Origin of the sequence: Acidisoma sp. L85 (assembly GCF_009765865.1) — a bacterium.
Classification (GTDB): domain Bacteria; phylum Pseudomonadota; class Alphaproteobacteria; order Acetobacterales; family Acetobacteraceae; genus Acidisoma.
The window spans coordinates 123968-180522 of record NZ_LMUQ01000026.1 but is presented as its reverse complement, the minus strand read 5'-3'; the positions used below and the strand labels follow the sequence as shown (position 1 = coordinate 180522).

Here is a 56555-nt window from a genome sequence, read left to right as displayed (position 1 = left end):
ACCGAGATGGATCTGCCCATCCGTGTCGAGACACGCACCGGCGATACGCCGCAGAACCGCCGCCAGCGCCAGCGGGAAACGCCGCCCGATATCCTGCTTACGACGCCCGAAAGCCTCTCGTTGCTGCTCTCCTTGGACGGCGCCCCCACGATGTTCCGCGACCTACGCAGTATCATCCTCGACGAGGTGCATGCGCTGGCGGGCACTAAGCGCGGCGACCTGCTCTCCCTCGGCCTTGCCCGGCTCGACCGGCTGGCGCCCGAAGCGGTGCGGATCGGACTGTCGGCGACGGTCGCGCATAAGGTGCCGCTGGCGGCCTATGTCTCGGCCGATGGCCAGGGCGGCAATGTCACCCTCATCGAGGTGGCCGATCCGGCGCCGCCGGACCTCTCGATCATGCTGCCGGCCGGCCACCTGCCCTGGTCGGGCCATATGGGCCTCGCCTCCGCGCCGGATATCCTGGAACGGGTTAAGGCCGCCGGCCTGACCATCATCTTCGTCAATACCCGTGCCCAAGCCGAGTTGCTGTTCCAGGATATTTGGAAGATTAACGAGGACACTCTTCCTATCGCCATCCACCACGGCAGCCTGGACGTTCATCAGCGGCGCAAGGTCGAGGCCGCGATGGCCGAGGGGCGGCTGCGCGGCGTGATCGCCACCTCCTCGCTCGATCTGGGCATCGACTGGGGCGGCGTCGATCAGGTGATCCAGGTCGGCGCACCCAAGGGCGTCTCGCGTCTGTTACAGCGCGTTGGCCGCGCGAACCACCGCATGGACGAGACCAGTCACGCCATCCTGGTCCCGGCCAACCGCTTTGAGGTTCTGGAATGCGAAGCGGCACGCCAGGGGGTGGCCGCCCGCGAGCTGGATGGCGACGCGCCCCGGCCCGGCGGGCTGGATGTTTTGGCGCAGCATCTTCTCGGTCTCGCCTGCGCCGCACCCTTCCTGCCGGATGAGGCCTTCGCCGAGATCACCCGAGCGGCACCCTTTGCGGCAGTGGACCGCGCGACCTTCGAGGCAGTGCTGAACTTCGTGGAAAACGGCGGCTACGCCCTCGCCGCCTACGAAAGATATAGGAAACTATTCCGCGATTTCGAGGGCCGGGTGCATGTCCGCAACGCCCGCGTCGCGCGCCAATACCGCATGAATATCGGCACTATCGTCGAGGCGCCGATGATCAAGCTGCGCCTCGGCCGGGGCGCTTTCCTGGGCGAGGTCGAGGAATGGTTCGTCTCCGGTCTAACGGCGGGCGACACCTTCATGTTCGCCGGCCGCTTGCTGCGGTTCGTGCGGTTGCGTGAAACCACCGCCGAGGTCGCAGAAGGCGGAAGCGGGCCGCCTCGCGTGCCAACCTATGCCGGAGCCCGGCTGCCGCTCACCACGGGCCTCGCCGTCCGTGTGCGCGGCCTGATGAGTAATCCGGAAAGCTGGCCGGCGTTCCCCGAGCCGGTGCAGGAATGGCTCGCCATCCAGCGGGAACGCTCCGCGCTGCCCGGCGCCGACGACTTGTTGGTGGAAACCTTCCCGCGCGGCGGCCGCTGGTATCTGGTCGCCTATTGCTTCGAGGGTCGTAACGCCCACCAGACGCTCGGCATGCTCCTCACCCGCCGCATGGAGCGTTTCGGCATCGGGCCGCTCGGCTATGTCGCGACCGATTACGTGCTCGCCGCCTGGTCGGCGCATGAGCCGCATGACATAGCGGCACTCTTCTCCCAGGATATGATGGGCGACGATCTCGAAGCCTGGATGGCCGAGAGTTCAATGCTCCGGCGCACCTTCCGCAATGTCGCGGTGGTGGCGGGGCTGATCGACCGGCAGATGCCGGGAGCCGAGCGCAACCGGCGGCAAGTGACCGTGAACAGCGATCTCATCTACGACGTGCTTCGCCGCCACCAGCCCGATCATATTCTGCTGCGCGCGACCTGGGCCGATGCCGCGGGCGGCCTCACCGATCTCGGCCGCCTCTCCGGCATGCTGCAGCGGGTGCGCGGGAAAATTCACCACGTCATCCTCGATCGCGTCTCGCCGCTGGCCGTGCCGGTCATCCTCGACATCGGCCGCGAGCATGTGCAGGGCGAAGCCGAGGAGGATTTACTGGCAGAGGCGGAGGCTCTTGTCGCAGAGGCAACAGGGGAGGAACATGCCGAGAACGTTCTTGCCAGATCACCGCGCTTCGACCTGAGGTTCACCTAGAATATGAAGTTCCGCCTATGACAGCCGCCCTTCTACATCTGGCTGGCGAGCGCCTCATGCTCGATCCCGCTGGTGCCGTCTTCTGGCCCGCCGCGAGCATGCTCATCTTCGCCGATCTGCATCTGGAGAAGGCGGCGGCCGCCGCGCGGCGCGGGCGCCTGCTCCCGCCCTATGACAGCCGGACAACTCTGGACCGTATGGCGCTGTTGCTACGGCATTATCGGCCCACGCGGGTTGTCGCGCTGGGTGACAGCTTCCACGACGAGGAAGGCGCGCTGAGCCTGCAGCCGGCCGATCGCCAGCGCCTCGCGCTGATGGCGGATGGCGCGGCCTTCACCTGGGTGCTGGGCAATCACGATCCGGCCCTGCCGGAGAGCTTGCCCGGCCACGTCGTGCCCGACTGGGCGGAGGGACCACTCGTCTTCCGCCACGAGGCACGGGCGGGCGTGCCGCCGGAGGGTGAACTCTGCGGCCACCATCATCCCAAGGCGAGCGTTCCGGTGCGAGGGCTGGTGGTCACCCGCCCCTGCTTCGTGACCGATGGTCACCGGCGGCTGATGCTGCCAGCTTTCGGCGCCTATACGGGCGGCCTGGATGTGAGCGACGCCGCCATCGCGTCCCTGTTCCCACGCGGCCCGCGCATCTTTCTGCTGGGGCGCGAGCGGCTGTACCACTTTCAGCTCGCGCGGGGCGCGCGGGCGGCGTGATGTCGTTACGCTTCCTTAGGCCGTTCAGTGCAATCCTCAGCGTGACGAGAAGCCAACAGCACTCAGGAAAGACCATGACGCGCTCATCTCCCGTTGCCTCGGCACCGCGGCAAATACCAGTGGAAGCCGGCCCCGATGGCAGTTTCCGCGAAACGTAGAGGAATTTGCTTAGCCGAAATAAACCACAGAAGCCTGCCGCAACTCCGTGGGTGCAGCGGCAGTACGTTGCGGTTGCGCCTCTAAGGCAACAAGGTCCAGGTCAGCTAGGTTCATCAATATTCATCGGCCCACGCGATGCGGTTGAGCAGTACCTCAACCCCCGCCCGCGAAGCTCGGTTTTCCGTGTCAACGCACCGCGACGAGAGAGCACCGATTCCATATTTTGACGGCGATCCTTCACTTCGCACCCCGTAGTGCCGGAGTGTAAACTCTGCGACCACCATCTCCCAAGGCGAGCGTCCCGGTGCGTGGGCTGGTCGTCACGCGCCCCTGCTTCGTCACCGGCGGCCACCGCCCCCTGATGCCAGCAGCCCGCGTATCTTCTGCTGCGACGCGAGCGGCTTTGCGTCCTTGCTCCGCGCAAAACATCGACCTTATGTCGCAATGCGATCCCTGTTGTGGATCAGAGCGCCTCGCGAGATGAGGATCCCAAGTATTCCGGCAACGACTTAAAGCCGTTGTGAAGCTCAATATACGCGATGAAATCAGCGTTCGCTTATCGAAATATATACCGCGATGAAACAACCTAAATGCGAGTTTCAATCGCGATCCCGGAAGGCAACGGGGCGCGACATAAAAGGACGCAGATGCATGACGTGGATACAACCAGGGGGCCGGCCTTCCAATAGAGATCCGTCGCCACCAGCTCAAAAAAAGTTCGAATTGCATCCCGCAAAATCAAACAGCAAGCAAGGCCAATTTCCTCAAGACAAATTCTTTCGTCCGCATGAGCAGCCACGGGAAATCGCGTTAATTCTGAATCCAACGCCACAGAATATCGCGTTCGTTGGACCACCTCTGCCTCAAAAGCCCCCAAGCTTTCTCTACAGGTTTGCCTGCAACTTGACGCGAAAGCTGAAGCCATCGACCTACCACATTGATCCAGGAACGATTCGAGCAGCTGCCCAAGCGGGTGCCAAACCGGACGATAGAATCGAAACAGCCAATTGGATCATCAACACGGCAGCTGCGGCCATTCTGAGAACTTCAGATGAAACGACAAAGGCATCTCTGCGTAATTTCCAGCATCTCGCTACAGCTTATAAGAATTCGCTATCCGGCGGGCCCCCTACGAACGTCGACATATATTCGCTTCGAATTCAGTACTACAATCTGGCAAACTCGTTGCTCTGATCTACATCTAGACTGTAAGCCAAAAAAATCGACCGACCCCTCACCAATCTCGTTCAGCGATCGTCGACCGTCAGCCGGCGGCGCTCCAAACTATCGCCGCCGCCTGCTCCTCCGTCATCTCGCGGAAGGCGAAGCGCTGCAGGTGGCTGATGATGACCCGCTGCAGCTGAGCCATGTCCTCCGCATCCGGCGCCGTGGCGCGCATGCGCAAGCCGGTCGCTTCGGCAATCGCGTCGCAGGTGCCGAAGGAGAAGGTGATCTTGCCGTCAGCCTCATTCAGCACTACCGGCGCGCGATGCGCGAAATGCTTGCAGAGCTGGCCCATATAGCGGGCCGGGCTGGGCGTTTCCCAAAACGTCTCGGTTACCAGCATCCTCGTCGTCTCCGTTGCGGGGGCGGGATTAGCCGCCCCCGTCTGGTTAAGGGAGAGCATAATCTCGCCGATCATGCTCAGGCCCGTTCGATAGCACGGGCGGCGGCATCCAAGGCATCGGCGATAGCCTGAGCCTCGCCATCCGCCAGCGGACCGCGTGACAGGCGCATATGCAGCGCGGTCCGCATATTCTGCACCGCCCGCACTACTTGCGGCGACCGGTTGCCCGAGGACGAGGCCGAAGTCCGCTCCATGCGAGCGAAAATCGCATCTACGTTCGGCTTATTCGCTGCGAGATCGGCCTGGCCTTCCTCGGTGATGGTGTAGAGTTTGCGCCCGCCGCCGGTCTCGCTGACGGTGGCAAAGCCCAGCTCGTTGAGTAGCGTCAGGGTCGGGTAGATCACTCCCGGGCTCGGGCTGTAGCTGCCGCCGAGCTTCTCCTCGATGGCCTTGATGATCTCGTAGCCATGGCGCGGCTGCTCGGCGATCAGCGCGAGAAGCACAAGTCGCAACTCCCCCTGATCGAAGACCCGGCCGCGACCGCCTCGCCCCTCATGGCGATCGTGACCCCATGGGCCATGCCGTCCGTGTCGGCCGCCGAAACGGCCTTCGCCGTCCCGCTCGCCGCGCGGGCTGTCCTCGTTGTCATGGGCGAAGCGGCGGCCCCAGCCGAGATGATGATGTCCAAACATGTCGTGTCCTTTCTTGGTTCGACACGCTCAAGATATATCGCTGAACCGAAGAGTCAAGATATATCTTAGACAGCTCTTCTGAATAGCCCTTTGCCCTGGATCGCCAGCACCGCGCAGCCCGCCGCCAGGCCCCAGAAGGCGCCTCCGATGCCGAGGAAATTGAGACCCGAAGCCGGAATGAGAAACGTAAGAATGGCGGCGTCGCGCTCCGCCGGTTCCGCGGTCGCGCCGGCCAGTGCACCGCCGAGGGGGCCGAGCAACGCGAGACCGGCGACCGCGGCAATCAGCACCGGCGAGGACAGCGCGATAAAGGTCGTGATGGCGCCCGAGAGGAGTCCGAGGAAGATGTAGCCGACCCCGGCGACCACCGCGGCCCACCAGCGCCGGGCCGGGTCAGGATGCGCATCCGGCCCGGCGCAGAGACTCGCCGTAATGGCCGCGAGGTTGAGCATGTGACCGCCGAAGGGCGCCGTCAGGAAGCCAGTAAACCCGGCGCTCGCGAACAACAGGCGCGGAGACGGCCGGTAGCCGTTCATATGCAGCACGGCCAGGCCGGGGATATTCTGCGACGCCATGGTCACAACGAATAGCGGGATGGTGACGCTGGCGATCGTCGCCCAGGCGAAGTGCGGCTCGATCAGGGTCAGCACCGGGTGGAGCTGCAAGCCGGTGCTGCCGTGATGAAGCGCCAGGCCCGCCAGAATCAGCGTCGCGACCACGGCGGCCGGCACGGCATAGAGCCGCCGGAACCGCCCCACCGCGGCCCAGACGAGCAGAATGATGATCGCATCACGCGGTTGCTGTTCGAGTGCCTGCACCGGCGCGAGGCAAAGCTCGAACAGCACGCCCGCAAGCATGGCATTGGCGAGCGAGCGCGGAATGGCGGAGACCAGCCGGCCCAGCGGTGTCCAGAGTCCCGCGAGGATCACCAGAAGGCTCGCCAGCATGAAGGCGCCCACGGCATAGCCATAGCCACCCGGAACCGGTGGCGCGCTGATGAGCAAGGCAGCGCCCGGCGTCGACCAGACGACGCTGACCGGCACGCGCGTCCCGACACTCAGCAAAATGCCGCAGACGCCCATGGCGACCGAAAGCGCCAGCAGCGCGGAGGCTGCCTGCGTCGGCGTGGCGCCCGCCGCGCCCAGGCCTCGCAGGATGACCGCAAAGGAGGAGGCGAAGCCGATGAGTGCCGCAAGCAGCCCCGCCGAGGCGGCTTGCGCCGATAGTCCATTCCGCATGGCCGCTGGTCCCTCCGTCGCAAGACGAAGGTCCAGAGCGGTGCGGTCAGGTCAAGAGCCCGGCCACCTCATGCTGATCGCACCGCCAGCGGCTGGATGTGGCTGAGGCGCCACGATAATAGTAGCCCGATTGCGATGAGCGTGCCGGTCATGCCCGTGACGCCCGTCCAACCGAAATGGCCCCAAAATACGCCGCCCAAGGTGCCGACCACGCTCGAACCGCCGTAGTAGAAGAACAAATAGAGCGACGAGGCCTGCGCCTTTGCGTGGCGCGCCCGCGCGCCCACCCAGCTGCTCGCGATCGAATGAGCGCCGAAAAACCCGAAAGTGAGAACCAGCACGCCGAGAATGACCAGGACGAGACTGTGCGCCTCGGTGAGCCCGGTGCCGACCGCCATGATAACGAAGCCGACCCACAGCACCCGCCGCCGCCCCAGCCGGCCGCCGAGATTGCCCATCCAGGCGGAACTGAAAATGCCCACCAGATAGGCCGCGAAAATGAACCCCACCGCCGACTGGCTGAGGTCGAAGGGCGGCGCCAGCAACCGATAGCCGAGGTAATTGTAGATCGCGACGAAGCCGCCCATCAGCAGGAAGCCCTCAGCGAAAAGCAGCAGCAGCGCCTCGTCCTTGAGATGGGAGGCGAAGGCACTCCCGAGGCTGGCAAGTGACAAGGTCCGGCTGCGGAAGTTGCGCGACGCCGGCAGGCACCACCAGGTCACGAGGCTGCCGACGAAGGAAAATAGTCCTATCAATAGGATTGAAGTCCGCCACCCCATGTAGTCGGTAAGCAGCCCGATGATGAGCCGCCCGAACATCCCGCCCACCGCATTGCCGCCGATGAACAGCCCCATCGAAAGACCGATGGAACGGGGGTGCATTTCCTCCGCCACATAGGCCATCGCCACCGCCGGCAAACCGCTCAGCGTTACCCCCATGAGGGCACGCACGATGAGAAACCCTGTCCAGCTCGGCATCACGGCGGAGAGCAGCATTAGCAGCGAGGATGCGACCACCGAGGCGATCATCATCGGTTTGCGGCCGATGCTCTCGGACAGGCTGCTGGCGCCCAAGAGGCACACCGCCATCAAGCCGGTGGTCAATGACAGCGCGAAGCTCGAATGCGCCGCGCTGACGTGAAACTCCCGCGAGAACACCGGCAGGAGCGGTTGGATCGAATACAGCAGCGCGAAGGTGGAGAAACCGGCGAAGAACAGGCCGAAGGTCGCCCGGATAAAGGCCGGCGTCCAATGCTCGATGAGGTCGACGATCTCCCGCACAGAGGCGCTGGCATTCTGTGCCAGGCCCGAAGCTGAACCGGGCCGGAGACCGTCTCTTGCCATGAAGGGCTATTTCTCCACGAAGGCCTTCTCCACCACGAATTCCGCCGGCTTAGCGTGGCTCCCCTCTTCGAAACCCTGACCGCGCAGCCAGGCGGTCATGTCCGTCAGCATCTCGGGACTGCCGCAGAGCATGAATCGATCGCGCGCCTTGTCGATCGGCGGCAGGCCAAGCTCCTGGGTCAGGGTGCCGGAGGCGATGAGGTCCGTCAGCCTGCCGCGGTTGCGGAAGGGCTCGCGGGTGACGGTCGGGTAATAGATGAGCTTGCCGCTGACGAGATCGCCGATCAGCTCGTCGCCCGGCAGATCGCGCTGGATGTAATCGGCATAGGCAAGCTCTGCGACTTGCCGCACCCCATGGACCAGAACCACGCGCGGAAAACGCTCGTAGATCTCGGGGTCCTTGATGATCGCCATAAAGGGCGCAAGGCCAGTGCCGGTGCCGAGCAGATAGAGCGTCTCGCCGGGCAGCAGGCTGTCGGCGACCAACGTGCCCACCGGCTTGCGGCCGACGAGAACGGTATCGCCCTCACGAATATTCTGCAGGCGGGAGGTCAGCGGACCATCCGCCACCTTGATGCTGAGGAATTCCAGGCCTTCCTCGTAATTGGCGCTGGCCAGACTATAGGCGCGGAGCAGGGGTTTCCCCTCGATCTCCAATCCAATCATCGTGAATTGGCCATTGAGGAAGCGGAAAGCGGGGTCGCGGGTAGTCTGGAAGCTGAATAACCGGTCCGTCCAGTGATGAACCTTAGTCACGGTTTCAGTATTGAACGCCGCCATAAGCCGCTCGCCTTCCGACTTGGATGCCGGGGAGATAGTCCCGCCATGCCCTTTCTGCCAAGCGTCTTCGGCGAAACCCTCCTATCTCGCCATGCTGGCGGCAGCGTAGAGCCGGAGCACATCGCGCACGGATTCGAGGGCCAGACTGCGGGCATCGGCGGCAATGCGGCCCTCGGCCACGCGGTCGGAAAGCCGCGAAAGGAACTGGCTGACGAGGGTCGGTGGGATCGGCCGGTCGCGGAGACGCGCGAAGAGTTCATCGACAGCCGATACCGCCTCGGGCTCGGCCCAATAGTAGCGGATGCGGTCGCTGTAGCTGAAGTGACGCAGCAGCCGCTGCTCCGCGGGGGTGCCGTGGTAATGCGCCTGCCAGTTGCCCGGCTTCTCGACCATGAGCCGCTCCATGACCGATGGAAGCCGTTCCACCCCGTCTCCCTCGATGAGGCAGGAGGCGATGGCGTCGAGGCCGTAAAGCGCCTCGCGCAGGGCAAAGGTCAAAGCGGGTCCGACCTTGAGGATAGGAAAACCATCCTGCACCAACGCGGCTAGGGCGTCCTCGCTTTGGTAGTCCGTTGAATGCGCCTCGAAGACGAGGCTCGGCAGGCCTTCCAGGCTCGCAGACAGAGCGGTTGCCGCCTCCGGCTTGTATCGCGCCACGCTGTCATGACCAAACTCCACGCCGGGCTGTACGACCAGGGCCACAACCCGGCTTAGGGCGTCGTCGAGACCTAGAGATATAAACATATGTTTATGTATCTCATAGGTCTTAAGCGGTGCGTCCGGCGCGGTGACATGCATGTGGTCGAGAGCTTCGAGCGCGCCGCCCGGCGTCGGAACCTCTGTTCCAACAACGTAATACGGCCGTGAGCCGATCTCCGCGGCGGCCGCTTCGGCGACAGCGGCAAGCTTCGCCGCGCGCTCGGCCGTCACCGTATCGGACAGCGCCACCGGCTCACCGGCGCAGCCCATGCTCGTATCGAGATGCAGCTTGGCGAAGCCGGCCAGCGCATAGGCCCGCACCATGGCCCCGGCCTCGGCCATCGCCTGTTCCGCGGGCAGGGTTTTCCAGGGGTTGGGACCGAGATGGTCGCCACCGAGGATGATACGGTCACGCGGAAAGCCCAGCCGCGCGGCGATGCCTTCGACGAAATCCCGAAAACCCGCCGGGGTCATTCCGGTGTAGCCGCCATGGTGGTTGACCTGATTGCAGGTCGCCTCGATGAGCGCCGGGCCACCATCCTCGCTCGCTTGCAGCAGCGCTGCCTTGATGACCAGCGGATGGGCCGAACAGACGGAGGTGATGCCAAAGGGGCGTCCCGCTGCCCGTGCCGCGACGAGGCTCGCAAGGATGTCGGCGCTCATTGCACCGCGCCTTCGCCGATTAGCGCGTCGAGTTCCGCGAAGCTCGAAGTACCCTCCATGGGTCCCCGCCGGGTTACGGCCAAGGCGCCCGAGGCGGCGGCGTAGCGCAGGCAATCGGCGATGGGGCGGCCCTGCAACCGGCAGGTGACGAAGGTGGCGCCGAAACAATCGCCCGCGCCGGTTGGGTCCAGTTCCGTCACCGCGAAGCCGGCGATGCGGCGGTCCTGCGTGCTGTCGTGATAGCTCGCCCCTTCGGCGCCGCGCTTGACGACGACGGCCGTGATGCCACGGCCGAGAATCTCGGCGATCGCCGCCGCTTCCGTCTTCGCCTCGGTTAGCATGGTGAGCTCCGCGCCACTCGGCATGAAGATGTCGCAGGCGGAGAGCATATAGCTGATCGCCTGTAGCACATCCGGCGCGCCTAGGATTTCTTTCCGTACATTCGGGTCGAATGAAATCGTGCCGCCCCTGCCCTTCACCGCCGCCACGGCCTCTTGTGTTTCGCGGATCAAACTGGCGGAGCTCAGCGAGGAACCCATCACATGGAGATGCGCGCAGTCGGCGAGCAAGGCGGCGGCGGCCTCTGTCACCCGCGTCTGGCCGGCGGCGCTGTTGCGGATATTGAAAACGAAGTTGCGGTCGCCGCTTGTCGTATAGCGCACGAAGGCGCTGCCGGTGACCTGATCATCCCGCACCTCGATCCCGCTCACGTCGCAGCCGTCCCGCTTCAGCCGGTCGATATTCACCCAGCCGAAATCATCGTCGCCGACGCAGCTAATGATGGCGCAGGGCTGGCCGAGCTTCGCCACCTGGTCGATGAAGATCGCCGGGGCGCCGCTGGGATAGGGACCTGTCAGCTCGATCGGCGCGCGGAAACCGTCGCCGGGCTGTGTCGCCATGATCTCGACCAGGATCTCACCGATCGTGACAATCCGGCCGCCAGCGGCAGCGCTTTCCGCAATAGCCATGCAGGACCCTCCTCCGCGCATCCGGCCCCTTTTGCCGAGTGCTCACGATGCCGATATGCCGTGTGAGGCGGTTGGTCAAAAAACGGAGAGCGACAATGTCAGTCGAGCAAGCGGTATTGGGTGGCGGGTGCTTCTGGTGCACCGAGGCGGTCTTCCAGGAACTGAATGGCGTGTCGGACGTCCAGTCCGGTTATGCCGGCGGCCAGACGCCCAGTCCGACCTACGAGCAGATCTGCACCGGCCGCACGGGCCATGCGGAAGTGGTGCGCGTCAGTTTCGACCCCGAGGTCCTGTCCTTCGCGGATCTGCTGCGCGTGTTTTTCACCACCCATGACCCGACGAGCCTCAACCGCCAGGGCAACGACGTCGGCACCCAGTACCGCTCGACGATCTTGGTGACCGATGATGCCCAGGCGAAGGTCGCCCGCGAAGTCATCGCGGAATTCGAGGCGAATTCCGTCTGGGGCAAGCCGATCGTCACCACGATCGAGCCGCTGCGCCAGTTCTTCCCGGCCGAGCGCGAGCATGACGACTACTATTCGCGCAATCCCAACGCCGGCTATTGCCGCGTGGTGATCGCGCCGAAGGTCGCGAAGGTTAGGAAGGAATTCACAAGCCGGCTACGGAAGCCTGCGGCGGCTTAAGCCTATAGACCTCGAAGCGATCCCCGCCCGTCATCCTTGGCGAAGGCCGAGGGTCCACGCCTTCGCTCGCGGCCCTGAAGGCAAGGCGTGGATGCTCGGCCTTCGCCGAGCACGACGATAGTAGCCACCAAGACCGCAACCGACGACGCGGCGGCCTTCATCGCCCTTCTGGCGGTTCGTGGGAGCGGCGGAGCAGCATCTCGACCGTCGTGCCCTGTCCCGTCGCGCTGGTGACGCGGGCGACGCCGCCCGCTTGCTGCGCCAGCCCGTAAACCATGGATAGGCCGAGCCCGGTGCCCTTGCCGATCGGTTTCGTCGTGAAGAAAGGCTCGAACACACGGCTCAGCACTTCGGGCGGGATACCGGTTCCCGTATCGCTGACCGACACCACCACATAGTCGCCCGGCACAAGGTCGAGCCCCTCCTCCACGGCGCCAAGGTTCCGCGTGGCGAGGGTGATGCGGCCACCGGCGGGCATGGCGTCGCGCGCATTGATACAGAGGTTGAGCACGGCGAGTTCGAGCTGGTCGGGATCGACATGCGCCGGCCAAAGATCCGCCGCAAGCGCCTCCTCGATCTCGATACCATCGCCAATACTGCGCAGTATAAGATCCTGCATCTGCCTGATCAGCGCATTGGCATCCACCGACCGAGGTGCCAGATCCCGTTGACGGCTGAAGCTCAGAAGACGCTGCGTGAGGGACGTGCCGCGCTCCGCCGCCAATGTGGCGTTGCGCAACAGCCGCTCCACGCGTTCGTCTCCAGTCACGCGACGCACCGCCAATTCGAGGCTGCCCAGGATCGCGGTCAGAAGGTTGTTGAAGTCATGCGCGACGCCGCCCGCCATCGTGCCAAGCGCCTGCATCTTTTCCGCCTGATGCAGCCGGGCCTCCATCCGCCGCCGATCGGTGATGTCATGTTCGAGCCGCGCGAGGTGGGTGATCCTGCCATCCCCCGCCCGTACCGGAACCCGCGTTACCTGCCAGAGGCGCGGGCCCTCCGGCATCGGCAGTTCTTCGGTCGTCTGAGAATTGCGTCCTAGGGACAACACGACGTCATCCGCCTCGGCGGTTTCGCCGATTTCGCGGCGGCCGATCCAATCCTCCGCGACGCCGCCGAGTGCCGACGCTTTGGCGGCGTTCAGTCGCACGAAGCGCCCCTCGCGATCCTTGAAGGAGACGCCGTCCTCGCTTCCTTCCATCAAGCCGCGCAGCAACGCCTGTTCGGTCGTCAACGCGCGGCGCAAATGGCATTGCGCATGCGCATTGGCGATCACGCTCAGCAGCAGCACCGGCTCCCAAGGCTTTTGTGCATAGCCCGAGATGCCGCCGAGGTTGATCGCATTCACCACGGCGTCGAGATCCGCATAGCCCGTGAGCAATATCGACTCCGCGTCCGAAATCCCGCGCGCCTTGGCGAGCAGCACGTCGCCGGTCATTCCGGGCATCCGCTGATCGGAAACGATGACGGAAATCGCCGGCTCCTGAAGGAGTATCTCCAACGCGGCCTGCGGCGAGTTTGCGGCCCAGACGTCATATTCGTCTTCGAGCAAATCGCGGAGGGCGGTCAGGATCTCGGGCTCGTCATCGACGAGGAGAATCATGCCGCGAGATTCGGCGCTCATGCGCTTACCGATGTTAGGGGAACTAACGGCACACGAATGATGAAGGCAGCACCTCCGTAAATCGAGGTTTCGATAGCGAGGGTCCCTTGATGCGACTGGATCACGTTATAGGCGATGGCGAGGCCGAGGCCGGTTCCCGAGCCTATTGCCTTGGTCGTGAAGAATGGTTCGAAGACCCGGTTCCTAATTTCGTCTGGGATGCCTGGCCCTGAGTCACCCACGGCGATCTCATACCATTCTTCGTCGGCCTTGGTGGAGATGTCGATGTAACCTTTCCCCTCGATCGCATCCGCCGCATTGCTCACGATATTCATCACCACCTGGTTCAGCAGCGCCGGCGAGCACCACAGCGACGGCGGACCCTCATAATGCCGGGTGACCTCGATCCGCTCCCCGAGTTTCGGGCCGAGCAGGAACAGCACGGTGTCGAGACCCGCCGGGATATCGACATGCTGGAAGCCGCCGCTATCCATGCGCGAGAAGCGCCGGAGGCTAAGAATAATGTCCTGTATGCGCTTCAGTCCGGTGCCCATTGCCTGGGTCCGGTCGCGCGCCTTGGCGATCGTGCGGGCGACCCGTGCATTCTCGGCGGCTTCGGGTTCGACCTGGCCGAGTAGACGCTCGACGGTGTGCTGATGCGCCAAGATGAAGGCGAGTGGATTGTTGATCTCATGGGCGATGCCGGCCACCAGCTCGCCCAGCGACGCCATCTTGGCCGCCTGCACCAGCTTCGCCTGAGTGTCCCGCAGTTTCTGGTTGGCTTGTTCGAGGTCGTGATTTGCTTGCGTAAGCGCGACCGTCATGCGGGCGCGCTGCTCGGTCAGCGCGTGCTCGCGCTGCTCGGCCACGCTGCGGCGGGCGTCGTCCTGCAGTAGCTTGCGGCGCACGACCGCTCGGATACGCACGCGCATGACGCCGGGATCGGGCTGCGCCGGGATGCACTCGTCGACCCCCGCATCGAAAGCGCGCGCCAACAGATCGCGGCCGCCGCCCTCGGCGCGCTCCATGCCGATGATGAGGAACGCAGCCGCGTCGGCCGTAACCTCCGCCGCGCGCTCACGTAGCGCGTTGATGCGACGACAGGCCTCGATGCCGTCAAAGCCTGAGGCGCGCAGCCCAACGAGCACGCAGTCGATCGGTCGCCCGGTGTCCCGCAATCGGTCCAGTGCCGCCGTGGCATCGTCCAAGGCGTCGATGCGATAGCCATCCCGGGTCAGCAGCTCCGCCACGTTGTCGCGGGACAGGCCTGGATCGTCGAGCAGCAGCACATGGATGCGGCGAAGCGGGGCCGCGCTGCCGTCAGTCTCCTCCATCGTTGCGACCGTGGGCCGCTGCCGCAGCAGCGCGCGGATGCGCAGGATCATGAGATCGTGGTCGGCGGTCTTGGAGATATAAGCGTCGGCGCCGCTCTCCAGCCCGTCCCGCTCGGTTTCCCGCTCCGAGGCATTGGTGAGCATGAGGAGCGGCAGCGACCTCGTTCGGGTATCGAGTCTGATCTGCCGCGACAGCTCGCCGCCGTTCATTCCCGGCAGATGATAATCGGCGACGACCAGATCGGGGAGGCGCCGGCTGAGTTGATCGAGCGCCGCTTCCGCCGAGCCAGCGCGATCCACGGTGAAGCCGGCTGCTTCCAACATGCGGCGGATGGCGAGCGCCTGGGTTTCGGAATCCTCGACGACCAGCAGATGGGGCACGCGCATGGCGGGGCTAGTCATTGGCCGTCGCGGCCGGCGGTCAGCCGCAGCATCTCGCCGGCGATACTGTCGAGCGGCAGACTGAGGGCGGAGGCACCCAGGCGGACCGCCGCCTGCGGCATGCCAAAGACCACCGCTGTGCTCTCATCCTCCGTCAAAGTGGTGGCCCCCGCCCGCCGCATCGCCAGCAAGCCCTCGGCGCCATCCTCGCCCATTCCAGTAAGCAGCACACCGAGCGAAGCGGCCCCCGCCGCCTCGGCGAGCGAGCGGAACAAAACCGTGCCCGATGGCCTCTGTCCCGCGACCGGTCCCTCTAGCGTCAGCCGAAGGCGGGCGTCGTGTGTGAGGCGCAGGTGGCTGTCGCCGGGCGCGACATAGACCATGGAGGGTTCAGCCACTTCACCATCGACGGCGATCCGCACCTTGAGCGGGACGAGGCTGTCGAGCCAGGCGGCGAAGCCCGCGAGAAACGGCGTGCCCATATGCTGCACGACGAGAACGGGAAGCGGGAAATCAACCGGCAATGCGCTCAGCAAACGGGCAAGCGCGCTCGGTCCCCCCGTCGATGCGACGATGGCCACTATCCTCGGCCGCACGAGGCCTGCCTGGCCGCCCGGCGGCAACCGAGACGCTCTGGTAGAGCCGGAAGGTCGGAACGCGCGCTGCCGGATGACGGGCACCTGACTCATGATAAAAAGCTGTGTGCGAATGGTCTCGGCGATCGTGTTATGGCCGTGATGGCTGAAGCCTGCGGGCTTCTCGACCACGGCCAGCGCCCCTGCCCGCAGGGCGTTCATCGAGATCATCAGAGAAAGGTCCGCAACCGCGTCGGCGATCACCACGATCGGTGTAGGCTGACGCGTCATGATGAGCCGCGTCGCCTCCAGCCCATCCATGCCTGGAAGTCGGATATCCATCGAGATGACATCGGGCCTGACAAGCGGCAGAGCCGCCAATGCGTCCTCCGCTGAGGACAGGGTGGCGACCAGCTCAAGGCGAGGATCAGCGGCAATGATGTGGCGCAATAGCGCCTGCACGACGGGCGAATCCTCGACGATCATCACCCTCACCGGCTTGCCCAAGGCCGGCGCGCCGCCGCTCATAACAGCCTGCCGATGGTTTGCAGCAGGTCGCGCTGGTCGAAGCTCTGTTTAGCTATATAGGCGTTGGCGCCGAGATCGAGGCCACGACGGATATCAGCGGCGGCGGCGCGCGAGGTCATGACAATGACGGGGATCGCGGCCAGAGCCGAATCCTTCCTCATCGCTTCCAGCAGGGCGAAGCCATCCATGCGGGGCATTTCGATATCGGCCAGCACCATGTCAACCACGGCATCCGATCGCAGAACCTCCAATCCCTCTATCCCGTCGACCGCGACAAGAACGTGATAGCCATTCGCTTCCAAGATGCTCTTTTCGAGAGTCCGCGTGGTGATCGAGTCATCGACCACCAGGATCGTCCGGCGGGCGGCCGGCCTTGGGCCGGCCTGCACCTCCGCCTGAGCCGCCACTTGCGGGCCATGTTCCACGAGGCGTTGCCAGCGCGCGAGCAGGCCAGGGGGTGACAGCAGCATCGCTGGCCGCTCCTGCTCCAGAAACACGAAGCCCTGTACGAGTTCGGTGTCGAGGCCGACGACCTCCGCGGCATGCACGAGCATCGAGCGCACGTCCCTCAGAGCGTCGACCACGATCGCCAAAGACCCTCCGCCGGTCTTGCGTAGCTGCACCAACAGCAGGCTGCCTTCCGGCATCGGCAATTCCTCACCGCCGAGGCCGAGCAATCGGCGAAGCGCGATCAGCGGAATGGCGTCCGCGCTGTCAGGGTCTGGCCGCAACACGGGATGACCGGCCCGACGCTCGATGCGGGACGCGGGGAGGCGAACGAGCCGTTCCACCGCGAGGCTGGGCAGGCCGACGACATAGCCGACACCGCAGTCGAGCAGCAGCACCGATTCACGCGCCACCGACAACGGGACGTTGATCTCGACGACCGTTCCGCCGCCGGCGCGCGGCAGGAGGCTCGCGGTTCCTCGCAGCGCACGCGCCGCCTCGGCGACGATGGAGAGGCCGAGGCCGCGCCCGGCCAAAGCATCCGCATCCGCGCGGGTCGAGAAGCCCGCCTCGAAGACGAAGGAGAGGATAGTCTCGCGGCTGGCGCTGGCCGCGGCTTCCGTCGAAATGAGGCCGGCGTTCACGGCGCGCCTGCGGATTGCCGTGAGGTCGGGGCCCGGCCCGTCATCGGTCACGGTCACGCGCAGCCGATCAGCGTCGCGGACAAAAGCGAGGCCGATCTCAGCCGCGTCCGGACGCCCGCGCGCGCGGCGGCGTGGCGGCACCTCGGCACCATGACTGACGGCGTTCCGCAGTAGCTGGATCACGGGATCCTTGAGCGCCTGCAACACCCTGCGATCCGCCTGCAGATCCAGACCCTCGACGATTGGTGCGACCTCGACACCCTCCTCCTGGGCCAGGTCGCGCAGCATCCGCGCTGGATTTCCGAAGACGGTTTCGGCGGTGACGAGACTGAGCGCCTCGATGCCGCCAAGCAGCGTCGAGACGGATTGGTCCAGTGCCCAGGCGGTGTCCTGATACTGCCGCCGTGCCTCCGTCACCTGCCGCGCCGATTGCCGAAGTTCCTGCGCGAGGTGGAGCAGCGTGGGTGACGGAGACGCCGCACGCAACAAGGGAGTCAGCAGCTGCGTCGCCCGGCGCGTCGAGCGGGCGATCGCGTCGAGCCGCTCTTCGAGATGCTCGTGTCGCTCGGCAGCCCGCGCGACTTGCTGCGCGTTGGTACCGACGGCCGCGAGGCGCGCGCCATTGATGCGGAGGAGATCGATCGAGGCGGCGGCCGTGTCCACGCTCTCGGGTTCGGCTTTGATGTCGGGCACAGCGGCGGCGACTTGCGCGATTGCGTCCAGCGCATCTTCGATTGCCGAGGCTGCTCCTTCATCGAGACGGGTTTCGCCATCGAGCAGCGCGGCAAGTAGAGCTTCGAGATCATGCGCGCGATGTTCGACCTCGGGCCGGCCGACGGCACGGGCCGCGCCCTTCAGCGAATGAATGCGCCGAAACATATCCTTAAGATCCGGGGGCTGCCCGCTTCGGGCAATGTCGAGACCGTGCCGCACGACCGCCAAATGCTCGCGATATTCCGCATCAAAGGCGGCGAGCAGCTCTGTTTGGATATCCTTCACCGCACCGCGCCGCTTTCCAACGCAAACACCACCGCAATGCTCTGCAAAAGCCAGAGATCAATGCCGGGCTTCATCCCTCTGCTGCCTCACACCCGGTAGCGGTCCGCGAGGGCCACGAGCTGGTGCGACAACTCGGTGAGATTGCCCGCGGCAGAGTCCAGTTGCCGGGTCCCGGCGGCAGTCTGCTGGCTCGCCTGGCGGATGCTTTGCAGTGCCGTCATCACCTGCTCCACACCGATCTGCTGTTGGTTGGTGGAGGCAACGATCTGCTGGAAGGTCTGCACGCTCTCCCGCACGCTGCCGGTGATTTCCTCGATCGCGCGATGCGTGAGGTCAGTACGCTCCTTACCGGAGGCGACGCGCTTGACCTGCTCCTCGGCCAGCATCACCGAAGTGTTTATGCCGCGCTGGATTTCGCCGAGGATGGAGCGCACCTGCACCGTCGCCTCCTTCGCCTGATCCGCCAGGATCTTCATCTCGGAGGCGACCACCGCGAAGCTGCGGCCCTTTTCACCAGCCGCGGCGGCCTCGATCGCCGCATTGAGGGCGAGCAAATGCGAGCGCTCCGCGATGTCGTTGACGACCATGATGATGTCGCCGATCGCCTGGGTCTTCTCGCTGAGCGCCACGATATTGCCCGCGACCATGCCGCCCTGGTCGCGAATGAGTTCCATCGCGCGCGCGGTCTCGACCACCGCCTGCAGTCCGCTGGCGCTCCGCTGGGTGGCGGCCTCAGCCGCGACGATCACCTCCTCGGCGCGGCGCGCGATGCGGGTGCCGGAATGGGTGATTTCATCGGCGGTCGCCGCCGTCTCCTGGATCGCCGCAAGTTGCTGCTCGACGCTAGCCGCCTGTTCCTGCGTGGAGGCGCGGATTTCGGCGGCAGCGGCGTTGAGGTTGCGCGTCACATCGCGCGTCTGCACCGCCAACTGCCGCAGCCCAGTCACCATCGCGTTGAGCGTTCCGCCGAGGCGGCCCAGCTCATCATGCCCCGCGCGTGTGGGCGGCGTCGTGAGATCGCCCTGTCCCACCACCTCAGCGAAACGCACGTAGCGCGCCAATGGCCGGACGATCGAGCGCTGGATGAGGAAGGTCATCAACAGACACAGCAGGGCCGCGCCGGCTGCGGCGACAATCAGCGAAGTCCGGCTCGTATTGTAAATGAGCTCGATCCTCCGCTGCCCGGCCTCAACGCCGACGTTGAGCGCATCCTCGGCCTGCCGCAGCGTGACGACGAAGTCCGCTCGCAGTGAGATCAAGCTCGGTTCGACAGCCATGACCCCGGCCGCATCATTCCGCGCGAGATCGTCGAATTGCTTGTCCGAACCAGCCCGGAGCGACTGGAGGCGGAGCCGTGCCTGCCGCAGGAGCTCGGCGGTTTGTTGCCAGGCGGATCGGCGGCCAGGGTCGAGGGCGGTTTGCTCGTAGGTCGCGGTGGTGGTGATCGCCTGGTCGAGCAGGGATTCCGTCGTGTCCGCCTGGGCGTCCCACCGCGTCGCGACCGCATGGATGGCGACTGCGGATGAAGGATGCATCATGGCCTCGAGCACCGCGGCCCGGCGGGACTCGTTCATGTTGGACTGACTCTCGGCGATCTGACCCAGAGCGCGGTAGGCGGCGAGGTCGCGTGCGACGATCGTCTCAGTCGCATAGCGGACGCTGGAAATCTCCCAAAGGCTGAAAAGCCCGATGCCTACCAGCAGAAGGATGCTGACCCCAAAACCAAGAAGCAGGCGCGTGGCGATGGTCACAATCGTCTAGGCTCCAAGGATTGGGACAGGCAGGCCCAAGCGCGCGGCGAGGAAGGCAGTATCGATAGGCATGACCGGACGGCCCGAAAGTTCATGCGCCCCCTCGGCGACAAGAGCGGAGGCTTCGTCACTGCCAAGCGCGGTGGAAATCAGACCCAACACCTGGGGCACCCGCAGTCCAATACACGGCTTCTCATGGGTGAGCAGGAGCAGATGCCCGTCGCTCGGATGCTCGCTCGATGCTTGAAACAGGCGCGCGCTGTCGATCACGCTGTAGACGGCACCCATCCAGCCCAAGACGCCAATGCAGGAGGGCTGCCGGCTGATAATCGGCATGCAGCGGGCATAGGGCAGGACGGCTCGGACCTCCTCGGGACGAATGCCATACAGCTCACTCCCTTCCTCCCATACCAGGAGGCTGTGGACCCTGGCGGCCGTCCGATCGGATTGGCTGAGGCCGCGCACAGCCAGACGCCGGCTGCGTTCGTCGAGCACGCGGCCTTCCCACGACCGCTGTCCCATGTCAGGGGCCGGTATTGTGCTCACGGCTGCGACGCCTGATCGACCATCGCCGGTTCGACTGCCAAGACCGCACGTGCGAGCAGGTCGCCGGCGCGGAGGCCGTCACCTTCCTCCAAGACCGTGTCCTCGGGCACCGCGCGACAAAGCTCCGTGACGACGCTCATAACCCTTCGGCCACTCTCGGCCGCGCCGCCCTGAAGCAGCAGGAGGCCGAGATGGTAATGCGCCATCACCATGTCATTGCTGAGGTAGATCGCACGGCGCAACGCCGCTTCCGCGCGGGTTCGGTCGCTGGCCGCTTGGGCGAGCAGCGCGTCGTAGTAATGGAGCCGATGGTCGAGCGGGTGGGCCTGCAAGGCCCCGGCACAGCGTAGCGCCGCCTCCTCCAGCCGTCCGGTGTCAGCCAAAGTTCTGATCCGGTCCAGATCACGATCCTCGGCGCGCGCCGAGGCGATCACGCGAGGCTGCGGCGCCTCAGCCGGCCTCGGTGCGTGACGCGGCGGAAGCCGGTGGGATTCCGGCGCCGGAGGCTCGGGCAGAGCGGCTGGGACCTCGGCGAGTTTCGTCACGCCCCGCGGCCTGAAGACCCGAGTGGCCTCGATTTGGACGACGTCAAGCTCCGGCGGTATGTCGGCCAGGGCATCAGAATATCCGATCATAAGCCAGCCACCCGACGAGAGGCATTGCCCCAAGGCTGAAAGCATCGGCGCCGCCTGATGGGCGCCGAAGTAAATCAACACGTTGCGGCAAAGGATAAGGTCGAAGCCTCTCCACTCCGCCGGCGGCTCGGGCAGCAGATCGAGCAGGTTGTGGCGGCGGAACTCGACCCTTGGCCGGTGCCGCTCATGCAGCCGCCATGCGCTGGGCCTAATGTCAGCGTCAAAATCGCGCGCACGTTCCACATCGGTCATCCCGCGCAAGCTCCAGGCGCTGTAACGGCCCTTGCGCGCATTGACGAGCGCCTGCTCGTTGATGTCCGTTCCGATGATGTCCACGCGCCATGTGGGCAAGGCATCGCCGAGCAGCCGCTCGATCAGGATCGCAAGCGAATAAGGTTCCGCACCGGTGGAGCAGCCGGCGCTCCAGATGCGTAGCCGGCGACGGTTCGTTGCGGCGTTCAGGAGGTTTGGAAGGATCGTGTCCCGCAAGACAGCGAATTGCTCGCTGTGGCGGAAAAAGAAGGTCTCGCCGACGGTGACTACGGCTTCGAGCGCCCGCCACTCGGCATCCCCGGTCACAGGGTCCGCGAGCACCGTTTCATAACCAGCAAGGTTGGGAGCACCGACTTCGCGCGCCCGCTCGTCGAGCCGCTTTCGCAGCAAAGCGTCCTTGTCGTCGTAGTAATGGTGTCCAGTGTGGGCAACGACCGCCTGCTTCAGCCGCTTATAAGCCGCTTCTTCAGCCTTCATCCGCGCTCTCATCCAGCGCGGACGGCCAGCCGGATGCACGGGCCGCCGCTCGCTGGGAAAACTCGCCAAGACGCTGCCGCTCCAACGCCGTCAGCAATCGCGCGAGCGACAGCAGCGGTATCAGATCGTCGCCGAATGAGACGTTCGCGGCGACGCAGCCGTTGAAGCTTTCCTCCTCTGGCTGCGGGCAAATCACTCCCGTGCGCGTGCCCGTGGCGCGGCGAACGAGAATTGCCGCGTCAGCGACGTCCTCGGCATTCCTCGGCAAAAGGATGTGGTGATGGAACAAGCCGTTCTGGTCAATTTCCGCGAGATCGAGCAGGCGCGCCAGATCGATGACCACCTTGGGTTTGCCGCCGAGCATGAAGACCCCGCGCACGACGAAAGGCATCGAGGTAACAGGCGCGAGACGCGGCGTGGGAAGAACCTCCGCGATATCGGTAAGGGCGAGCGCAAGCGTGGCACTGCCGACCGCGAGCATCAGGAAGCTGGCCGAACCGTCACTCATCGCTCGGTACGTCCGGGGTCTCCACGCTGATCCTACTTTTGCGGCTTCTCCGAAGCGGTCTCGGTCTGGAAACGATCGCTGGTGGGATGGCCCTTCGGCTCATCGCCTTGGCCCATCTCCTCCGGAACACCGTGCTTGGCCGCGTGGTCGTCTTGCTTGCTTTGCGGCGGGTTCGGCACGGGCTTGGCCTCGCCTGTCTTTGGGGCGCCTGCTTTACCCTTGGGCGTTGCGGTCATGTTGGTCTCCTCCCGGGTTGCCCCACGGCAATCATGCCTGTGGTACAACATGTAAATCCGGGACGGCCGAATGCAACGCGAGACGCTTCGCCGCTATACGGTCAGACCGGCGCTAACTGCGCGTATTCTTCGTCGGAATAGATGCGCGAACGGGTAAGGAAGCGCACGCCGCGGCCATTCTCCAGCGAGAACATGCCGCCTTTGCCTGGCACGAGATCGATGATGATCTGGGTATGCTTCCAGTAGTCGAATTGCGACCGGCTCATATAGAAGGCCGCGTCGCCGATCTCTCCGAGCTGAACATCGGAGTCACCGATCATGAAGTCACTCACCGGGTAGCACATCGGCGAGGAACCGTCGCAGCACCCCCCTGACTGGTGGAACAGCACCGGCCCGTATTCGCTTTGCAGGGTCGAGATGAGGTCCAAAGCGGCTGGCGTCGCTGTCACGCGAAGCGGTGTTACGTCCATGGCGTCACCTCTGATCCCGGAAGTTCATGGCGCGTATCGCCCGCACTACAACGGACCCGCTCAGCTGCGCCAGCGGCGGGTGCGGCTGCCCCTGGGACCGGAGAGGCTGACAGCGCCGCCGAAGAGCACTAGGCCGATGGCTGTGGGAACCAGCCAGCCGGGCCGCTGCAGCACGGGCACAGCGACCTGGTCCCAAATCCAGGGCGACAAAGCGCGCCGGACGAAGGACTGGGCCACGGGAAGCCACGTCGTATCCACCATCCCGATCAGGGCGGCGAGCGACATATCCGGCGGCCAGATGGTGGCCACGGCAAAAGCAGCGACCAGAAAGGCCGCCGCGAGCACTGCGAGGATACGTGTTGCGATCACGGGCTCAGTCTACCCGCCCGCGACATCGCGGCATAGTGCGAAGCGCGTTTTCGGGCGGGATTCGATGTCGATTTGGTGCCCCTCGGCGGAGGCTCTACCGCGCGATGGCGATTTCCATGCCGTCATAGGCCGGCTCTATGCCCAGCGGCAGGTTGCGCATCATCCAGCCCCAATCCATGTCGTTTCCCATATGGGTGAGAATCGTGCGTTTCGGTCCCAGCTTGGCGACCCATTCCTCAATCAGCGCGGGCCAGGCATGAGTCCGATGCGGGTCGCGCTGGAAGCAATCCACCAGCCAGGTCTCCACCCCCTCCAACGCTCGCCAGGCGGCGTCATCGAGCGCGACGACATCTGTGCAATAGGCGAAGCGCCCGATGCGCAGACCGAGCGAGGTCGAGAAGCCGTGGTCCTGGTTGAAAACCTCGATCGACATGCCGGCAAGCGTGATGCGGTCACCCGGCGTGATGATCTCGGGTTCCAGGGCCGGGCGAATGAAGCTCGGCGGCCGCCAGGGCAGGAAAGCGTAATCGAAGCGTAGCCGTAGCGCCTCCATGGTCGCGGCGTCCGTGCGCAGAGGCATGGGCTGGTTGATGATGCGGTTGAGAATCCGCAGGTCGTCGAGGCCGGTGATGTGATCGGCGTGGGCATGGGTGATCAGCACCGCATCGACCTGCGGGATCGCATTGTCGATGAGCTGGTTCCGCATGTCGGGCCCGGTGTCGATCAGGATGCGCCGGCCGTCGTCGCCTTCGAGGATGATGCTCGCGCGGGTCCGCCGGTTGCGGCGTTCGGACGGGTCGCAGGCGCCCCAATCCCCTCGCCCATCGGCACCGCCGACCATTGGCACCCCGGCCGAGCCGCCGCATCCCAGCACGACGGCCCTCACGCCTGGACGCCCTGGGTCTTCGGATAGAGCCGCCGGAAATTCGCGGTGGTCAGCGCCGCCAGGGCCTCAGCCGTCAGGCCGCGTACCTCCGCCAGAGTCGCGGCGGTATGGGCCACCCAGGCGGGTTCGTTGCGCTTGCCGCGCTTGGGCGCCGGGGCGAGGTAAGGCGCATCGGTTTCGACGAGGATGCGGTCGGGCGGCATGTCGCGGGCGATCTCCCGCAGTTCGATGGATTTCGGGAAGGTCAGAATGCCGGAGAAGCTCACATAGCCTCCCAACTTGATGGCAGTCTCGGCGAGCGCCCGGCCGGAGCTGAAGCAATGTAAGAGGAAATCGAAGGGACCCCCGGCAGTACGCTCTTCTTGCAGGATTTTCGCGATATCGGCATCGGCGTCCCGAGCATGGATGGCGACCGCGACACCAGCGTCACGGGCCGCGCGGATATGGGCGCGGAAGCCGGCTTGCTGCACCTCATGCGGCGCGGTTTCGTAAAAGTAGTCCAGCCCGGTCTCGCCGATGCCAACCACCTTCGGGTGGCGCGTCATTGCCACAAGATCAGCGGGTTCCGGGATGGGCTCCTCATGGGCGTGCTGCGGGTGGATGCCGACGCTGCACCACAGGCCAGGATGCCCCGCCACCAAATCGAGGATGCGTCGCGATTGAGCGAGGCTGGTGCCGATCGAGACCATCTCGCCAACGCCGGCCGCGCGAGCGCGCGCGATGACGTCGGGAAATTCCTCAGGCTTGAAGTAGTCGAGGTGGCAGTGTGAATCGATCAGTAGGGGCGGCCGATCCGGCATCATAACGTCCATCGGGCGATAACAGTACCTTTACGATGTCGGCGCCAGAAGAACCTCTCACAGGAGGTATCTCATGACCAACCAAGCCATCCGCGGACACGACTGATCCGGCGGTGTCGGCTCTTACGACATGTCACCGGGAAGGGGAAATGAGGTCGTTCCGCCGTTCGTCCCGGATCCGCCCAAGGGGCAAAGGGATGAGATGAGTAACGGGGCGGTTTGGAACGGTGATCTACCTGCGCCACAGCCCGTCTCTTACGTGCCGACCCCCTTCGGTCGCGCGCCGGTCCTGGGACCCGTCGTTCACTATCCTGTGCCGCATCCTGTGCAGCTGCTCCCGCAGGACCCGCAGCCCCCCCTCCTGAGTGCGCACTCAATCCAGCTTTTGGCCGGAGTTATGCCGCTATTCAGACGTCGGCCCGATAACCGCTTCACGCTACGGGAGTTGATGGAAGCGTGCGATATAAACGAGACCGGCAGAGCGACATTTCGCAATCAAGCCTACAACAATTTTCATGCACGAATAACGAAACTATTCAGTCAAGCCGAGGCGGCCAACTTGCAACTGCCATTCGTAAAATACCAACAGGGGCACTACGCGTTTTATGGTCTACGGCCAGGGGCTTAAGCCGGGCATTGCGGCAGAAGCGATCCTGCTGGAGGAAAGTTCAAGGCCGGCGGGTCAACAAACCGCTTCCGCCACAAAACGTGGAAAGATGCCGTGCGGTGGTGGGAGCAGAGTGCCGTCCGCCATCGGCAGGGCGAGAACCGCAAGGCTGCGCGCGTCAGGCTGAACACCGAGCTGGTCGAGCATCCGCCCCATGCTTTCGGGCATGAAGGGTTGCAGCACGGTCGCCACGATGCGGATGACCTCGGCCAACACGCGCAATACCTCGCCCATGCGGGTCTCGTCGATCTTCTTGAGCGCCCAGGGTGCCTGGTGGTCGATATAGCCGTTGCCGGCGCGGATAACGCGCCAGACCTCCTCCAGCGCCTCGTGGAAGGCCTGGCGATCGATCGCGGTGCCCACCAGCGTCACCAGGTCTCTCGCATGATCGAGGATCGCCTGATCGGCATGGGCGGGCGCGCCGGGCATGGACGGCAGGCGTCCGCCGCAGTTGCGCGCGATCATCGAGAGACTGCGCTGGGCGAGGTTGCCTAGGTCATTCGCCAGGTCAATATTAAGCCGTGAGATCAGCGCCTTGCGGCTGAAATCTCCATCATTTCCGTAAGGCATTTCGCGGAGGAAAAAAAAGCGAACAGGATCGAGCCCGAACTCCGCGATAAGCGCGGCCGGCTCGATCACATTGCCGATCGACTTGCTCATCTTCTCGCCCTCCACAGTCCACCAGCCATTGGCCGAAACGCGGTGCGTCACGGGCAGGCCGGCCGCCATGAGGAAAGCTGGCCAGTAGACGGCGTGGAAGCGGATGATGTCCTTGCCGACCATGTGCAGATTAGCGGGCCAGAAGCGCCAACGCTCGGCGCTTTCATCCGGGTAGCCGGCGGCGGTGATGTAGTTGGTCAGCGCGTCGAGCCAGACATACATGACATGGTCAGGGTCGCCCGGCACCTCGACGCCCCAGCGGAAGCTGGTGCGGCTGACGGAGAGGTCGTTGAGGCCGCCGCGCACGAAGCTCAGCACCTCACGATGCTGGGCATGCGGCGCGATGAAATCCGGATGCGCCTCGTAGAAGGCGAGCAGCCGGTCTTGCCAGGCGGAGAGGCGGAAGAAATAGGAAGGTTCGCGCACCCATTCCACCGGAGCGCCCGTCGGTGCCACCCGAACGCCATGGACGTTCGTTGCAAGCTCGTCCTCGGCATAGAAGGCTTCGTCGCGGACGGCGTACCAGCCTTCGTAATGCCCGAGATAGATATCGCCGGATTCCACCAGCTTGGACCAGAGTGCCGCGCAGGCCGCCTTGTGCCGAGGCTCCGTGGTGCGGATGAAATCGTCGTTCGAAATGCCGCAGGTCGCGGCCATGGCTTCGAACTCGGCGGCGATACGGTCGGTGAAAGCCTGCGGCTCGAGGCCGGCATCCTGCGCCGCCTTCTCGACCTTCTGGCCGTGCTCGTCCGTGCCCGTCAGGAAAAAGACGTCGCGGCCCTGAAGGCGTTTCCACCGCGCCACGACATCGGCGGCGATCGAGGTATAGGCGTGGCCGATATGGGGCGCGCCGTTGACATAATAGATCGGCGTCGTGACGTAGAATGTTTCGGTCATTGCTCTGCCATCAAGCTCAGCCCTGCGAGAACCGCCTGGCGACGGTCGAGGCTGAAACGTTCCGTCTCCTCCTGCAACCGCGTGAGGCCCTGCCATACCCCACCCCACCGTTCAAGGGAACGCGGCGCGGCGCCTGCGCCGCTGCGCGCCCCCTGGCGCACTTCGGCGGATACGACTTGACGCAGCATATCCATGAACAGCGTGAAGGCTTCCTCGTCGCGCCCGATCTCGTCCGCCACCGCCAAAGCGGCGGCCGCGGCGGGGGGTGCAGCCAGGATCCGCGCGACACGTTCCGCCATCGCGGGCCCGTCACCTTCCGCCAGGGCCAAAGCGCGGCCAGGGGAGCCTTCGGCGAGCCGTGCGAGACGGCTCCGGTCGGGCGAGGGCATGTCAGGCAAATAGCGCGACAGTAGGATTTCTGTCTCACTGTCCGCGAGCGGTGAGAGCCGCAATCGGCGGCACCGGCTGCGGATGGTAGCTGGCAATCGCCCCGGCGCGTGGCAGGTGAGGAGCATCATCGCCCCTTGCGGCGGCTCCTCCAGCAGCTTCAACAGCGCGTTCGCGGCATTGGGATTCATATCCTCGGCGCCATCGACAATGACGATCCGCCAGCCGCCCTCACCCGGCGTCAGCCGCAGGAAACGCGACACTTCCCGCACCTCATCGACGACGATCTCCTGCCGCATTCGCTTGCGCTTGTCGTCCATGCCGCGCTCGACGGTCATGAGATCGGCATGAGTTCCGGCCGCGACGCGGCGGAACACTGGGTCGGCGGGATCGACCTTGAGACTGGCTCCGGCAGTTCCACGCGCGAGCAGAAAGCGGGCGAAGCGATAGGCCAGCGTCGCCTTGCCAATTCCCTCGGTGCCCGTGAGGAGCCAGGCGTGATGCAGCCGTCCCGCCGCGCGCGCCTCGACGAGCGCTCGCTCAGCCGTTTCCTGCCCGATGAGGTCGGGATTGGCACGGGGCGCGGGCGCGCTCATCCGACACCGAGGCGCTCACGCAGCAATGCGCGGATCTCCAGTTGCAGCGTCTTCACCGGCCGGTCAGCGGGAACCAGCACACAGCGCTCGGGACAGGCAGCGGCGATGGCGCGAAACGCCTCCGCTACGGCGGTAAAGAAGGGCAGGCCGAGGGCTTCGTAGCGGTCCAGCCCGCCGCCGCGCCGGACCAGCCGCCGCATCGCTTGCTCGGCTGGGAGATCGAGCACGAAGGTCAGATCGGGCGGGAGAGCGATGAGCGCCGTGAGGGCCTCGACAGCGGCGATACCTGCACCGAGCACATGGCCCTGATAGGCCAGCGTGGAGTCCGTATAGCGGTCGCAGACGACATGCCGACCCTCGAAAAGCCGTGGCCGGATCAGCGTCGCCACATGATCCGCGCGGGCGGCGAAATGCAGCATGGCCTCGGCAAGCGGCGCAAAGGGCGGCTCGCCGCCCAGCAGAAGGGCACGCAGCGCCTCGGCCCCCGGCGACCCGCCGGGCTCGCGCGTGATGGCCACGGGGAAGCCGTCTAGATCCAGCGTGGCCGCCAACAGCCGGGCCTGGGTGGACTTGCCGCTGCCCTCGCCGCCCTCGAACGTGATGAAGCGGCCGCACGGAACCGGATCTTCGGGGCGGAGAGGCTCGGTCTCAGGCACCGGTCACGAAATGCTTGGCGCGTTCGAGGGCGCGGCCCGGCAGCCCGAGACGAGGCACATCGACCATCGCGACCAGCGCCGCCGTGGCCGATCCCTGCCCGCTTGGGATGCCCGGACCGCTCAGGCTGAGCTGGCCGATCTTCTGGCCGCGCAGGATCGGCGCGGGCACGGGTGCCGCGTAGTCCACCGCGATCTTCGCGGAGTTCCGCCAGCCCTGCGGCAGCGTAACCACCGCCGGCTTATCGACGGTGAGCCCAACGGTGCGGGTCTCGCCCAGCCACACCGGGGCGAGAACCACCTGCTGACCGGCGGTAAACAGCGGCACGTCCTCGAAGTTGTTGAAAGCCCAATCCATCAGCCGCTTGGATTCCGTGACCCGGCTGTTCCAGCTCGGCAGGCCATTGAGCACGACCAGTACCCGGCGGTCGTTGCGCTTTGTCGTGCCGGCGAGCGAATAGCCGCCCTCCTCCGTGTGACCAGTCTTCAGCCCGTCGCCCAGACCGGCGGTGACCAGCGGGTTGCGGTTGGGCTGGCTAATCTTGTTGTAGGTGAAGGTCTGCTCGCCGGCGTAATGATAATAATCCGGAAAATCGCGGAGAATGGCGACGCTTAGCGTCGCGATGTCCCGCGCCGACATGACATGGCCATCCGCCGGCCAGCCCGAGGCATTGACGAAATGCGACGCGGTCAGGCCGAGCTTCTTGGCCTGCTCGTTCATCATCGCGGCGAAGGAATCCTCGGAACCGGCGATGCCCTCGGCCAGCGCCACCGCCGCGTCATTACCGGAATCGACGAAGACGCCGCGGATGAGATCCTCGATCGAGATATTGGTGCCGACCTGGATGAACATCCGGGAGCCGCCCATGTGCCAGGCGTGCTCGCTGACCAGGAAGGTCTGGTCGAGACGGAGCTTGCCTTCCTTAAGGTGCTGGAAGGTGATGTAGATCGTCATCAGCTTGGTCAGCGAGGATGGCGGGCTCGGCGTGTCCGGGCTTTTCTCCAGCAGCACCGCGCCGGTGTTCACGTCGATGATGATGGCTTCGCTCGCCACCGTATCGAGCGGTCCGATCGGCGTGGTCGCGGGCGTCGAGACACCGGCGGCGCCGTTGGTGGTCGGTCCCCCCTCATCGCCGGAAGCGTTGCCCGAAGTGCCACCGACCATGGCCGAATGTTTACGCTTCGCCCAGGCTGGGGCAGCGGCGACAGTGGCGAGTGCGGCGGCGGAAGCGAGCCAGAGGCGGCGCGTATGCATGGGACGATCCCGTTCGTGGCGGCGCGGCTTAGCGCACGGTGATGGTCGCGTCGACGCCGCCGGCCTGCAGCGTGGCGGCGAGTGCCTGGTCCGCCTGCGCGACGGCGGGATAGGGGCCTGACTGGACTGCGTACAGGGTCCGTCCCTCGCCGGTGAAGACGATCACTTGGGCATTCCCCAGCCCCGCCAGTCGCGCGGCCATGCGCGAGGCATCGTAGCGGCGGCCGAAGGAACCGTTCTGGACATAGATCCCGCCAGGCTCGGGCGGAACTTGTGTCAACGTGACCGGCAGGCTCAGCGGCGGAGGCGGCGGCGCGAGGAGACCGCCGCTCGATTGGTCGGTTTCGCCGATGGACAGGCCGCCACCGGAGGCAACCCCCGGCGGAGGCGCAAGGCTGGCCGCCTGGAAGCTCTCCACGGGCGCTGCCGCGATCTTGATCCCGGCGCCAAGATGGTCGGCGAGCGCCTCGCTTGGTCCCTGCTGGACCGTCACCCGGACTTCCGCCGCGCCGTCTTCCGGAATCCCGAGCAGGCGAGCGGCCTTCGGCGTCACCGCGATGATGCGGCCAGGATCCTCTGGACCACGGTCATTGAGCCGCAGAAGAAGCTGCCGCCCGGTCTGAAGGTTGGTCACTTGCACGATGACGGGAAGCTGCAGGATCTGGCTGGCGCCGGCCATGGCATTGGGGTCGTAAGCCTCGCCATCGGTCGTTAGATCCGGCGCATCGTCGCCATAGACCGAGGCGAGGCCGGTGCGGTCATAGCCGAAATCCTCGCGCGGATAGTGCCACACGCCGCGTGCCTCGTAGCCCTGGCCGATGACGTAGCTTGGACCTGGTGCCTCGACCGACGGCTGATGCGCGCAGCCGATCATCCCGAGCAGCAGCGCCAGCGCGGCGCCCGCTTTCATCACGTAACGATGTCGCCCAGCAGGCCGACCGATAGGGCGTAGAAATCGGAGGGGTTATACCGGCGGATGACCTTGAAGTTGGGATAGACCAGGTAGCTGTCGCCGCCGACGCCATCCGGCAGAATGAGGCGCGCGGGGAGCGACGCATAAGCCGCCGGCGCACGTGGCAAGCGGCGGACCCCCATGCTGAGCCACGAGCCGAGCGGCTGCGCCTGATCGGGATCGATGCCGGCCGGCTGGATATTCGGACCGAGCACCACCTGCTCGCCCCAGGGCTCGCCGGCATGCCAGCCCGATTTCCTCAGATAATTGGCGATCGAGGCGAGGCTGTCGGGCGTGCTCGTCCAGATATTCGGACGCCCCTGCCCTTCGTAGTCCACCGCGAGCTTCAGATAGACGCTCGGCATGAATTGCGGCTGGCCCATCGCACCCGCGTAGCTGCCGGTCATGCCCTGCGGCGAGATGGCGCCGCGGTCGAGGATATGCAGGGCCGCGATCAGCTCGGAGCGGAAATAGGCGCCACGATGGCTGGCCCAGCCGAGTGTCGCCAGCGCCTGCACCACCGAGAAACCGCCGGTGTTCTGGCCGTAATTCGTCTCGAGTCCCCAGATGCCCATGATGACGCCCGGATCGACATTGAAACGGCCGCGAATCGCGGCAAGCAAGCCGCTCGCCGCCGCGTAATTCTGCCGCCCGTTGGCCACGCGCGTCGCGGAAAGCCGCGCCGCCGCATATTGCGCCCAGGTCTGGGTGAATTCCGGCTGCCTGTTGATGAGCTCTATGCACTTCTCGTTAGGTTGCAGCCCGTAAAGTGTCGCGCGCCGGGTCGCGTAGCTGATCCCGGCGGCCATCGCCTGGCGATCGACTGAGACGAGATAATCCTGAAACGCTCCAGCCGCGTCGGCGCGCGAAATGCCTACCAGGGAGGCCGCGCCTGCGGCTGAGAGCAGGGTAAGAATCCGGCGGCGGTGCATGGGGGCTGTCTGCCAGAGCCGGGGCCACGGAGCAACCGGCATGCCGAGTCGCACTTCGCGATTGTTGAAAGATGGGAGCTAAGGATATCTCTGGGTGCAGGTGCCCACTCCATCACGTCATGCTCGGCGAAGGCCGGGCATCCACGCCTTCCTCGTTCCTCGAAGGCAAGGCGCGGATGGCACGAGGTGGCCCGCACGCCTTCGCGTGCCACGGCGGATATTTTGGGATCGCGGTTCAGCGGCACCGCCAATTTCAAGACCCCGCCCCGCAAACACGGGACGCGACGCCGCCCCGCGTCAACGCACTTGTGTGTCGGCCAGCCGCCGCGCATTTTGGGAGACCGCCTGACGGAGCGGAGACGGAGAATCGGACTATGGACGGCGAGACGGACTCACGGCGCATCACTCTCTACAGCCCCGAGGCTTTCGCCGGCATGCGGCTGGCCGGGCGGCTGGCCGCCGAGGCGCTGGACATGATCGCCGAACATGTCGTTCCCGGCGTTACGACTGAAGCCCTGAACACGCTCTGCCACGACTTCATGGTGGAGCGCGAAGCCGTCCCTGCGACGCTGAACTATCGCGGCTATCCGAAATCGATCTGCACCTCGATCAACCATGTCGTCTGCCACGGCATACCGGGCGAGCGGCGGCTGGAGGATGGCGATATCCTCAATATCGACATCACCGCGATCCTCGACGGCTATTACGGCGACACCAGCCGCATGTACATCGCGGGCTCGGCGAGCACGCGGGCGAAGCGGCTCATCGACGTGACCTATGAGGCGATGATGCGGGGTGTTCGCGCCGTAAAGCCGGGCGCCACGCTGGGCGACATCGGCCACGCGATTCAGAGCTATGTCGAGCCGCAGCGCCTTAGCGTGGTGCGTGATTTCTGCGGCCACGGCATCGGCCGCCGCTTCCACGAGCCGCCAAACGTGCTGCATTATGGCCGCCCCCATGAAGGGCTGACGCTTCGGTCGGGCATGGTCTTCACCATCGAGCCCATGGTCAATGCCGGCCGACACGAGGTGAAGATCCTCGACGACGGCTGGACTGCCGTGACCCGCGACCGCAGCCTCTCGGCGCAGTTCGAACATATGATCGGCGTGACGGAGACCGGCTGCGAGATCTTCACGCTCTCCCCGGCCGGGATGACCAAACCGCCTTACGTTTGATCTTGGGCAAGCTGTCTTTGGTTTGAGCCGTCCTCGTTCCACCACGCACGCTTAAGCCACCATGTCATGCTCGGCGAAGGCCGAACATCCACGCCCTCGCTCGCGTGACAAAGGCAAGGCGTGGATGGCGCGTGGGGGCCGCCCCGCCTTCGGTGCCATGACGGAGCATTGGGTCGCGGTTCAACACCTGATCGTGACGCCTTAGCCCTGATCCGCGGCGAAGGTTTCGCGCAGGAATACCCTCGCGGTTTCGAGGATCTCCTCTGACAGCCCATCATCGGAAACCGCGCGCGCCAGGGTGAGGGCACCGACCAATGTGCTCAGGGTGACAATCGCGCCATCGCGCTTCGCCATGCCCTCCGGCGCCGTGACGCCTATCTCGAGTGACCGCAGACGTCGCTCGATCCGTTCGGTGAACAGCGTGCGCGTTTCGGCAACGGCGCGGCCAACATCGCAGGACAATGCGGCAATCGGGCAGCCATCGCCCGGATTGTCCCGATGCCCCGGGCTCAGGTAGGCGTCGATCCCCTCGGCCAGGCTCTCCCGTGCCTCGACGCGCGCCTCGCTCTCCGCCATCGCGACGCCCATTGCTTCCCGCACCAGCGCCTCGCGGCTGTCGAAGTGTTTGTAGAAGCCGCCGACCGTCAGTTCGGCCTCATTCATGAGGTCGGCGACGCTTAATCCCTCCAGCCCCTGCTCGCGAAAACGGCGCGCCGCGATCGAGACCAGGCGATCATGCGTCGCGGCCTTCTGTGCCCTTGAATGACCCATATGCAAAACCTCGATAGCGCCGCTGATTGACCAACCTGGATTATGGTCATAATCCAGGTTGCACGCAATCCAAAGGAGGATCCCATGCGGCTCACGAACAAGACGGCCCTGATTACCGGCGGCAATAGCGGCATCGGGCTCGCGACCGCCCGGCTCTTCATCGCCGAGGGTGCGCGGGTCGCCATTACCGGCCGCAACCAGAAGACGCTCGATGAGGTGGCCGCCGAACTCGGGTCCAACGCCTTTGCCGTGCGCGCCGATGTCGGGGATGTCGCGGCGACGGAGAGCGCCATCAATCAAGCCGCGGAGCGCCTCGGCGGGCTCGACATCCTCTTTGCCAATGCCGGCATTCCCGGCGCCACGCCGCTCGGCCAGACGACTCTCGCAGCCTTTGAGGAGATCATCCGGATCAACCTCACCGGCGTCTTCTTCACCATCCAGGCCGCGCTGCCGCATTTCCGGGATGGCGGTTCGATCATCCTCAACGGCTCGGTGCATGCGGTGCTCGGCATTCCAGGCTCCTCGGCCTATGCCGCCTCGAAAGCCGGGGTGCGGGCGATGACGCGGAACCTCGCCTCCGAACTGTCGCCCCGCCGCATCCGTGTGAACCAGGTGACGCCAGGCGCGACGCGGACCCCGATCTGGGACAGTCGTGCCGGCAGCGAGGCCGCGATGGCCGCGCTCGATGCGCGCATGTCGGCCGGTATCCCGCTTGCCCGCATGGGCGAAGCGACGGAGCTGGCGCAGGCGGCGCTGTTCCTGGCCTCGGATGAGTCCCTCTACATCCAGGGCAGCGAGATCGTCGTCGATGGTGGCGCGACACAGAATCCCTGGGGTTCGCCCCTCTTCCGCGCGGCGTGAGCGCGGACCCTGGCGGTTGATGAGGTCGCCGCTCTAAACTCACGGGACGGCCGGATGACGGCCGAGGAGCATCCGATGCCCGACCCCGCCGAGCGGCGAAACCGATGAAAACCGCCATCGTGACCGGTGCGACCAGCGGCATCGGCCGCTGGATCGCGGGCGGCCTCGCCCAGGCCGGCTACCGGGTAACGCTGGTTGGGCGTGACTCCGCGCGAGGCGAGGCGGCGCAGAAATGGGTTACCGCCCGCGCCCCCGGCAGCGAGACCCGGCTTCGCCTCATCGACCTATCCTCCCTCGCCGCCACGCGCGCCTTTGCCGAGGAGGTGCTGGCGGAGGGCCGGCCCCTCGATTGCCTGGTCAACAACGCGGGCGCCTTTCTCGGGACGCGGCAAGTCACGGCCGAGGGGCATGAACGGGTCCTCGCGACGAACCACCTCTCGCCCTTCGTGCTGACTGAGGCGTTGCTGCCGGTGCTGCGGACATCAGGCGCGGCGCGCGTCGTCAATGTCGGCTCCTCGACGGCAGATCGCGGTGTGATCGATCCGGACAACCTCGAATTGACGCGGGGATGGAACCGGGTCCGCGCCTATCGCCAATCCAAGATCGCGTTGCTGATGGTGAGTCTGGATACCGCGCAGCGCCTGAAAGGCAGCGGTATCTCCGTCAATGTCGTGCATCCCGGTCTGGTCGCGACGGGGCTGGTGCGGGAGCGTGGCGTGACTGGCCTCGCTTGGCGCTTGCTCGGCAATTTCGCGCTTACCGAGGAGAAAGGTGCCGAGACGCCTCTCTTCGCCTGCATCGCTCCCGAATTGGAGGGCAAGACCGGGCTTTACCTCAAGCGCAGCAAGGCCGCGGCGGCGAACCCGGTCACGCGCGATGCGGCGCTGATGGCAAGGGTGGTTGCGGCAACGGAGAGGTTGATAGGAACCTAGGACACGATCCGGGCGCGCAGCTTCTGCAGCGCCATCTGCATGCTCCAGCGGCGCGCCCGGTGGCCGAAGGGGCCGTGCATGCCGCCTGGGATCACCGAGGGCGCGAACAATGTGCACTCCTGCAACCGCAGAGCCGCCGGATCGCGCGTGAGATTTCCCTCGATCCCGAGGCGCCGCACGATGAACCCGGTCCAGACCGGCGCCGCACGGGTCAGTAGCGAAAACAGCGACATGGTGCCGCTCACGATGACCTCGGCGCGGCCAGTGGTGGCGGCGAGATAGACCCCCTCGGCCGCGACTTCCGGCTGATAGACCGGTGGCACCGGTCTCGCCGGCCAGCCCATATGGCTCGCAGCATGGCTGAAGAACGGCGTGTTGATCGCCGGCGGGAAGACCGCGCTGAGCCGGATGCGGCTGTGCTCGATCGCGAGCTCGACCCGCAGCGCCTGGGCGAAGCCGCGCAGCGCGGCCTTGGCGCCGGAATAGGACGTCATCAGCGGCAGGCCGTGAAAGGCGACGCCCGAACAGACATTGACGATGGTGCCGCGATTGCGCGGCTGCATGGCGAGCAACGCGATCCGCGTGCCATTGACCGCGCCGAGATAGGTCACCTCGGTCACCTGGCGAAACTGATCTTCCGGCACGTCGAGGAAGCGGCCATAGACGCCGTTGCCGGCGCAATTCACCCAGGCGTCGATCGGCCCGAGGGTCGCCGCAAGATCGTCCGCGGCGTTGCCGAGGGCGGCGCTGTCGGTGACATCCGCGACGGCGGTGGCCGCCACGCCACCGGCGGCGGTGACCTCAGCCGCCGCGGCGGCGAGGCCCAGCGCGCCACGGGCGATCAGCCCGACCCGCCAGCCGCGCCGTGCGAAGAGCGTCGCCGCGCAGCGTCCGATGCCGGAGGAGCCACCGGTGATGACGACGACCCGAGGGGCGCCGGGTGTCATGCGAGAACCCGTTTGGCGGGGCCAGGTGTTACTTTGCGGGGCAGCGGACAAGCGGGCTCGGGAAGGCGGCGCAGCCGGGGAAAGCGATCGAGGTCGCGCCGCTCTTCACGACGCGTAGGATATTGCTGTCCGCGCATCCATAGTCACTCTCCGCGGTCGCGCCGGGCAGCGCGTTGGCCGAGGCAGCGGCCGCGTCTGCTGACGGCGCGAGGGTGAAGACGGTGCCCTGCGGCGTGCCGCGCACGCTTGCGATCAGATTCTGCACATAGCCGGGCTCCGTCAGCGTCGCATGCAGAACCGCATCCTGGGTCACGATGAAGGTCGGGTGGGCATTGCATTCCGCGGCCGTCATGTCCGGCGGCGCGGGATAGAGGCCGCCAGCCCAATTGCCGTAGAGCCAGGCATGCGGCGGCTGTTCGGCGGCCTGGGCATACGAAGGGAGCAAGGAAGCGCCCAGCATGCCCGCCAGAAATGCGTAGGCGGCCAGGGAGCGCGAGTGGGCACAAGACATGGTAACCTCATGACGGGAAAGCTGTCGGCGGGGCGGCCGAGTATGAGCGATCCCGCCCCGGGGCGGAAGTCGCTCCAATCTGTTGAACGGCCGGGCGCAGCGTGGCAAGTCCTCCCGCGGTGTCAGGGCGTCGCGCGCCCGAACCAGGAATGCACGCATGCTGAGACGCCTATACGACCGCATCCTCGCCTTGGCGGGGCATCCCCTCGCCGCCTGGGCACTCGCCGCGGTCGCCTTCGCGGAAGCGAGTTTTTTCCCGATCCCGCCGGATCCATTGCTGGCCGCGATGTGTCTCGCGCGGCGCGATCGCGTCTGGCGCTATGCGCTCATCTGCACCGTCGCCAGCGTCTGCGGGGGCGCGCTGGGCTATGCGATCGGTGACTTCCTGTTCAACCGGCTCGCTCAACCGGTGATCCACTTTTACCACATGGAACATGCCTTCGAGACCTTCCAGGCGAAGTTCGCGCGCTACGGCGTGGCGCTCATCCTCATCAAGGGCCTGACGCCGATCCCGTATAAGATCGTCACGATCGCGGCAGGCGCCGCCAAGTTCAGCTTCTGGCAGTTCATGGCGGCAAGCTTCGTTACACGTGGCCTTCGCTTCTTCCTGGTCGCGCTATTGCTCCGCCTGTTTGGCACGGCCGCGCGGGACTTCATCGAGAAGCGCCTGATGCTCGTCACCAGCCTGGTCGCCGCCGGCATCGTGGGCGGGTTCATCGTCCTGATTTACCTGTAGCGGCGATCGGGCGTCGCCACCATCAGCGACCCATTGTAACAAAGGATCGGCATCGCCACCGGACTGCGCCATACTGCGCGCGAGACAGAAAGGCGCGGCATGAGGGCAGTCCAAAGATGAAGTCATTCTGGCCGTTTGGCCGCCGTAAGAGGGTAATTGCCAAGCCGAGGTTGGCAGCCAGCGGCCCGTCCGGCGGCCCAGTGCTCGAGCGGCATAATCGACGAATGTTACTCATCCTGGCCCACCCGGCGCTTCAGAGATCGCGGGTCAACGCGGCGCTCTATGCCGCCGTCGCCGATATGGCGGATGACGTGACTTTCCACGACCTTTATGAATCCTACGCCGACTTTTCCATCGATGTTGAGGTGGAGCAGCAGCGGCTCGCGGACCACGACCTCATCATCCTGCAATTCCCAATGTATTGGTACGCGACCCCTGCCCTCCTCAAGGAATGGCTCGACATGGTCTGGCTGCACGGCTTCGCCTATGGCCGCAGCGGCACGCGGCTGCACGGCAAGACGCTGCTTTGCGCCGTCACCACCGGCGGCGAGCCGGAGGCTTATACCCCATCGGGCAGCAACCGTTTTCCGATCGCGGAATTCCTCCGGCCCATGGAGGCGACGGCTTACCTCTGTGGCCTCGCCTGGGCGGAGCCTTTCATCATTCACGACACTTTCCAGATCGACGACGCGGGTATCGCTATCCAAGCCGCGCGCTATCGCAAGCGGCTCGCGGAACTCATCGCGGCGCTGCCGGTGACGAACTCGGCACCAGCCACCGCGACGGCGGCCTGACGGGATGAGTACCGACACCGTCCTGATGCAGGCCCTCGTCTATCTTCTGGCGAGCGTCATCGCCGTGCCGATTGCCAAGCGCGCAGGCCTCGGCTCGGTTCTCGGCTATCTCATCGCCGGCGCGGCGATTGGCCCGTTCGCGTTGCATCTCGTAGGCAACCAGGCCGATGTCATGCGCTTCGCCGAATTCGGCGTGGTCATCCTACTGTTCCTCATTGGACTTGAGGTTCGCCCTGCGTTGCTGTGGAGCATGCGCGCCGCGATCTTCGGTCTCGGCGCGGCGCAGCTCATCGGCATCGGGCTCTGCATCGCCGCCGCCGCTATGGCGCTCGGGCTGGACTGGCGCCATGCGGCGGCGATCGGCGCCATTCTCGCGATGTCCTCCACCGCGATCGTGCTGCAGACGCTGGACGAGAAGGGGCTGCGGCGCGGTGCTGTGGGTTCAGCGGCCTTCGGCGTGCTGTTGTTCCAGGACCTCTCGGTCATTCCGTTGCTTGTTCTGCTGCCGATGCTCGCGGTGGTGCCCGTCGTTGCGGTTGCCGGCGCGGATGGCGGGCTACATGGCTGGTGGCATGCGCTGGCGGTTCTCGCGGCGGTCCTGGCGATCGTTGCCGGCGGCCGCTACCTCATCGGCCCCATCTTCCGGTTCATCGCGGCGACCCGCCTGCGCGAGATCTATACGGCGACCGCGTTGCTGCTGGTGATCGGCGTCACGGCGCTCATGCAACTCGTCGGCATGTCGCCCGCGCTCGGCGCCTTCCTCGCCGGGGTGATGCTGGCGGAGAATGAGTTCCGGCGGGAACTCGAAGCCGATATCGAGCCGTTTCGCGGGCTGCTCCTCGGGCTGTTCTTCATCACGGTCGGCGCGAGCCTCGATTTCGGGCTGCTCATGCGCCATCCTGTCCTGATCCTGGCGCTGACCCTGGGTCTCATGGCGATCAAGGCGGTGGCGATGTCCGGCATTGCCCGCGCCTTCCGGATGCCCTGGGGCGATGCCCGCACCGTCGGTGTCGCATTGTGCCAGGGCGGCGAATTCGCTTTCGTGCTGGTGGGTTTCGTGGTCGGCGCTGGAGTGTTGACGAGCGAACTCGGCCGCATGCTCAACGCGGTGGTCGCGGTTTCCATGGTGCTGACGCCCCTCGTCTTCCTGCTGCATGAGCGGTTTGGGCAGGGGAACGCAGAGGTCTCGACCGCCGCCGTGCCGGACGCTTTCGACGAGACGGCGGATGTCATCATCGCGGGCTTCGGCCGCTTTGGACAGATCGCCGGGCGCCTGATCGCCGCTAACGGTTTCCGGACTTCGCTGCTCGATGTCAGCGTGTCACAGATCGAGCTGCTGCGGCGCTTTGGCCGCCGCATCCACTACGGCGACGCGACGCGGCTCGATCTGCTGCGCGCCGCCGGCGCCGAGAAGGCGCGGCTTCTGGTGATCGCGATCGACGACCGCGAAAAGGCACTCGAACTGGTGGAAACGGCGAAGCAATACTTTCCTCAGCTCACCATCCTGGCGCGCGCCTGGGATCGCCGCCACGCCTATGAATTGCTTGATCGCGGCGCCGATGTCGTCGAGCGCGAGACTTTCGAGGGCGGTTTGGCGCTGGGACGCATCGGGCTGCAACGGCTGGGCCTGCGGGCAAATCAGGCGCTGCGGGCGGCAAATCTCTTTCGGCGGCAGGACCGCCGACTATTCGACGAGCTGATGCCGTTACGCGACGACGAGGATGGCTTCATCCTGGCCAGCCGGCAGAGTCAGGCGACCCTCGACCAACTGCTTTCGGCGGAGCTTCAGGAGTCCGTGACCTCAGATCGCGACCGCGGCTGGGACACGTCCTCGGTGGCCGAGGAGATGCGGGACGCGGCGGAATGACGGTTTAGGCCGCACGATCCTCAATGCCCGGCCGGCCTTTGGTTGGGTGGCAATCGTCTCTCGCTTCTCCGAGACGGTCGCCACCACTCTAATTTTGTTGAGATAATGCGGGAATATTTCGGCTATTCAGCCAATTTCAAAGACTTACGCTTGACGTTCCGGAGGCTGTCTGGCAGCCTTCCGTTTCGTGGCGTGTGCCCGATATGGCTCACCGCCTGATGGCCATTGCCTTGGCGGCATCGACTGACAACGGGGGCGAATGCCAGCGGGATGACTAAGTCGGAGCTCATCGCCGAGCTGGCACTCGCCAATCCTCACCTCACCGGCCGCGACGTCGAACTCATCGTCGCGACGATCTTCGACCAGATCAGTGAGGCCCTGGCGCGTGGCGAGCGCGTGGAATTGCGCGGCTTCGGCGCCTTCACGGTGAAGAAGCGTGTCGCTCGCACCGGCCGCAATCCCCGTACCGGCGAGGCTGTCGCGGTCGATGAGAAGGTCGTGCCCTTCTTCAAGGCCGGTAAGGAACTTCGCGGCCGCGTCAATCGTGGCGGCCGCCCGGAACGTCGCAGGTCTACCCGCACCGAGGAGTGATCGCCTTAGCGATCCATCCTCGGTAGACTGCGTGTCATGATTCGTCTCATCCCCGCCCTCGTCCTTGTATTGGTGCTCGTGCTCTTCGCGCTGTCGAACAGGCAGGACGTGGCGCTTGGCTTCTGGCCGACCGACTACGTCGCGGAAGTTCCGCTCTCGGTTGCCATCCTCGTCGGCATGGCCCTCGCCTTCCTTGTCGGCGCCAGCATCGTCTGGGTGCAGACAGTTGGCCTGCGGCGGCGGGCGCGGCGCGCTGAGGCTCTGGTCTCCCGCCTCCAGGCGCAGATCGCGACAACGGAGTTGCGCCAGGCACCGGTGGAGAATCGGGTTGCCCTGCCGGTGCCTCGCGCAGTGGCCCTGCGGGAAGGCTAAGCGATGGACGGCGCGGCGGCCCGCCGCATCATCGCGGCGTTGGACACGACCGACCTCGCGACCGCGCGCGGCTGGGCGGCTGCTCTCGCCCCACATTGCGGCATGCTCAAACTCGGTCTCGCGTTTTTCCTGGCGCATGGCGCGGCGGGCTATCGCGCGGTCGCCGAAGCCGCGGGGCCGACGCGGATATTCCTCGACCTCAAACTGCATGACATTCCGAACACGGTGGCGGGCGGCGTCTCGGCCGTATTGCCGTTGCGGCCGGCGATGCTGACGCTCCACGCATCCGGCGGCAGCGCGATGATCGGCGCGGCGCGGCGCGCAGCCGAAGCGGCCGGCGATGCGAGGCCCAAAATCCTGGCGGTAACGGTGCTGACTAGCCTTTCCGCCACTGACCTTCACGAAACCGGCGTAACAGGTTCACCTCCCGAGCAGGTCTTGCGGCTCGCGCACCTCGCTTTGGCCGCTGGCGCGGATGGGCTGGTCTGCAGTCCGCAGGAAGTCGCGATGCTGCGCCGGAACCTGGGTGCCGCCGCCTTGTTAGTGGTTCCCGGCATCCGTCCCGCCGGCAGCGCGAGCGGTGATCAGGCGCGCACGCTCACTCCGCGTGAAGCCATGGTGGCGGGCGCCGACTGGCTGGTGATCGGCCGCCCCATTACCGATTCTCCGTCTCCCGCGGAAACCACAATCGCCATCGGGCGGTCGATGGCATGATCCGGGTCAAGATCTGCGGTATCAACAGCGCCGAGGCCCTCGCCGCCGCGACCGAGGAACGCGCCGACCATATCGGTTTCGTCTTCTTCGCTCGCTCGCCCCGCGCCGTAACGGTGGAACAGGCGGCGGCGATCAAGGCGACCCAGTCATCACCGCCGCCCGCCATCGGCCTTTTCGTAGCACCGACGCTCGCGGAAATCGCGGCGGTGCTGGGTTTCGTGGCGCTCGACGGCCTGCAAGTTTACGGCAATGCGGCGCTCGCCCGGGCCGTGCGGCGCGAATTCGGGCGGCCGGTCTGGCTCGCTCAAGGGGTCGCCACCTCTGCCGATCTGGCCGCCGCCTCGGCCGCTGCGGAGGGGCTCGACGGTTTGGTGATCGAGGCAAAGCCGCCGCCGGGCGCCACGCGGCCGGGCGGCAATGCAGTGGCCATCGACTGGGCGATGCTCTCCGGGTGGTCGCCGCCGGTGCCGTGGCTGCTGGCGGGCGGCCTCACGCCTGACAATGTAGCGGAAGCCATCGCGGTGTCGGGAACGCGGGCTGTCGATGTGTCGTCTGGGGTCGAACGCATACCAGGGGTTAAGGAACCAGAGCTGATCCGCGCCTTTGTGAGGGCAGCACGCGCCGCCCGCCCTTCCGGCTCTCATCCTCAAGAGGTATGAGAACTGCTGGATCAGGGGGTCACGTGAACAAGCCATTCCTCCGCCCGCCATCGGGCCAGAACAGCCTCCGCAACCAGCCGGACGATCGCGGCCGGTTCGGCTTCTTCGGCGGCCGCTTCGTCGCCGAAACGCTGATGCCGCTCGTGCTACAAGTCGAGCACGCTTACGAGGCGGCGCGGCGCGATGCGTCCTTCCAAACCGAACTCGACCTCTACCTCAAGAATTATGTTGGGCGACCGAGCCCATTGTGGCTCGCCGAGCGCCTGACCAGGCAATTCGGCGGCGCGAAGGTCTATCTCAAGCGTGAGGACCTGAACCACACGGGTGCGCATAAGATCAACTCATGTATGGGGCAGATCCTGCTCGCCCGGCGCATGGGGAAAACGCGCATCATCGCCGAGACTGGCGCCGGACAGCATGGCGTGGCGACGGCGACCGTCTGCGCGCTCTTTGGCCTGCCCTGCACCATCTATATGGGCGCTGTGGACGTGGAGCGGCAGAAGCCCAATGTCTTTCGCATGAAGCTGCTCGGCGCCGAGGTGAAAGCCGTGGAATCCGGTTCAGCGACGCTGAAGGATGCCATGAACGAGGCGCTGCGCGACTGGGTCGCCAATGTTCACGACACTTATTATCTGATCGGCACCGCTGCCGGGCCGCATCCCTATCCGCAGATGGTCCGGGACTTCCAATGCGTGATCGGCAACGAGGCGCGAGCGCAGATGCAGGAGGCCGAGGGGCGGCTGCCAGATGTGGCGATCGCCGCGGTGGGCGGCGGCTCCAATGCCATCGGCCTGTTTCATCCGTTCCTTGACGAGCCCTCCGTCCGTCTCATCGGCGTCGAGGCTGCGGGCCATGGCATCGATACCGACAAGCACGCGGCGAGCATGGCACGCGGCAAGCCCGGCGTGCTCCACGGCAACATGACGTATCTGCTGCAAGACGCGGATGGGCAGATCCAGGAGGCGCATTCGATCAGTGCCGGCCTCGACTATCCCGGCGTCGGGCCGGAACATTCCTGGCTCTTCGACAGCGGCCGCGTGTCATACGTGCCGGTGACCGACGATGAGGCGCTGGAAGCTTTCCACCTCTGCACCGTCAAGGAGGGGATCATCCCGGCCCTGGAATCCGCCCATGCGCTGGCGCATGTGGCGAAGATCGCGCCCGAGATGAAGCCAAGCGAGATCATCCTGGTCAATCTGAGCGGACGTGGCGACAAGGACATCTTCACCGTGGCGGCCCATAGCGGAGTGACCTTGTGAGCCGCATTGCCACCCGCTTCGCGGCACTCAAGCGGGAGGGGCGCGGCGCGCTTATTCCCTTTCTCGAAGCCTATGATCCGGACCTCGCCACCAGCACCGCTATCCTGCACGGCATGTCGGAGGCGGGCGCGGATCTCATCGAGATCGGCATGCCCTTCACGGATCCGATGGCCGATGGCCCGACGATCCAGCGCGCCGGACAGCGCGGGCTCAAGGCTGGCGCGACGTTACTTGGCACGCTCGCCATGGTGCGTGTGTTTCGCGAGCGGGATGACACGACGCCGGTGATCCTGATGGGATATCTCAACCCCATCGTGGCCTATGGCGCGGAACGCTTTTGCGCGGACGCGGCGGCGGCCGGGGTGGACGGACTGATCGCCGTCGACCTGCCGCCTGAGGAGTCGGATCTGCTCGCGCCCTATGCCCTCAACCATGGGCTCGACATCATCCGGCTGGTCGCGCCGACCACGGACGAGGCGCGGCTGCCTCTGGTGCTCAGTGGTGCCTCAGGCTTCATCTATTACGTGAGCATCACCGGCATTACCGGCACCCGCAGCGCCACCGGCGCGGACCTCTCGGCCGGCATCGCCCGCCTGCGCCGCGCGACGGACTTGCCGATCGCCATCGGTTTCGGGATTCGGAGCCCCGCCCAGGCCGCCGAGGCGACTGGCATCGCCGATGCGGCCGTGGTCGCCTCCGCCCTGATCGAGACGCTCGCGAAGGATCTTGACGAGGACGGCCACGCCCGGCCTGGCACAGCGGAGCGCGTCCTGGATCAGGTGCGCACCCTGGCCAATGCTGTCCGCGCCACGCGGGTAGCCGCCTGAACCCTTTGGCATGAGCTGGCGCCGCAGCGCCGCATGCCGCCGAGGAGACCCTAGATGAGTTGGCTCACCGAATTCGTTCGCCCCAAGATCCGCACCCTGCTCGGCCGCAAGGATGTGCCCGAGAATCTGTGGCACCAATGCCCCGCTTGCCAGCAGATGATCTTCCAGCGTGACCTGGATGCGAACCTGAAGGTGTGCCCGCATTGCGGCCATCACCTGCGGGCCACCGCGCGGGACCGCCTCGTCTGGACCTTCGACGATGGCGCCTTCACCATCATCGACACTCCAAAGGTGCCGCAGGACCCGCTGCGTTTCCGCGACCAGAAACGCTACAGCGACCGCCTCAAGGAAGCCCGCGACAAGACCAAGCTGGAGGACGCGTTGCTTGTCGGGCATGGCTTGCTCGGTGGGCGCAAGGCAGTGATCGGGTCGATGGCCTTCGAGTTCATGGCGGGCTCGATGGGTGCGGCCGTCGGCGAGGGCATCGTGGCGGCGGCGCGACTCGCCGTGCTCCAGCGCGCGCCACTTATTATCTACACCGCCTCGGGCGGCGCGCGGATGCAGGAGGGCGCGATCAGCCTGATGCAGATGCCGCGCACCACGATCGCCACGCAGATGGTCAAAGAAGTTGGCTTGCCCTTCATCGTGGTGCTGACCGATCCCACGACGGGCGGCGTGACGGCGAGCTTCTCCATGCTGGGCGACATCCAGATCGCGGAGCCCGGCGCTCTGATCGGCTTCGCCGGCGCGCGGGTCATCGAGCAGACCGTGCGTGAGAAACTGCCCGAGGGTTTCCAGCGCTCGGAGTATCTCTACGAACACGGCATCGTAGACATGATCGTCAACCGGCTGGAATTGCGGGAAACCTTGATCCGTGTGACCGGTCTGTTGCTGCGCGAGGAAGTCCAGCTCGCCGAGGCCGCGTAACGACGTACCTTCACGCGCCAGCCTAAGCCGGAGACGCATTTGAGGGAGCACAGCCTGGATCCGCGCGTGGATGACGTGCTGGAGCGGCTGCTCGCACTCTTTCCGCGCGCGATCGATCTCAGCCTCGACCGCTTGCGCGTCTTGCTCGATCGGCTGGGCAATCCGGAGCGGCGGCTGGCGCCGGTGCTGCATGTCGCGGGCACCAACGGCAAAGGCAGCACCTGCGCCTTTGCCCGCGCCATCGGTGAGGCGGCGGGGCTACGCGTGCAAGTCTATACCTCGCCGCATCTCATCGACTTCAACGAGCGGATCCGCTTGTCAAACGGGTTGGTAAGCCACGCCGCCCTTGCCGATGCGCTAGAGGCGGTAGAACGGGCCAATACCGGTGCGCCGATCACCGTTTTCGAGGTCATCACCGCCGCCGCCTTCCTGCTTTTCGCCGGAGACCCCGCCGATCTCTGCATATTGGAAGTCGGGCTCGGGGGACGCGGCGATGCGACCAATGTGATCGAGCGGCCAAGGGTTTGCGCGATCACCGCCATCTCGATCGACCATCGCGAGTTCCTGGGCGATGAACTCACGGGCATCGCCGCCGAGAAGGCAGGCATCATGAAGCCGGGCGTTCCCGTGGCCGTCGGCGCTCAACCCGCCGAGGTTCTGCGGGTTCTCGATGAACGGGCGCGATCGGTCGGCGCACCTCTCCTCGCCCATGGCCGAGACTGGCGCATCGGGCCAAAGGGAGATGGCCTGATCTATGAGGATCAGGCTGGCCGTTTGGCTCTGCCGCCACCTTCTCTGGCTGGCGGCTTTCAGGTTGAAAATGCCGGGATCGCGATAGCGGCGCTTCGGGCGAGTGGATTGGGTTTTCCAGAGGCGGCGTTTGGCCGCGGCCTGTCTACAGCGGAATGGCCGGGCCGCTTGCAGCGTTTGGGACCGCCGCTCTCCGCCCTGCTGCCGCGCGACTGGGAACTGTGGCTCGATGGCGCCCATAACCCCGGCGGCGGCCTGGCTCTCGCCGCCCATGTCGCGGCTTGGACTGACAAGCCGCTGCACCTCGTAATCGGCATGAAGCAAGGCAAAGACGCGGCCGAGTTCCTTCGCCCCCTTCTGCCTCTGGCCGCCAGCGTTTGGGCCGTTGCGGAGCCTGGTCAGCATCTCGCGCTGGCAGTGGAGGACGTTGTTCTCGCCTCCGATGGAGTCGCTCGACCTGGCGGGACAGTCACCGAAGCACTTACACAGCTCGCGGCGCTCGGTGGGCCCGCAGGGCGCGTGGTAATATGCGGAAGCCTTTATCTGGCAGGCGCTGTCCTTCGTCTTTAGACACTGTTTGTTTTTAATGACTTAACAAATTTGTGAAAAACTACGCTTGTCTCTTCCCTCGAAGAGCCGAGGGCGCTATTCAAGTGATGAGACATTTTAGCGTAAAGGCTCATTTTAGAGGCAAATTCGATATGCCTTCAACTGCTTGCGTCCTTTGTATGACGCTCCTCAGTCCCCGCGCCGCTGAGTGCCATGGCTGTGGCTTGAAGGTTCTCTGCTCTGAGCCCAGAGCGCCACGCCGCATAGCCGAGGCGCGCGCATCGAAGGCTCGGCCGCGTAGCCGCAGGCGGCGCCTACCCCCGTTAGTAGCGGGGGCCGTCTGCGTGGCCGGCGTCGGCCTCAGCATCATGTCGGTTCATGCCGCCTTCACGCCGCTTCAGTTCGACACGCCGCCCACGATTTCCGCGACTGCTGCGGATCCGGCTGAGGCGGCGGATTGGCGGGAAGGCGAGGAAGCGCTGCGCCAAGCGCTCGGTAACCCGTCCTATGACAGCTTTGGCGACAGGTTCATCAGCGTCAGCGTTGGTCACGTCGTAAGCGTCTGCGGAACGACCGATCCCAAAGTCGATCCCGATGGCGCGGAGCGCTATGTCGCCGTTCTAGGTTCACCCAGCATGATATCGCTGGAATTCCAGGACCCGAGTTTTCCGACCCTCTGGGAACGCGCCTGCTCGAACGGCGCGGTGCGGTCTTAGGGAAGCCCGTATCTAGTTTGCATCGCGCTCATTCCGACACGTCATGCTCGGCGGAGGCCGAGCATCCACGCCTTTGACTGCGCGACGAAGGCAAGGCGTGGATGGCATGCCTGCGCATGCCATGACGAATACTTATGGCGCGGCCCAGCTTAGATCATCACGCGCACGCCTCGTCGTCAGTCGAGCGCCTCGGCGATATAGGGCGGCAGGTTGAAGCTGCCGACATGGATTTCCGGCGTCCAATAGCGCGTCGTGCCCAGAATACCCGCCGCTTCCGCCCGAGAGCGTATCGTCACGGTATGCGCCGTGCTGATCGCCGCGTCCTTCGACGCCCAGCCGAGAGTCATAAAGCCACCGACATAGGTTGGCACCGCTGCGACATAAGCGCCGACATGTGGGAAGAAGCGGCGGCGGCGCGCGCTGGTGTCACGCAGCTCGTCGGCCTGCATGAAGGGCACACCGCATTGATTGACGATGATGCCGCGGCTGCTCAGGATACGCGCGCTATTCTCGTAGAACTCGTCGGTGAAGAGAACTTCGCCGACGCCGATGGGATCGGTCGAATCGACAATGATCGCATCGAAACTCCCCGCCGCGGCACGGCGCACATAATCGATCCCGTCGCCGACGATGACGTTCGCGCGCGGATCGCTCCAGGCTTCGCCGGCGATCTTCGGCAGAAACTCCTTCGCGAGACGGATGACTTCGCCATCGATCTCGCACATGACCGCCTGCGTGACGTTGCGGTGTTGCAGCACGCGGCGCAGCACGCCGCCGTCACCCGCCCCGATGATGAGCACGCGATTGGCTTCGCCATGAGCCAGCAGCGGCACATGCGTCAGCATTTCCTGATAGACGAACTCGTCGCCCTCGGTGATCTGGATGATGCCGTCCAGCACCATAACGCGGCCGTGACTCTCGCTCTCGAAGATCGCGATGTCCTGGAACTCGCTTTGCACACGGGCGAGTTCGCGCTTGACGCGAAAGCGCTGGCCCCAATCCGGATACAGCGTCTCGTTCAACCAGCTATCAGTTGCCATGGAGCAAACTCCCTGCGTGCGATAAAGCCGCGCATGGCACGGGTGCCAGGCGCGGGTCGCATGAAGAGTTGGTGACGGGAACGGCGGAGCGTCTAAGGTGCGGCGATGCCGCGACGCTGCTCGCCAAGCACGGTCTGCTCCGGCATGAAGGCTGCCTGAAGCACGGGGATCGACTTGCGCGGATCGCAGTCACCGCACATGAAGATGTCGATCGCGGCAAAGCCGTTCTCGGGCCAGGTGTGGATCGAGATATGGCTCTCCGCCAGCACGACAACACCCGACACGCCACCATTCGGCGTGAAGTGGTGGAAGTGCGAATGGAGAATCGTCGCGCCAGCGATCAACGCCGCATCACGCAGCGCGCGATCGATATGTTCGGGCTCCGAGAGGTTTTGCGCCCCCCAGAGATCGACAAGCAGATGCATGCCAGCAAATCTCTGGCCATCCCGCTCGATCCAATAGTCCTTCTGCTTCGGCGCCTCGGCGTCGTCGCAGATGATCGTCGTCTGGTTATCGCTCGGGAAATCCGAGACCATCCCCAGTCGGGCAAGTGCGTTCATTCGCATGCTCCCTCAACCAGTAGACGGCCTGTTGGACATTGTCCTCGTGACAAGTCCCCTGGGGCCAAGGCGGCGGGTTATGCGGGCCATACCCCCTGGGCGCAAGAGAAATCTCTGCGATAGGCTGTGCCTCCGCTATGCAGAGAAAGCATCTTCCTTTCCTTCAACCCGTCACGAAGGCGGTGTTTTTCTCAGGAAAGCCGCGATTGTGGCGATGGTGTGCTCATCCATCAGAGCCGGCGCGTGACCAGCATCAGCCACAGTGACGCCTTCCGCGCCGGAGCGCTGCATCTCCGCGAAGGTCTCGGCGAGAAGAAGATCACTGGTCTCGCCACGCAGCACGAGCATCGGAATCGTGATCTTGGACCAGAATGGCAGGAGATTGACGTCCTCCGGCTCCTGCGCCCGGATGATGTGGGCGATGGCCGGATCGTAATGCAGCGTTAACTTGCCGTCCGGCAGCGCACGCACCGAATGCGTGGCGAATTCCCTCCAGGCCGCGTCATCGGGAATTCCGAACGGCGCGTGAATGACACGAAGGAGCGCTTCCACCGCCGCGAGATCCTCGAAAACCGGCGGCTCTCGCATGTATTCGCGGATCCGCGCCAGCGCTGCCTTCGGGATATGCGGCCCGATATCGTTCAGCACCATGCGCCGGATCGGCTGGTCCTGCTGCGCCGCCAGCACCATGCCGCAGACGCCGCCGAGCGAGGTGCCGACCCAATGCACCGGCCGGTCAAGGGTCGCCAGCAGATGTGACAGCGCCGTGATATAGGCTGGCACCTGGTAAAGCTGCGGGTCGCTGAGCCACCCCGAATGACCGCGGCCGGGCAAATCGGGACAGATGACGCGAAAATCGGTTGCCAAGGCCGCAGCCAGCCGGTCGAAATCACGCCCTTGGCGGGTCAGGCCGTGAACGCAGATAACCGGCGGGGCATCCTGTGGACCCCATTCGGCATACGCCATGCGATGAAAGCCATCCGTGAGGAGATAACTTACCGAGCCTTCACGCATCGTCATTCCAAACTCCCTCTAAGCTGACGGCCCCGGCACGCGCCGCTTGGCGCGGAAGCTCGGACCGGGGCATCCTGCCGCCGCTTACGACCGCCATATGACGCCGGAAGACCGAGAGGACCAAGACCATCTCCGTTTCAACGACCTCCCCGTCACGCTTCCGCTGGAGGCGGCTGCCACGCCTCCTCCGCCGCGTACTGATCGGGGTGGGTGCCGCCATTTTCGTGCTTTGCGCCACGGCTGCCGCCTTGATGTGGCGGGTGCTACCGCCGCAGCAGGACGTGGTGTCGCTACCGGGCATCTCGGCACCGATCGGGGTGGCTTTCGACGGCAACGGCATTCCCTTCATCCGCGCTTCCTCGGCGACCGATGCGGCGGCGGCGCTTGGCTATATCCATGCGCGCGACCGGCTGTTCCAGATGGACCTCATGCGCCGGGCGGCCGGCGGCACGCTCGCCGAGCTCTTCGGCCCGGCGGCGCTGCCGAACGACCGGGAAATGCGGTTGCTGGGCGTCCGGCGCAGCGCCGAGGCCGATGTCGCCGATCTTTCGCCGGCCGCGAGAGCGATGCTGCAGGCCTATGCGGACGGGGTGAACGCCTGGATCAGCCGGCGCGGGCGCTTTGCCGCGCCGGAATTCGTCTTCCTCGGCAAGCCAGCCCATTGGTCGATCGTCGATAGCCTGCTCTGGGGCAAGACGATGAGCCTCTGGCTTTCCGGCAACTGGCGGCAGCAACTCCAACGTCTCGCGCTGTCCGGCAAGCTGTCGCGCGCCAAGATCGACGCCTTATGGCCGCCGGTGCCGGGCATGTTGCCCGAGATTGCCTCGCTTGAGCCTGCTTTGCCCCGCCTCGCCGCGGCGGCGGCCGAGACCCTGGGCTGGACGCGGCATTTTCCGCAGCCTTTCACTCAGCCCGCTGAGGCTTCCAACGAATGGGCGGTTTCCGGCGCGCATACCGCCTCTGGCCGTCCGCTTCTGGCGGGTGACCCCCATCTCGCCTTCGGCTTTCCGAGCCTCTGGTATCTCGTCCGCATCGACACGCCGAGCGGTGTCATGGCCGGTGCCACGGCGCCTGGACTGCCGTTCATGGTTATCGGCCATAACGACCGCGTGGCCTGGACCTTCACGACGACCGGCGCCGCCGTGCAGGACATCTTCATCGAGCACCGCACGGCGGATGGGCATAGCTATGAGACGCCAGACGGTCCGAAGCCCTTCGTGATGCGCACCGAAGACATTCCCGTGCGCGGCCACAAGGACGAGGTGCTCACCATCGCCGAGACCCGCCACGGTCCGGTCATCGGCAGCACGCCTGACGGCGGCAGCCTTCTCGCCGTCGATATGGCCAATCTCGCGCCGCACGATACGGATGCGGACGGCCTGCTGATGCTCGACCGGGCGCGCAACATGGCCGATGTCGCGCTTGCCGCCGCGCATATCACGAGCCCGGTGCAGAACCTGCTCGCCGCCGATATCGCCAACCACATCGGCTTCTTCACGACCGGGCGGGTGCCGATCCGGCATGCGGGTGATGGCGCTTGGCCGGTCGATGGGGCGGATGGCAAGCATGACTGGATCGGCTTCGCGAGCGGCGTCACGCTGCCGCATAGTGTCGATCCGCGCTCGGGGAGGTTGGTCAATGCCAATGAACCGACGGTCGGGCCGAGCTTCCCGATCTTCCTGTCGCGCGACACCCATGGCGATTGGCGGGCACGGCGTATCCGCGCGCTGCTCGAAGCCTCGGAACGCCAGTCGGTCCAGAGTTTCAGCGTGATCCAGGCGGATGTGACGAGCGATTTCGCGGCGGCCGAACTGCCACGCCTGCGCAAGCTCAAGGTCCCGGCCGGAGATCCCGCCGCCAAGGCCGCTGCGCTGCTGGAGAACTGGGCCGGCGAAATGACGCTGGACCGGCCGCAGCCGCTCATCTTCACCGCCTGGAATCGCGCCATCATCGCCCTGATCCTCAAGGAGAACGGCCTCTCGCTGGGTGACGCGCCAATCGAGGAAAACAATTTCCTGCTCTCCCTGCTCGGCCCGAACGCAACGACGGCGGCCCAGGCCATGTGGTGCGGCGGCGACTGCAACCCGGTCCTGCTCGCGGCGCTGGACGGCGCGATGAGGCCGCTACGGCGCCGCTACGGCGCCGATCCCGCCGCCTGGCGCTGGGGTGCCGCTCATCCGGCGATTTTCGCCCATCCGTTGCTGAGCCGCCTGCCGCTGATCGGCGCGCTCGGCCGCCTCAGTATCCCGGTGCCGGGCGATAACTCGACGATCGATCTTTCAGCGCCCGCTCCGACGGAGAAGGATCCGCATGGCTTCACCGCCGTGCATGGGCCGGAGCTGCGGGCCATCTACGATCTCTCCGATCTCGACGAGAGCCGTTTCGTCATCGCGCCGGGGCAATCCGGCAACCTGCTCGATTCCCACACGCGTGACCTGCTGCTGCCCTGGCGAGAGGGATTGAACTTGCAGCTCGGCCCTGAGCCGAATGAGGTTTCGCGCCAGATCCGGATCATGCCACTATCGAAGTCACCATGACGCCAGACGCAGCGCGCTACGCGGATGACAGCCTGACCTGGGGCGTGCCCAGCCGCCGGATCGCCGCGTTCGTGGTCGATTGGCTGCTGATCGCCGTGCTGACCATGGGTGTCTCGATCGGCTTCGCGGTCATCCATGTGATGAGCCTCGGCCTGCTGCATGGGCCTGCGCATCTCTTCCTGATTGTCGGCTTCATCTACGAGACGCTGTGGATCGCGGGGCCGGGCGGCGCGACGCCGGGGCAAAGGTCCGTGGGGTTGGCCGTTCGCCGAATGGCCGATCTCGAGCGTCCGACTTTGGTAGAGGCTGCGGCCTTCGTGGCGCTGCTCTACATTACCCTGGCAGCTGGTGTGATCTGGCTGGCTGTGGCGTTTTTCACATACAGGCGCCGGGCGATCCATGACATGATCTCCGGACTCGTGGTGGTGCGAGCGGGCGCCTTGCGCTGGACGGGGCCATGGCAGAGCTGACTGAGCGGAGACCGCCTGGGCCGATGAGCTACAAGAGCATGCGCCGGCCCAATTTCTTCTACACGACCGCGCCGCTGCCTTGCCCCTATATCGCCGGCCGCACGGAGCGGAAGGTCGTCACCGAGCTGACCGGACCCGATGCGGAAGCCCTGCATGACCGCCTCTCTCGCGCCGGTTTCCGCCGTAGCCACAACATCGCCTATGCGCCGGTTTGTCCGAGCTGCAATGCCTGCGTTCCCATCCGCATCCCCGTCGGGCAGTTCGAGGCGGATCGCGGCTTGCGGCGCATCGCCAAAGCCAATGCCGATGTCACGCGGGAGGCACTGCCCGCCACCGCGACGCCCGAGCAATTCGCCTTGTTCCAGCGCTACCAGCGGCTCCGCCACGGCGAGGGCGATATGGCGACGATGAGCTTCTACGACTATCGCGCGATGGTCGAGGACACGCCCATCGACACGTTCATGGTGGAGTTCCGCGCTGCGGGCCGCTTGATTGGCTGCTGCCTGGCAGACCGCCTCGCGGACGGCATCTCCGCCGTCTACAGCTTCTTCGAGCCCGAGGAGTCGCGCCGGTCGCTCGGCACCTACGCCATTCTGTCGCTGATCGACGCGGCGCGGACGCAAAGCCTGCCGCATGTCTATCTTGGCTACTGGGTCGCCGAGAGCCGCAAGATGGCCTACAAAACGCGCTTCCATCCGACAGAAATACTCAGCGGCGGCGGCTGGCGGCGCCTGCCGGACCGCGAGGCGACAGCGGGTGGCGCGGCGGTGGATGAGGGGGCGGTCGAGACTTTGCAGCCCTTCTCGGAGGCGATTTCCGGGGGTCTTTCGTAGAGTCGCCTGGGTTTACTTCCCCGCCCCCGCCATCAACCCGCTCACCAGATACCGGTTGAGGAAGATCACGACCAGCACGGGCGGGATAATGGCCAGCAGCCCAGCCGCGTTCATCAGCCCGTAATCGACGTAGTTCTTCGTCACGAATTCCGGGATCAGCACCGTCAGCGGCTTCGTATGCAGCGTCGGTGAAAACACCAGCGGCACCACAAACATGCCCCAGGCGCTCAGGAAGGTCAGGATCGCGCTCGCGATAAGCCCAGGCGCCGACAGCGGTATGACGATGCGGAACAGCGTGTAGAGCCGGCTCGCGCCATCCAGCGCTGCCGCCTCTTCCAGCGACAGCGGCAGCGCACGATAGACGCTGCGCATGAGCCACAAGGCCAGCGGCAGGAAGGCGGAAACATAGATCAGCGTGACGCCGAGATAAGTGTCGACCAGATGCACCACGATCATCAGCCGGTAGAGCGGGATCATTACCGTATAGGCCGGGATGGCGAGCGTCGCGACAACCAGGGCGAAGATGGCGTCGCGTCCGGGAAAACGCAGCCGCACGAAGGCATAGGCGCCAAGAGCAGCAAGAGCGACCGTCACGATTGTCGCGGCGCCGGAGGTCACCAGGCTATTGACCAGCGCCCGGCTGAATTGCGGCCAAACCGACTGCACCTGCTGGCCTTGAAAGGTGCTGTTGAAGCCTAGAAGATTCGCATAGTGCTGCCAGGTAACCACAGGCGGCAGAAAATGCGGCGGCTGCGCGGTGAGATCGGTCGGCCGCATGAAAGACGAGGCAAGCGCCCAATAGATCGGCCCGAGCGACCAAATCAACAGCACGACGACACCAACAGGTTTGGCAGAGATCCGCCTCATTCGTAGGTCGCCCCTCGGCCGCTTCGCATGACGTAGAGCAGCGACACTGCCAGCGACACGAGCATGACCAGGACCGACAGCGCCATGCCGTACGAGAAATGCAGGTTCTGGAACGCGAGCATATAGGTCTCGATCAGTAGCGTGCGCGTATCCAGGCTCGCGCCCGCCAGGATCCAGGCCTCGTCGAACAGGTTGAAGGCGAAGATGGTCGATTGCGTCAGCGCGATAGCCAAAGCTGGTGCGATGAGCGGTAGCGTGATCGCAACGAAGCTGCGCCACGGCCGGGCCCCGTCGATGCGCGCAGCCTCATACAGCTCATGCGGAATGCCCTGCAAAGCCGCCAGCACGATCACCGCCGTTAGCGGCATCATGCGCCACACATGCACAACGGCGATCAGCGCGAGCGCCGTCGCTCGGTCGTTGAACCAGACATGGTAGTGCGAGATGACGCCGAGATCGCGCAGCACCGCGTTCAGCAGCCCGTAGCTCGGATTGTAGATCCACAGCCAGATAATCGCATTGACGATCGGCGGCATCGCCCAGGGCAGGATCACCGCGGCGAGGAGCCATTGGCGGCCGCGCCGCACCGATTGCAGCAGCAGCGCGATCAGCACGCCGCCCACGGTCTCGGCGACCACCGCCATGATCACCAGCCAAATCGTATTGCCCCAGGCGGCGCCGACGTCGCTGTCGTTGAACAGCTCGATATATTGGCCGAGCCCGACAAACGGCGTGCCGTACCGCATCGGATCGACGCGGTGCAGACTATCCCACAGCGTTAGTAACAGCGGATAGAAAACGAGGCTCGCCATCACCAGGACGATGGGCAGAGCCAACAGGAGACCGAGCCCAGTCTCCCGCCGCCTGCCGGGTGCTAGCGCGAGGGCAAGACTCACGCCTACTGCTTCATGGCCTGCTTGGCTTGTGCCGCGATATGCTGAACAGCCTGATCCACCGTCATGCTGCCCTTCGCCGCGGCGTTGATGCTGCTGGAAACAGCGCTGGAGAACTGCGGATACCAGGGCGGCGTACCGAGCGGAAACAACGGCCCGATGGTTGGGATCTGCGCGAGCAGCACGTCACCCGCCGCGAGCTTGCCTTCCTTGTTCAGCGTCTCAAGCACCGTGGTGCGCGTCGGGAGGTCTCCGAGCGTCGCATCCGC

The 56555-nt window shown here is 65.4% G+C and carries 57 protein-coding genes (1 of these 57 cut by a window edge); 22 read left to right on the top strand and 35 right to left on the bottom strand.

The features are described from left to right. From GSQ83_RS06775 to GSQ83_RS06765, 3 genes are all read left to right on the top strand, one after another. On the top strand, positions 1-2193 hold the 3' portion of the coding sequence (locus GSQ83_RS06775) for a ligase-associated DNA damage response DEXH box helicase (protein WP_158802399.1). It extends 324 nt beyond the left edge of the window; 2193 of the gene's 2517 nt are visible here — the last part of the coding sequence; its start codon lies off the left edge, out of view; the stop codon is at positions 2191-2193. Positions 2194-2210: 17 nt separating this feature from the next. After that, positions 2211-2900: a ligase-associated DNA damage response endonuclease PdeM gene (gene pdeM, locus GSQ83_RS06770; protein ID WP_158802122.1), complete on the top strand. Its 690-nt coding sequence runs from the start codon at positions 2211-2213 to the stop codon at positions 2898-2900. Positions 2901-3710: 810 nt separating this feature from the next. After that, complete coding sequence (locus GSQ83_RS06765) at positions 3711-4253, top strand: hypothetical protein (RefSeq protein WP_158802121.1); 543 nt, start codon at positions 3711-3713, stop codon at positions 4251-4253. Positions 4254-4323: 70 nt separating this feature from the next. On the opposite strand, the gene GSQ83_RS06760 is transcribed toward GSQ83_RS06765, so the two are convergent. From GSQ83_RS06760 to GSQ83_RS06730, 7 genes are all read right to left on the bottom strand, one after another. Then, positions 4324-4701, bottom strand: coding sequence for a DUF2218 domain-containing protein (locus tag GSQ83_RS06760; RefSeq protein ID WP_216849963.1), 378 nt, complete (start codon positions 4699-4701; stop codon positions 4324-4326). A gap of 2 nt (positions 4702-4703) precedes the next feature. Next, the gene (locus GSQ83_RS06755; protein ID WP_158802120.1) at positions 4704-5318 is read right to left on the bottom strand and encodes a PadR family transcriptional regulator; all 615 of its coding nucleotides are present in this window, start codon (positions 5316-5318) and stop codon (positions 4704-4706) included. Between the two features lie 65 nt (positions 5319-5383). Continuing rightward, entirely contained in the window at positions 5384-6556 is a 1173-nt protein-coding gene (locus GSQ83_RS06750) for a benzoate/H(+) symporter BenE family transporter (protein ID WP_158802119.1), read from the bottom strand. Positions 6557-6624: 68 nt separating this feature from the next. Further along, positions 6625-7899, bottom strand: a complete 1275-nt coding sequence (locus GSQ83_RS06745) for an MFS transporter (protein ID WP_216849962.1) — start codon at positions 7897-7899, stop codon at positions 6625-6627. 6 nt (positions 7900-7905) lie between these two features. Further along, positions 7906-8679, bottom strand: coding sequence for a ferredoxin--NADP reductase (locus tag GSQ83_RS06740; RefSeq protein ID WP_158802118.1), 774 nt, complete (start codon positions 8677-8679; stop codon positions 7906-7908). 81 nt (positions 8680-8760) lie between these two features. Continuing rightward, complete coding sequence (locus tag GSQ83_RS06735) at positions 8761-10041, bottom strand: D-tagatose-bisphosphate aldolase, class II, non-catalytic subunit (protein WP_158802117.1); 1281 nt, start codon at positions 10039-10041, stop codon at positions 8761-8763. Next, complete coding sequence (locus GSQ83_RS06730; RefSeq protein ID WP_158802116.1) at positions 10038-11009, bottom strand: sugar kinase; 972 nt, start codon at positions 11007-11009, stop codon at positions 10038-10040. The genes GSQ83_RS06735 and GSQ83_RS06730 overlap by 4 nt, the downstream gene beginning before the upstream one ends. Before the next feature lie 95 nt (positions 11010-11104). On the opposite strand from GSQ83_RS06730, the gene msrA reads away from it, so the two are divergent. Further along, positions 11105-11653 carry a peptide-methionine (S)-S-oxide reductase MsrA gene (gene msrA, locus GSQ83_RS06725; protein WP_158802115.1) on the top strand — a complete coding sequence of 183 codons (549 nt, stop codon included), beginning with the start codon at positions 11105-11107 and terminating at the stop codon, positions 11651-11653. A 157-nt stretch (positions 11654-11810) separates the two neighbouring features. Here the strand turns inward: msrA and GSQ83_RS06720 are convergent, their stop codons facing one another. The 19 genes from GSQ83_RS06720 to GSQ83_RS06630 all read right to left on the bottom strand — a co-directional run bounded on the left by GSQ83_RS06720 (position 11811) and on the right by GSQ83_RS06630 (position 32114). Next, complete coding sequence (locus tag GSQ83_RS06720) at positions 11811-13277, bottom strand: ATP-binding protein (RefSeq protein ID WP_158802114.1); 1467 nt, start codon at positions 13275-13277, stop codon at positions 11811-11813. Next, positions 13274-14992, bottom strand: a complete 1719-nt coding sequence (locus GSQ83_RS06715) for a response regulator (protein WP_158802113.1) — start codon at positions 14990-14992, stop codon at positions 13274-13276. Before GSQ83_RS06715 ends, GSQ83_RS06720 begins: the two co-directional genes overlap by 4 nt. Beyond that, positions 14989-16074: a chemotaxis-specific protein-glutamate methyltransferase CheB gene (cheB, locus tag GSQ83_RS06710; protein ID WP_254065529.1), complete on the bottom strand. Its 1086-nt coding sequence runs from the start codon at positions 16072-16074 to the stop codon at positions 14989-14991. The genes GSQ83_RS06715 and cheB overlap by 4 nt, the downstream gene beginning before the upstream one ends. After that, the gene (locus GSQ83_RS06705; protein ID WP_158802112.1) at positions 16071-18164 is read right to left on the bottom strand and encodes a response regulator; all 2094 of its coding nucleotides are present in this window, start codon (positions 18162-18164) and stop codon (positions 16071-16073) included. The genes cheB and GSQ83_RS06705 overlap by 4 nt, the downstream gene beginning before the upstream one ends. A gap of 86 nt (positions 18165-18250) precedes the next feature. Then, positions 18251-19915, bottom strand: a complete 1665-nt coding sequence (locus GSQ83_RS06700) for a methyl-accepting chemotaxis protein (RefSeq protein WP_158802111.1) — start codon at positions 19913-19915, stop codon at positions 18251-18253. Between the two features lie 6 nt (positions 19916-19921). Then, complete coding sequence (locus GSQ83_RS06695; protein ID WP_158802110.1) at positions 19922-20461, bottom strand: chemotaxis protein CheW; 540 nt, start codon at positions 20459-20461, stop codon at positions 19922-19924. Continuing rightward, positions 20458-21846 carry a protein-glutamate O-methyltransferase CheR gene (locus GSQ83_RS06690; protein ID WP_158802109.1) on the bottom strand — a complete coding sequence of 463 codons (1389 nt, stop codon included), beginning with the start codon at positions 21844-21846 and terminating at the stop codon, positions 20458-20460. The genes GSQ83_RS06695 and GSQ83_RS06690 overlap by 4 nt, the downstream gene beginning before the upstream one ends. Then, positions 21836-22354, bottom strand: coding sequence for a chemotaxis protein CheW (locus tag GSQ83_RS06685; RefSeq protein WP_158802108.1), 519 nt, complete (start codon positions 22352-22354; stop codon positions 21836-21838). Before GSQ83_RS06685 ends, GSQ83_RS06690 begins: the two co-directional genes overlap by 11 nt. A 32-nt stretch (positions 22355-22386) precedes the next feature. Beyond that, on the bottom strand, positions 22387-22590 hold the full coding sequence (locus tag GSQ83_RS06680) for a hypothetical protein (protein ID WP_158802107.1): 204 nt from the start codon (positions 22588-22590) through the stop codon (positions 22387-22389). A gap of 101 nt (positions 22591-22691) precedes the next feature. Beyond that, entirely contained in the window at positions 22692-23060 is a 369-nt protein-coding gene (locus GSQ83_RS06675) for a DUF779 domain-containing protein (RefSeq protein ID WP_158802106.1), read from the bottom strand. A 60-nt stretch (positions 23061-23120) separates the two neighbouring features. Next, the gene (locus GSQ83_RS06670; RefSeq protein ID WP_158802105.1) at positions 23121-23429 is read right to left on the bottom strand and encodes a hypothetical protein; all 309 of its coding nucleotides are present in this window, start codon (positions 23427-23429) and stop codon (positions 23121-23123) included. Between the two features lie 94 nt (positions 23430-23523). Further along, positions 23524-24315, bottom strand: a complete 792-nt coding sequence (locus GSQ83_RS06665; protein ID WP_158802104.1) for an MBL fold metallo-hydrolase — start codon at positions 24313-24315, stop codon at positions 23524-23526. Beyond that, complete coding sequence (locus tag GSQ83_RS06660) at positions 24312-25127, bottom strand: TatD family hydrolase (RefSeq protein WP_254065528.1); 816 nt, start codon at positions 25125-25127, stop codon at positions 24312-24314. Before GSQ83_RS06660 ends, GSQ83_RS06665 begins: the two co-directional genes overlap by 4 nt. Positions 25128-25797: 670 nt before the next feature. Further along, positions 25798-27339: a methionine--tRNA ligase gene (gene metG / locus GSQ83_RS06655; protein ID WP_158802103.1), complete on the bottom strand. Its 1542-nt coding sequence runs from the start codon at positions 27337-27339 to the stop codon at positions 25798-25800. After that, positions 27336-28322 (bottom strand): DNA polymerase III subunit delta', encoded by a 987-nt coding sequence (locus GSQ83_RS06650; protein WP_158802102.1) that lies wholly within the window; start codon positions 28320-28322, stop codon positions 27336-27338. Before GSQ83_RS06650 ends, metG begins: the two co-directional genes overlap by 4 nt. Then, positions 28319-28978 (bottom strand): dTMP kinase, encoded by a 660-nt coding sequence (gene tmk, locus GSQ83_RS06645; RefSeq protein WP_158802101.1) that lies wholly within the window; start codon positions 28976-28978, stop codon positions 28319-28321. Before tmk ends, GSQ83_RS06650 begins: the two co-directional genes overlap by 4 nt. Beyond that, on the bottom strand, positions 28971-30230 hold the full coding sequence (locus GSQ83_RS06640) for a D-alanyl-D-alanine carboxypeptidase family protein (RefSeq protein ID WP_158802100.1): 1260 nt from the start codon (positions 30228-30230) through the stop codon (positions 28971-28973). The genes tmk and GSQ83_RS06640 overlap by 8 nt, the downstream gene beginning before the upstream one ends. A gap of 28 nt (positions 30231-30258) precedes the next feature. Beyond that, positions 30259-31140: an SPOR domain-containing protein gene (locus tag GSQ83_RS06635; protein WP_254065562.1), complete on the bottom strand. Its 882-nt coding sequence runs from the start codon at positions 31138-31140 to the stop codon at positions 30259-30261. Further along, complete coding sequence (locus GSQ83_RS06630) at positions 31140-32114, bottom strand: lytic transglycosylase domain-containing protein (protein WP_158802098.1); 975 nt, start codon at positions 32112-32114, stop codon at positions 31140-31142. The genes GSQ83_RS06635 and GSQ83_RS06630 overlap by 1 nt, the downstream gene beginning before the upstream one ends. Positions 32115-32488: 374 nt before the next feature. Between GSQ83_RS06630 and map the strand changes: the two genes are divergently transcribed. Next, entirely contained in the window at positions 32489-33289 is an 801-nt protein-coding gene (gene map / locus GSQ83_RS06625) for a type I methionyl aminopeptidase (protein WP_158802097.1), read from the top strand. Between the two features lie 201 nt (positions 33290-33490). Here the strand turns inward: map and GSQ83_RS06620 are convergent, their stop codons facing one another. Further along, positions 33491-34060, bottom strand: coding sequence for a TetR/AcrR family transcriptional regulator (locus GSQ83_RS06620; protein WP_158802096.1), 570 nt, complete (start codon positions 34058-34060; stop codon positions 33491-33493). An 84-nt stretch (positions 34061-34144) separates the two neighbouring features. On the opposite strand from GSQ83_RS06620, the gene GSQ83_RS06615 reads away from it, so the two are divergent. Together GSQ83_RS06615 and GSQ83_RS06610 are read left to right on the top strand one after the other, a co-directional pair. Then, positions 34145-34921: a glucose 1-dehydrogenase gene (locus GSQ83_RS06615; protein WP_158802095.1), complete on the top strand. Its 777-nt coding sequence runs from the start codon at positions 34145-34147 to the stop codon at positions 34919-34921. Positions 34922-35025: 104 nt separating this feature from the next. Then, positions 35026-35853, top strand: coding sequence for an SDR family NAD(P)-dependent oxidoreductase (locus tag GSQ83_RS06610; protein WP_158802094.1), 828 nt, complete (start codon positions 35026-35028; stop codon positions 35851-35853). Here the strand turns inward: GSQ83_RS06610 and GSQ83_RS06605 are convergent. Both GSQ83_RS06605 and GSQ83_RS06600 read right to left on the bottom strand, forming a co-directional pair. Continuing rightward, positions 35850-36800 carry an SDR family oxidoreductase gene (locus GSQ83_RS06605; RefSeq protein WP_158802093.1) on the bottom strand — a complete coding sequence of 317 codons (951 nt, stop codon included), beginning with the start codon at positions 36798-36800 and terminating at the stop codon, positions 35850-35852. The two genes, GSQ83_RS06610 and GSQ83_RS06605, sit on opposite strands and share 4 nt — an antisense overlap. Before the next feature lie 28 nt (positions 36801-36828). Further along, positions 36829-37311, bottom strand: a complete 483-nt coding sequence (locus GSQ83_RS06600) for a hypothetical protein (RefSeq protein ID WP_158802092.1) — start codon at positions 37309-37311, stop codon at positions 36829-36831. Positions 37312-37468: 157 nt separating this feature from the next. Between GSQ83_RS06600 and GSQ83_RS06595 the strand changes: the two genes are divergently transcribed. The 12 genes from GSQ83_RS06595 (at position 37469) to GSQ83_RS06540 (ending at position 48072) form a co-directional block, all read left to right on the top strand. Continuing rightward, positions 37469-38047 (top strand): YqaA family protein, encoded by a 579-nt coding sequence (locus GSQ83_RS06595; protein WP_158802091.1) that lies wholly within the window; start codon positions 37469-37471, stop codon positions 38045-38047. Between the two features lie 116 nt (positions 38048-38163). Next, a complete protein-coding gene (locus GSQ83_RS06590) occupies positions 38164-38841 on the top strand; it encodes an NAD(P)H-dependent oxidoreductase (RefSeq protein WP_158802090.1) in 678 nt (225 codons plus the stop codon). 4 nt (positions 38842-38845) lie between these two features. After that, positions 38846-40708: a monovalent cation:proton antiporter-2 (CPA2) family protein gene (locus GSQ83_RS06585; RefSeq protein ID WP_158802089.1), complete on the top strand. Its 1863-nt coding sequence runs from the start codon at positions 38846-38848 to the stop codon at positions 40706-40708. Between the two features lie 270 nt (positions 40709-40978). Further along, positions 40979-41299 (top strand): integration host factor subunit beta, encoded by a 321-nt coding sequence (ihfB, locus tag GSQ83_RS06580; RefSeq protein ID WP_158802088.1) that lies wholly within the window; start codon positions 40979-40981, stop codon positions 41297-41299. A gap of 36 nt (positions 41300-41335) precedes the next feature. Beyond that, a complete protein-coding gene (locus tag GSQ83_RS06575) occupies positions 41336-41671 on the top strand; it encodes a lipopolysaccharide assembly protein LapA domain-containing protein (RefSeq protein ID WP_158802087.1) in 336 nt (111 codons plus the stop codon). Positions 41672-41674: 3 nt separating this feature from the next. After that, on the top strand, positions 41675-42385 hold the full coding sequence (gene pyrF, locus GSQ83_RS06570; protein WP_158802086.1) for an orotidine-5'-phosphate decarboxylase: 711 nt from the start codon (positions 41675-41677) through the stop codon (positions 42383-42385). Beyond that, positions 42382-43044, top strand: coding sequence for a phosphoribosylanthranilate isomerase (locus GSQ83_RS06565; RefSeq protein ID WP_158802085.1), 663 nt, complete (start codon positions 42382-42384; stop codon positions 43042-43044). Before pyrF ends, GSQ83_RS06565 begins: the two co-directional genes overlap by 4 nt. A gap of 23 nt (positions 43045-43067) precedes the next feature. Next, on the top strand, positions 43068-44303 hold the full coding sequence (trpB, locus tag GSQ83_RS06560; RefSeq protein ID WP_254065527.1) for a tryptophan synthase subunit beta: 1236 nt from the start codon (positions 43068-43070) through the stop codon (positions 44301-44303). Continuing rightward, complete coding sequence (gene trpA / locus GSQ83_RS06555) at positions 44300-45130, top strand: tryptophan synthase subunit alpha (protein WP_158802083.1); 831 nt, start codon at positions 44300-44302, stop codon at positions 45128-45130. The genes trpB and trpA overlap by 4 nt, the downstream gene beginning before the upstream one ends. A gap of 54 nt (positions 45131-45184) precedes the next feature. Continuing rightward, positions 45185-46057, top strand: a complete 873-nt coding sequence (gene accD / locus GSQ83_RS06550; RefSeq protein WP_158802082.1) for an acetyl-CoA carboxylase, carboxyltransferase subunit beta — start codon at positions 45185-45187, stop codon at positions 46055-46057. Positions 46058-46096: 39 nt separating this feature from the next. Then, positions 46097-47377 (top strand): folylpolyglutamate synthase/dihydrofolate synthase family protein, encoded by a 1281-nt coding sequence (locus GSQ83_RS06545; protein ID WP_158802081.1) that lies wholly within the window; start codon positions 46097-46099, stop codon positions 47375-47377. 323 nt (positions 47378-47700) lie between these two features. After that, positions 47701-48072, top strand: a complete 372-nt coding sequence (locus GSQ83_RS06540) for a hypothetical protein (protein WP_158802080.1) — start codon at positions 47701-47703, stop codon at positions 48070-48072. A 176-nt stretch (positions 48073-48248) separates the two neighbouring features. On the opposite strand, the gene speE is transcribed toward GSQ83_RS06540, so the two are convergent. The 3 genes from speE to GSQ83_RS06525 all read right to left on the bottom strand — a co-directional run bounded on the left by speE (position 48249) and on the right by GSQ83_RS06525 (position 50692). Continuing rightward, positions 48249-49112, bottom strand: a complete 864-nt coding sequence (gene speE / locus GSQ83_RS06535) for a polyamine aminopropyltransferase (protein WP_158802079.1) — start codon at positions 49110-49112, stop codon at positions 48249-48251. A 92-nt stretch (positions 49113-49204) separates the two neighbouring features. Further along, positions 49205-49672 carry an adenosylmethionine decarboxylase gene (speD, locus tag GSQ83_RS06530; protein ID WP_158802078.1) on the bottom strand — a complete coding sequence of 156 codons (468 nt, stop codon included), beginning with the start codon at positions 49670-49672 and terminating at the stop codon, positions 49205-49207. 171 nt (positions 49673-49843) lie between these two features. After that, positions 49844-50692 carry an alpha/beta fold hydrolase gene (locus tag GSQ83_RS06525; RefSeq protein ID WP_158802077.1) on the bottom strand — a complete coding sequence of 283 codons (849 nt, stop codon included), beginning with the start codon at positions 50690-50692 and terminating at the stop codon, positions 49844-49846. Between the two features lie 200 nt (positions 50693-50892). Between GSQ83_RS06525 and GSQ83_RS06520 the strand changes: the two genes are divergently transcribed. From GSQ83_RS06520 to GSQ83_RS06510, 3 genes are read left to right on the top strand one after another with little or no spacing between them, the layout of a single operon-like run. Next, the gene (locus GSQ83_RS06520; protein ID WP_158802076.1) at positions 50893-53223 is read left to right on the top strand and encodes a penicillin acylase family protein; all 2331 of its coding nucleotides are present in this window, start codon (positions 50893-50895) and stop codon (positions 53221-53223) included. After that, the gene (locus tag GSQ83_RS06515) at positions 53220-53693 is read left to right on the top strand and encodes an RDD family protein (RefSeq protein WP_158802075.1); all 474 of its coding nucleotides are present in this window, start codon (positions 53220-53222) and stop codon (positions 53691-53693) included. Before GSQ83_RS06520 ends, GSQ83_RS06515 begins: the two co-directional genes overlap by 4 nt. A 23-nt stretch (positions 53694-53716) precedes the next feature. Beyond that, positions 53717-54526, top strand: coding sequence for an arginyltransferase (locus GSQ83_RS06510; RefSeq protein WP_158802394.1), 810 nt, complete (start codon positions 53717-53719; stop codon positions 54524-54526). Between the two features lie 12 nt (positions 54527-54538). On the opposite strand, the gene GSQ83_RS06505 is transcribed toward GSQ83_RS06510, so the two are convergent. The 3 genes from GSQ83_RS06505 to GSQ83_RS29785 form a co-directional block, all read right to left on the bottom strand. Next, positions 54539-55393 carry a carbohydrate ABC transporter permease gene (locus GSQ83_RS06505; protein ID WP_158802074.1) on the bottom strand — a complete coding sequence of 285 codons (855 nt, stop codon included), beginning with the start codon at positions 55391-55393 and terminating at the stop codon, positions 54539-54541. Next, positions 55390-56289 (bottom strand): carbohydrate ABC transporter permease, encoded by a 900-nt coding sequence (locus tag GSQ83_RS06500; protein ID WP_216849960.1) that lies wholly within the window; start codon positions 56287-56289, stop codon positions 55390-55392. Before GSQ83_RS06500 ends, GSQ83_RS06505 begins: the two co-directional genes overlap by 4 nt. Positions 56290-56291: 2 nt before the next feature. Then, the coding region (locus tag GSQ83_RS29785; RefSeq protein WP_216849959.1) for a hypothetical protein at positions 56292-56555 on the bottom strand (264 nt) is incomplete at its 5' end.

What these genes read in the sequence shown, in the direction of transcription:
- pdeM (WP_158802122.1), top strand. Translation starts at nt 2,211, where the DNA reads ATGACAGCCGCCCTTCTACATCTGGCTGGCGAGCGCCTCATGCTCGAT.
- GSQ83_RS06765 (WP_158802121.1), top strand. Translation starts at nt 3,711, where the DNA reads ATGACGTGGATACAACCAGGGGGCCGGCCTTCCAATAGAGATCCGTCG.
- GSQ83_RS06760 (WP_216849963.1), bottom strand. Translation starts at nt 4,701, where the DNA reads ATGATCGGCGAGATTATGCTCTCCCTTAACCAGACGGGGGCGGCTAAT.
- GSQ83_RS06755 (WP_158802120.1), bottom strand. Translation starts at nt 5,318, where the DNA reads ATGTTTGGACATCATCATCTCGGCTGGGGCCGCCGCTTCGCCCATGAC.
- GSQ83_RS06750 (WP_158802119.1), bottom strand. Translation starts at nt 6,556, where the DNA reads ATGCGGAATGGACTATCGGCGCAAGCCGCCTCGGCGGGGCTGCTTGCG.
- GSQ83_RS06745 (WP_216849962.1), bottom strand. Translation starts at nt 7,899, where the DNA reads ATGGCAAGAGACGGTCTCCGGCCCGGTTCAGCTTCGGGCCTGGCACAG.
- GSQ83_RS06740 (WP_158802118.1), bottom strand. Translation starts at nt 8,679, where the DNA reads ATGGCGGCGTTCAATACTGAAACCGTGACTAAGGTTCATCACTGGACG.
- GSQ83_RS06735 (WP_158802117.1), bottom strand. Translation starts at nt 10,041, where the DNA reads ATGAGCGCCGACATCCTTGCGAGCCTCGTCGCGGCACGGGCAGCGGGA.
- GSQ83_RS06730 (WP_158802116.1), bottom strand. Translation starts at nt 11,009, where the DNA reads ATGGCTATTGCGGAAAGCGCTGCCGCTGGCGGCCGGATTGTCACGATC.
- msrA (WP_158802115.1), top strand. Translation starts at nt 11,105, where the DNA reads ATGTCAGTCGAGCAAGCGGTATTGGGTGGCGGGTGCTTCTGGTGCACC.
- GSQ83_RS06720 (WP_158802114.1), bottom strand. Translation starts at nt 13,277, where the DNA reads ATGAGCGCCGAATCTCGCGGCATGATTCTCCTCGTCGATGACGAGCCC.
- GSQ83_RS06715 (WP_158802113.1), bottom strand. Translation starts at nt 14,992, where the DNA reads ATGACTAGCCCCGCCATGCGCGTGCCCCATCTGCTGGTCGTCGAGGAT.
- cheB (WP_254065529.1), bottom strand. Translation starts at nt 16,074, where the DNA reads ATGAGCGGCGGCGCGCCGGCCTTGGGCAAGCCGGTGAGGGTGATGATC.
- GSQ83_RS06690 (WP_158802109.1), bottom strand. Translation starts at nt 21,846, where the DNA reads ATGAAGGCTGAAGAAGCGGCTTATAAGCGGCTGAAGCAGGCGGTCGTT.
- GSQ83_RS06685 (WP_158802108.1), bottom strand. Translation starts at nt 22,354, where the DNA reads ATGAGTGACGGTTCGGCCAGCTTCCTGATGCTCGCGGTCGGCAGTGCC.
- GSQ83_RS06680 (WP_158802107.1), bottom strand. Translation starts at nt 22,590, where the DNA reads ATGACCGCAACGCCCAAGGGTAAAGCAGGCGCCCCAAAGACAGGCGAG.
- GSQ83_RS06675 (WP_158802106.1), bottom strand. Translation starts at nt 23,060, where the DNA reads ATGGACGTAACACCGCTTCGCGTGACAGCGACGCCAGCCGCTTTGGAC.
- GSQ83_RS06660 (WP_254065528.1), bottom strand. Translation starts at nt 25,127, where the DNA reads ATGGACGTTATGATGCCGGATCGGCCGCCCCTACTGATCGATTCACAC.
- metG (WP_158802103.1), bottom strand. Translation starts at nt 27,339, where the DNA reads ATGACCGAAACATTCTACGTCACGACGCCGATCTATTATGTCAACGGC.
- GSQ83_RS06650 (WP_158802102.1), bottom strand. Translation starts at nt 28,322, where the DNA reads ATGAGCGCGCCCGCGCCCCGTGCCAATCCCGACCTCATCGGGCAGGAA.
- GSQ83_RS06640 (WP_158802100.1), bottom strand. Translation starts at nt 30,230, where the DNA reads ATGCATACGCGCCGCCTCTGGCTCGCTTCCGCCGCCGCACTCGCCACT.
- GSQ83_RS06635 (WP_254065562.1), bottom strand. Translation starts at nt 31,140, where the DNA reads ATGAAAGCGGGCGCCGCGCTGGCGCTGCTGCTCGGGATGATCGGCTGC.
- GSQ83_RS06630 (WP_158802098.1), bottom strand. Translation starts at nt 32,114, where the DNA reads ATGCACCGCCGCCGGATTCTTACCCTGCTCTCAGCCGCAGGCGCGGCC.
- map (WP_158802097.1), top strand. Translation starts at nt 32,489, where the DNA reads ATGGACGGCGAGACGGACTCACGGCGCATCACTCTCTACAGCCCCGAG.
- GSQ83_RS06620 (WP_158802096.1), bottom strand. Translation starts at nt 34,060, where the DNA reads ATGGGTCATTCAAGGGCACAGAAGGCCGCGACGCATGATCGCCTGGTC.
- GSQ83_RS06615 (WP_158802095.1), top strand. Translation starts at nt 34,145, where the DNA reads ATGCGGCTCACGAACAAGACGGCCCTGATTACCGGCGGCAATAGCGGC.
- GSQ83_RS06610 (WP_158802094.1), top strand. Translation starts at nt 35,026, where the DNA reads ATGAAAACCGCCATCGTGACCGGTGCGACCAGCGGCATCGGCCGCTGG.
- GSQ83_RS06605 (WP_158802093.1), bottom strand. Translation starts at nt 36,800, where the DNA reads ATGACACCCGGCGCCCCTCGGGTCGTCGTCATCACCGGTGGCTCCTCC.
- GSQ83_RS06600 (WP_158802092.1), bottom strand. Translation starts at nt 37,311, where the DNA reads ATGTCTTGTGCCCACTCGCGCTCCCTGGCCGCCTACGCATTTCTGGCG.
- GSQ83_RS06595 (WP_158802091.1), top strand. Translation starts at nt 37,469, where the DNA reads ATGCTGAGACGCCTATACGACCGCATCCTCGCCTTGGCGGGGCATCCC.
- GSQ83_RS06590 (WP_158802090.1), top strand. Translation starts at nt 38,164, where the DNA reads ATGAAGTCATTCTGGCCGTTTGGCCGCCGTAAGAGGGTAATTGCCAAG.
- GSQ83_RS06585 (WP_158802089.1), top strand. Translation starts at nt 38,846, where the DNA reads ATGAGTACCGACACCGTCCTGATGCAGGCCCTCGTCTATCTTCTGGCG.
- ihfB (WP_158802088.1), top strand. Translation starts at nt 40,979, where the DNA reads ATGACTAAGTCGGAGCTCATCGCCGAGCTGGCACTCGCCAATCCTCAC.
- GSQ83_RS06575 (WP_158802087.1), top strand. Translation starts at nt 41,336, where the DNA reads ATGATTCGTCTCATCCCCGCCCTCGTCCTTGTATTGGTGCTCGTGCTC.
- pyrF (WP_158802086.1), top strand. Translation starts at nt 41,675, where the DNA reads ATGGACGGCGCGGCGGCCCGCCGCATCATCGCGGCGTTGGACACGACC.
- GSQ83_RS06565 (WP_158802085.1), top strand. Translation starts at nt 42,382, where the DNA reads ATGATCCGGGTCAAGATCTGCGGTATCAACAGCGCCGAGGCCCTCGCC.
- accD (WP_158802082.1), top strand. Translation starts at nt 45,185, where the DNA reads ATGAGTTGGCTCACCGAATTCGTTCGCCCCAAGATCCGCACCCTGCTC.
- speE (WP_158802079.1), bottom strand. Translation starts at nt 49,112, where the DNA reads ATGGCAACTGATAGCTGGTTGAACGAGACGCTGTATCCGGATTGGGGC.
- speD (WP_158802078.1), bottom strand. Translation starts at nt 49,672, where the DNA reads ATGAACGCACTTGCCCGACTGGGGATGGTCTCGGATTTCCCGAGCGAT.
- GSQ83_RS06525 (WP_158802077.1), bottom strand. Translation starts at nt 50,692, where the DNA reads ATGACGATGCGTGAAGGCTCGGTAAGTTATCTCCTCACGGATGGCTTT.
- GSQ83_RS06515 (WP_158802075.1), top strand. Translation starts at nt 53,220, where the DNA reads ATGACGCCAGACGCAGCGCGCTACGCGGATGACAGCCTGACCTGGGGC.
- GSQ83_RS06510 (WP_158802394.1), top strand. Translation starts at nt 53,717, where the DNA reads ATGAGCTACAAGAGCATGCGCCGGCCCAATTTCTTCTACACGACCGCG.
- GSQ83_RS06505 (WP_158802074.1), bottom strand. Translation starts at nt 55,393, where the DNA reads ATGAGGCGGATCTCTGCCAAACCTGTTGGTGTCGTCGTGCTGTTGATT.